The organism is Chitinophaga fulva (assembly GCF_012927205.1).
GTDB lineage: Bacteria > Bacteroidota > Bacteroidia > Chitinophagales > Chitinophagaceae > Chitinophaga > Chitinophaga fulva.
Window position 1 is genome coordinate 57672 of record NZ_JABBGC010000004.1, and the last position, 57671, is coordinate 115342.

At 49.7% G+C, this 57671-nt stretch carries 45 protein-coding genes (1 of these 45 only partly in view); 24 read left to right on the top strand and 21 right to left on the bottom strand.

Annotated features, from left to right (window positions below; genetic code table 11):
- Together HHL17_RS28580 and HHL17_RS28585 are read left to right on the top strand one after the other, a co-directional pair.
- A protein-coding gene (locus tag HHL17_RS28580) for a leucine-rich repeat domain-containing protein (protein ID WP_169228282.1) crosses the window boundary here: on the top strand, window positions 1-287 show its end. The gene continues 2815 nt to the left of window position 1, outside the view; only the last 287 of its 3102 coding nucleotides appear in the window; its start codon lies beyond the left edge, outside the window; it ends in the stop codon at window positions 285-287.
- A gap of 134 nt (window positions 288-421) precedes the next feature.
- On the top strand, window positions 422-1219 hold the full coding sequence (locus HHL17_RS28585; RefSeq protein ID WP_169228283.1) for a M48 family metallopeptidase: 798 nt from the start codon (window positions 422-424) through the stop codon (window positions 1217-1219).
- A gap of 109 nt (window positions 1220-1328) precedes the next feature.
- Here HHL17_RS28585 and HHL17_RS28590 read toward each other — a convergent pair whose 3' ends face one another.
- From HHL17_RS28590 to HHL17_RS28600, 3 genes are all read right to left on the bottom strand, one after another.
- Window positions 1329-1958 (bottom strand): DUF5710 domain-containing protein, encoded by a 630-nt coding sequence (locus HHL17_RS28590; protein WP_169228284.1) that lies wholly within the window; start codon window positions 1956-1958, stop codon window positions 1329-1331.
- 101 nt (window positions 1959-2059) lie between these two features.
- Entirely contained in the window at window positions 2060-2515 is a 456-nt protein-coding gene (locus tag HHL17_RS28595) for a VOC family protein (protein WP_169228285.1), read from the bottom strand.
- A 143-nt stretch (window positions 2516-2658) separates the two neighbouring features.
- Window positions 2659-3750, bottom strand: coding sequence for a hypothetical protein (locus HHL17_RS28600; protein WP_169228286.1), 1092 nt, complete (start codon window positions 3748-3750; stop codon window positions 2659-2661).
- 210 nt (window positions 3751-3960) lie between these two features.
- On the opposite strand from HHL17_RS28600, the gene HHL17_RS28605 reads away from it, so the two are divergent.
- A complete protein-coding gene (locus HHL17_RS28605; RefSeq protein ID WP_169229107.1) occupies window positions 3961-5634 on the top strand; it encodes a TPM domain-containing protein in 1674 nt (557 codons plus the stop codon).
- 69 nt (window positions 5635-5703) lie between these two features.
- Here HHL17_RS28605 and HHL17_RS33475 read toward each other — a convergent pair whose 3' ends face one another.
- Together HHL17_RS33475 and HHL17_RS28615 are read right to left on the bottom strand one after the other, a co-directional pair.
- Complete coding sequence (locus tag HHL17_RS33475) at window positions 5704-6534, bottom strand: DUF6515 family protein (protein ID WP_206156213.1); 831 nt, start codon at window positions 6532-6534, stop codon at window positions 5704-5706.
- A gap of 56 nt (window positions 6535-6590) precedes the next feature.
- On the bottom strand, window positions 6591-7541 hold the full coding sequence (locus HHL17_RS28615) for an ADP-ribosylglycohydrolase family protein (RefSeq protein ID WP_169228287.1): 951 nt from the start codon (window positions 7539-7541) through the stop codon (window positions 6591-6593).
- 1158 nt (window positions 7542-8699) lie between these two features.
- Here HHL17_RS28615 and HHL17_RS28620 point away from each other — a divergent pair.
- Window positions 8700-9596, top strand: coding sequence for an aldo/keto reductase (locus HHL17_RS28620; RefSeq protein ID WP_169228288.1), 897 nt, complete (start codon window positions 8700-8702; stop codon window positions 9594-9596).
- 53 nt (window positions 9597-9649) lie between these two features.
- Window positions 9650-10354 (top strand): DJ-1/PfpI family protein, encoded by a 705-nt coding sequence (locus HHL17_RS28625; protein WP_169228289.1) that lies wholly within the window; start codon window positions 9650-9652, stop codon window positions 10352-10354.
- Here HHL17_RS28625 and HHL17_RS28630 read toward each other — a convergent pair.
- Entirely contained in the window at window positions 10302-11237 is a 936-nt protein-coding gene (locus HHL17_RS28630; protein WP_240975991.1) for a fatty acid desaturase family protein, read from the bottom strand. The two genes, HHL17_RS28625 and HHL17_RS28630, sit on opposite strands and share 53 nt — an antisense overlap.
- 128 nt (window positions 11238-11365) lie before the next feature.
- The gene (locus HHL17_RS28635; RefSeq protein WP_317166681.1) at window positions 11366-12298 is read right to left on the bottom strand and encodes a lysophospholipid acyltransferase family protein; all 933 of its coding nucleotides are present in this window, start codon (window positions 12296-12298) and stop codon (window positions 11366-11368) included.
- A 92-nt stretch (window positions 12299-12390) separates the two neighbouring features.
- Between HHL17_RS28635 and HHL17_RS28640 the strand changes: the two genes are divergently transcribed.
- The 6 genes from HHL17_RS28640 to HHL17_RS28665 all read left to right on the top strand — a co-directional run bounded on the left by HHL17_RS28640 (window position 12391) and on the right by HHL17_RS28665 (window position 20061).
- On the top strand, window positions 12391-13224 hold the full coding sequence (locus HHL17_RS28640; protein WP_240975992.1) for an N-acetylmuramoyl-L-alanine amidase: 834 nt from the start codon (window positions 12391-12393) through the stop codon (window positions 13222-13224).
- Between the two features lie 189 nt (window positions 13225-13413).
- Window positions 13414-13803: a hypothetical protein gene (locus HHL17_RS28645; protein WP_169228292.1), complete on the top strand. Its 390-nt coding sequence runs from the start codon at window positions 13414-13416 to the stop codon at window positions 13801-13803.
- 444 nt (window positions 13804-14247) lie between these two features.
- Window positions 14248-17430, top strand: coding sequence for a SusC/RagA family TonB-linked outer membrane protein (locus tag HHL17_RS28650; protein WP_169228293.1), 3183 nt, complete (start codon window positions 14248-14250; stop codon window positions 17428-17430).
- 14 nt (window positions 17431-17444) lie between these two features.
- The gene (locus HHL17_RS28655; RefSeq protein WP_206156214.1) at window positions 17445-18875 is read left to right on the top strand and encodes a SusD/RagB family nutrient-binding outer membrane lipoprotein; all 1431 of its coding nucleotides are present in this window, start codon (window positions 17445-17447) and stop codon (window positions 18873-18875) included.
- Between the two features lie 119 nt (window positions 18876-18994).
- A complete protein-coding gene (locus HHL17_RS28660) occupies window positions 18995-19228 on the top strand; it encodes a DUF433 domain-containing protein (RefSeq protein ID WP_169228294.1) in 234 nt (77 codons plus the stop codon).
- Window positions 19229-19434: 206 nt separating this feature from the next.
- The gene (locus HHL17_RS28665; RefSeq protein WP_169228295.1) at window positions 19435-20061 is read left to right on the top strand and encodes a hypothetical protein; all 627 of its coding nucleotides are present in this window, start codon (window positions 19435-19437) and stop codon (window positions 20059-20061) included.
- On the opposite strand, the gene HHL17_RS28670 is transcribed toward HHL17_RS28665, so the two are convergent.
- The 6 genes from HHL17_RS28670 to HHL17_RS28695 form a co-directional block, all read right to left on the bottom strand.
- Window positions 20058-20648: a LutC/YkgG family protein gene (locus tag HHL17_RS28670; protein ID WP_206156215.1), complete on the bottom strand. Its 591-nt coding sequence runs from the start codon at window positions 20646-20648 to the stop codon at window positions 20058-20060. The two genes, HHL17_RS28665 and HHL17_RS28670, sit on opposite strands and share 4 nt — an antisense overlap.
- Window positions 20629-22044 (bottom strand): lactate utilization protein B, encoded by a 1416-nt coding sequence (locus tag HHL17_RS28675; RefSeq protein ID WP_169228296.1) that lies wholly within the window; start codon window positions 22042-22044, stop codon window positions 20629-20631. The genes HHL17_RS28670 and HHL17_RS28675 overlap by 20 nt, the downstream gene beginning before the upstream one ends.
- Before the next feature lie 9 nt (window positions 22045-22053).
- Entirely contained in the window at window positions 22054-22797 is a 744-nt protein-coding gene (locus HHL17_RS28680) for a (Fe-S)-binding protein (RefSeq protein WP_169228297.1), read from the bottom strand.
- Window positions 22798-22862: 65 nt separating this feature from the next.
- Window positions 22863-23648: an SDR family oxidoreductase gene (locus HHL17_RS28685; protein WP_169228298.1), complete on the bottom strand. Its 786-nt coding sequence runs from the start codon at window positions 23646-23648 to the stop codon at window positions 22863-22865.
- A gap of 85 nt (window positions 23649-23733) precedes the next feature.
- Window positions 23734-24855: an acyltransferase family protein gene (locus tag HHL17_RS28690; protein ID WP_169228299.1), complete on the bottom strand. Its 1122-nt coding sequence runs from the start codon at window positions 24853-24855 to the stop codon at window positions 23734-23736.
- A gap of 114 nt (window positions 24856-24969) precedes the next feature.
- Window positions 24970-25800: a YitT family protein gene (locus HHL17_RS28695; protein WP_169228300.1), complete on the bottom strand. Its 831-nt coding sequence runs from the start codon at window positions 25798-25800 to the stop codon at window positions 24970-24972.
- Between the two features lie 508 nt (window positions 25801-26308).
- On the opposite strand from HHL17_RS28695, the gene HHL17_RS28700 reads away from it, so the two are divergent.
- The 8 genes from HHL17_RS28700 to HHL17_RS28735 all read left to right on the top strand — a co-directional run bounded on the left by HHL17_RS28700 (window position 26309) and on the right by HHL17_RS28735 (window position 36506).
- A complete protein-coding gene (locus HHL17_RS28700) occupies window positions 26309-27178 on the top strand; it encodes a hypothetical protein (protein ID WP_169228301.1) in 870 nt (289 codons plus the stop codon).
- 278 nt (window positions 27179-27456) lie between these two features.
- Complete coding sequence (locus HHL17_RS33995; RefSeq protein ID WP_169228302.1) at window positions 27457-27609, top strand: helix-turn-helix domain-containing protein; 153 nt, start codon at window positions 27457-27459, stop codon at window positions 27607-27609.
- A 186-nt stretch (window positions 27610-27795) separates the two neighbouring features.
- Window positions 27796-28641, top strand: coding sequence for an energy transducer TonB (locus HHL17_RS28710; protein WP_169228303.1), 846 nt, complete (start codon window positions 27796-27798; stop codon window positions 28639-28641).
- A 396-nt stretch (window positions 28642-29037) separates the two neighbouring features.
- A complete protein-coding gene (locus HHL17_RS28715) occupies window positions 29038-31617 on the top strand; it encodes a phosphoenolpyruvate carboxylase (protein WP_169228304.1) in 2580 nt (859 codons plus the stop codon).
- 153 nt (window positions 31618-31770) lie between these two features.
- Window positions 31771-33192 (top strand): NADP-dependent phosphogluconate dehydrogenase, encoded by a 1422-nt coding sequence (gndA, locus tag HHL17_RS28720; protein ID WP_169228305.1) that lies wholly within the window; start codon window positions 31771-31773, stop codon window positions 33190-33192.
- A gap of 24 nt (window positions 33193-33216) precedes the next feature.
- Complete coding sequence (gene zwf / locus HHL17_RS28725; protein ID WP_169228306.1) at window positions 33217-34722, top strand: glucose-6-phosphate dehydrogenase; 1506 nt, start codon at window positions 33217-33219, stop codon at window positions 34720-34722.
- A 126-nt stretch (window positions 34723-34848) separates the two neighbouring features.
- Entirely contained in the window at window positions 34849-35574 is a 726-nt protein-coding gene (pgl, locus tag HHL17_RS28730) for a 6-phosphogluconolactonase (protein WP_169228307.1), read from the top strand.
- A gap of 173 nt (window positions 35575-35747) precedes the next feature.
- Window positions 35748-36506 (top strand): amidohydrolase family protein, encoded by a 759-nt coding sequence (locus tag HHL17_RS28735; protein ID WP_169228308.1) that lies wholly within the window; start codon window positions 35748-35750, stop codon window positions 36504-36506.
- Between the two features lie 37 nt (window positions 36507-36543).
- Here the strand turns inward: HHL17_RS28735 and HHL17_RS28740 are convergent, their stop codons facing one another.
- Window positions 36544-38007, bottom strand: coding sequence for an FMN-binding glutamate synthase family protein (locus HHL17_RS28740; RefSeq protein WP_240975993.1), 1464 nt, complete (start codon window positions 38005-38007; stop codon window positions 36544-36546).
- 401 nt (window positions 38008-38408) lie between these two features.
- Here HHL17_RS28740 and HHL17_RS28745 point away from each other — a divergent pair, with 401 nt between their 5' ends.
- The 5 genes from HHL17_RS28745 (at window position 38409) to HHL17_RS28765 (ending at window position 46512) form a co-directional block, all read left to right on the top strand.
- Window positions 38409-41018 (top strand): family 20 glycosylhydrolase, encoded by a 2610-nt coding sequence (locus HHL17_RS28745; protein WP_240975994.1) that lies wholly within the window; start codon window positions 38409-38411, stop codon window positions 41016-41018.
- A gap of 151 nt (window positions 41019-41169) precedes the next feature.
- Window positions 41170-43359 (top strand): DUF5916 domain-containing protein, encoded by a 2190-nt coding sequence (locus HHL17_RS28750; RefSeq protein ID WP_317166629.1) that lies wholly within the window; start codon window positions 41170-41172, stop codon window positions 43357-43359.
- A 540-nt stretch (window positions 43360-43899) separates the two neighbouring features.
- Window positions 43900-45258, top strand: coding sequence for a peroxiredoxin family protein (locus tag HHL17_RS28755; RefSeq protein ID WP_169228310.1), 1359 nt, complete (start codon window positions 43900-43902; stop codon window positions 45256-45258).
- 352 nt (window positions 45259-45610) lie between these two features.
- Window positions 45611-45763, top strand: coding sequence for a hypothetical protein (locus HHL17_RS34000; RefSeq protein ID WP_240976050.1), 153 nt, complete (start codon window positions 45611-45613; stop codon window positions 45761-45763).
- 419 nt (window positions 45764-46182) lie between these two features.
- A complete protein-coding gene (locus tag HHL17_RS28765; protein ID WP_169228312.1) occupies window positions 46183-46512 on the top strand; it encodes a LytTR family DNA-binding domain-containing protein in 330 nt (109 codons plus the stop codon).
- A gap of 112 nt (window positions 46513-46624) precedes the next feature.
- Here HHL17_RS28765 and HHL17_RS28770 read toward each other — a convergent pair whose 3' ends face one another.
- The 7 genes from HHL17_RS28770 to HHL17_RS28800 all read right to left on the bottom strand — a co-directional run bounded on the left by HHL17_RS28770 (window position 46625) and on the right by HHL17_RS28800 (window position 55590).
- Window positions 46625-47332 (bottom strand): AcvB/VirJ family lysyl-phosphatidylglycerol hydrolase, encoded by a 708-nt coding sequence (locus HHL17_RS28770; protein ID WP_169228313.1) that lies wholly within the window; start codon window positions 47330-47332, stop codon window positions 46625-46627.
- 44 nt (window positions 47333-47376) lie between these two features.
- A complete protein-coding gene (locus tag HHL17_RS28775) occupies window positions 47377-49962 on the bottom strand; it encodes a phosphatidylglycerol lysyltransferase domain-containing protein (protein WP_169228314.1) in 2586 nt (861 codons plus the stop codon).
- Window positions 49963-50065: 103 nt separating this feature from the next.
- The gene (locus HHL17_RS28780; protein ID WP_169228315.1) at window positions 50066-51616 is read right to left on the bottom strand and encodes a T9SS type A sorting domain-containing protein; all 1551 of its coding nucleotides are present in this window, start codon (window positions 51614-51616) and stop codon (window positions 50066-50068) included.
- 67 nt (window positions 51617-51683) lie between these two features.
- Window positions 51684-52607 carry a hypothetical protein gene (locus HHL17_RS28785; RefSeq protein WP_169228316.1) on the bottom strand — a complete coding sequence of 308 codons (924 nt, stop codon included), beginning with the start codon at window positions 52605-52607 and terminating at the stop codon, window positions 51684-51686.
- A 33-nt stretch (window positions 52608-52640) separates the two neighbouring features.
- Entirely contained in the window at window positions 52641-54308 is a 1668-nt protein-coding gene (locus HHL17_RS28790) for an autotransporter outer membrane beta-barrel domain-containing protein (RefSeq protein WP_169228317.1), read from the bottom strand.
- A gap of 226 nt (window positions 54309-54534) precedes the next feature.
- The gene (locus HHL17_RS28795; protein ID WP_169228318.1) at window positions 54535-54972 is read right to left on the bottom strand and encodes a universal stress protein; all 438 of its coding nucleotides are present in this window, start codon (window positions 54970-54972) and stop codon (window positions 54535-54537) included.
- Between the two features lie 45 nt (window positions 54973-55017).
- Entirely contained in the window at window positions 55018-55590 is a 573-nt protein-coding gene (locus HHL17_RS28800; RefSeq protein ID WP_169228319.1) for a TetR/AcrR family transcriptional regulator, read from the bottom strand.
- Between the last annotated feature and the right edge of the window lie 2081 nt (window positions 55591-57671).

Below are 57671 nucleotides of genomic sequence, written 5' to 3' on the forward strand. Positions count from 1 at the left end.
GGATGGCATATGTGCCGCTGAAGCACACAGAAAGGCTGGCGGCCTGCCGGGAATTGACTTATCTGAGCCTGGAGTTCTGTGAAATCCCTGATATGACATTTGTTACAGAGATGAAAAACCTGGTAATAGCGGAACTGCAGGGCAACCGGTTTACTCATATACCTGCGGCCTTAAATCAGCTACAGCAGCTGGAAAAACTGAGGTTGGATTATAATCCGTTCCCTCCTGGTTGTTTCGACTTTACGCAGTTGAAAAAACTGGAAGACCTGAGGCTGCCCAATGCGTAATACCTCATCAATAAAAAAGTTGTCCTGATAAAGGACAGCTTTTTTATTTCAGGTATTCACGTGAATATTTCCTTTATCTTCGCCGCGCAAATGTTTTTTAACCTTAAACCATTTCCTAATTAAACAGTTGTTTTATGTTTGTTTTTACTCGCTGTAGCATTGTTTGTGCTATCTCCCTCGCATTGGCTTCTACTGCCAGCGCCCAGTTCAAACTCAATTCCAAAACCATTGGTGCAGGCGTGAAAGCTGCGAAAGCAGTGACCCTGAGTGATGATGAAGTCATCAAATACACCAAAGAGTACATTCAGTGGATGGATGAGCATAACCCGGTAGCACCTGCCGATGATCCTTTGGCGCAACGGCTGGCTAAACTGACTGCCAATGCTACCAATTATGAAGGCATGAACCTGAACTTCAAAGTGTACCTGGTAAGGGACATCAATGCCTTTGCCTGTGCGGATGGCAGTGTGCGTGTATGTGCCGGCCTGTTGAAGGTAATGACAGATGATGAAGTGATGGGTGTTATCGGTCACGAGATCGGACACGTGAAAAATAAAGACTCCAAAGACGCTTTTAAAACAGCGCTGATGACTTCCGCCCTGAAAGACGGTGTGTCTTCACAAGGTGGTGCTGCCGGCGCCCTGAGTGATTCTCAGCTGGGTGAGCTGGGTGAGGCGGTCGCTAATTCTGCGTATTCCCGCGGTCAGGAAAGCCAGGCTGATAACTACGGTTATGATTTCCTGAAAGCGAATAAACTGAACCCATGGGGGATGTCCACCGCCTTTGAAAAACTGTGGAAAGCATCTCAGGAAGCCAACAACGGCGAGAAGAAAAAGAAAGGCGCTCAGCTGTTCTCTTCTCACCCGGATACCGAGAAAAGAATGGTGACCATGGCTGAAAAAGCGACGAAAGACGGGTATAAGAAACCGTAATCATTTGGTTATTTAATCATTTTAGTATTTAAAAATTTAAAGAGTTCACTTGTTGGGTTGCCCCATGAGTGAACTCTTTAAATTTTTAAATGACCAAATATCAAAATGATTAGGTTCTGCCGGCAAATTCATTAATCAACCGCACATTATTATTCATATTGTAATCTGCGTCTATGTGTGGGGCGTATTTAAACGGGAAAGCACGGAGCGTAATAGCGGTGGCTGCTGCTGCATCGTCCGGGTTAAAGATGCTGCCCGGGTCGGCAAAAAGCGTGGCATCATCAATGTCTTTACCGCAATGTTCGCAATGGTTGCACCAATAGAAGCCGTCTGCACTTCTGGCCGGACCTTGTTTGTAATGCGGATAGTTGTCCCGGAAGAAATTGAACAGATGGGCTGAGATAACGGATGTTTGCTGAAACAGCGTGAAAAAATCCAGTTCAAACCATACCAGTTCGTCCCGCTCGTTCATGTCTTTTTCATAAAAGAAATCGCTGCCAATAGCGATGACCGAGGTGTTGTGCTGGCAATGCGGACAGGTTTGGTGCGCATGGGCGATAATCACTTCATCCGACAGGATGATGGCAGTATCCCGGTCAGTGATCCATTTGTCTACCTCCATGATATGATCATAGTTGATATCCGGCAGGTACCAGGTTTGCAGGTTGGCATCCCACAAAGCCCCTTTTGACTTGGCTTCGGTTTCTTCCGCAGCTGGAACATTCAGTAGTAATGACATAATCTTGGAATGTGGTCACTGAATTTAACAAAAAAAGACCACTCTTGCCCGTTATTTTTTTAGGGCGATGATCAGCCGTTTGTTGCCTGCTGCCCGGAAGTTTAGTATTTGTCGTCGTTGATCTCTATCCAGTAGCCGTCAGGGTCGCGGAAATAGATCTGCTGTACGCCGTCCACCCTTTTGTTGATCGTATTGGGTTTGCCCGGCCAATCCTCATAGGTGACGTGGTGTTGCCCCAGCACAGCGATAAACTCCTTCATGGAGGGAACACTGAAGCAAAGATGGGTGTCTTTGGGGTGTATTTCCGCTTTGGCGGCCCCGGAAATGATGTGCAGCTGACTATGGTCTCCTACCTTGAACCAGCTATGGCGACCGTCTTTAAAGGGCTCGTCCATTACTTCCAGGCCGATAACGTCCCGGTAAAAGGCAGTGGCGCGCTCCAGGCTGACAACATAAATCGCGATATGGTTCAGCGACGGGTATTTTTTGGTCTGTGCTTGTACGCTCGTGGAAATTCCCATGATGGCAAAGAAAAGAATAACTATCGTCTGTTTCATACAAACAAGATAAAAAAGATTTTGGCATTTTGCCATTTGGCTATTTTTTTATTTAAAAATGCAGCGAAGACCAACCTAACATAAAGTGGTCTTCGCTGCATTTTAAATAATCAAATAACTAAATAGTCAAATATCCCAATAGCCTAGTTGCTTTTGAAAGCCACAGACTGAATAATCACATCCAGTTTCTTTAACACGGGGAGGTCCGAGCGGAGGGTTTTATCACCAGTTACCTGGTCATATTGTTTTGGATCGCCGGTATTGTTCGCTTTCAGCTGGATGACAACGCCTTTGCCTTCGAGGGCGCCGCCCTGCCAGTCTCTTACGAGGCCGCCATTGGTCCATTCAAAAGCATTGATACGGAAAGGGCGACCGTTTACTTTGATCAGTTTCTCCAGTGGATCACCGGCTTTGATGCCATAAGGTGATTTCCATTTGGACGGAAAATGAGAAAAGGTGAGGATGTTGCCGTTTTCGCCGTCAAACTGTACTTCCAGTTCATCGTCGGTGTCAGGATAGATCACATAAGCTTCTCCTTCTTTGGTACCCGCCAGATCGGTGGCATCGCGCTGGGTAACGTTGTCTTTGCCGTACATTTCCACCAGTTGTTCAGGGGTGCGTACCTGGAACAGGGGTTTCACCTCCCAGCTACGTGTATCCACTACAGTAGTGGCGGCGGCAGCGGGAGCAGTGCCTTCTGCGGTGGTAGTGGTAGTGCCTGCGGCAGCTGTTTCACCGGTTGAAGTGGAGGCAGTGCTGCTTGCGGAGGCTGTTGCCTGCGCCATGGCAGCCGGCGGTTGTTTGCCGGTCACTGGACCGGTATAAGTCTTCAGAAAATCGCTTTTATCTTCCAGCAGGGCTTTGGTATCGTTCTTATATTTATTGGCGGTGTAGGTGGCCAATGGAAAAACGCTGTTGGTTTGCAGGTCCATATTGCGCAGGTTGGTGATGAACCGTTGCCGGTTACAATCACTGTACTGGTACAGGTATTTCAGCGCCGCATCCAGGGCAGGGAGATCGTTTTTCAGGTTGAACATGGTAGAATCGATGTCCAGTCCACCGGCGCCGCTGCGGTTCAGCTGCTCCGCGATATAGCCGGTAATCGAGTCGTTTTTCAACGTATAATGATGGGCCACCCGGGCAGAGAAGTCTGCGGCAACGGTTTCCGACAGCTTGGTCTGTGCGCTTAAAGCCAGCGGAAAAATTAGGGCAACCAATACAAAAAGCCTTTTCATGTGCGCGGTATTGAATGATAGTAATAGTGACAGTGGTGACTGCCTGAGTCATCACTAAATTATGTAATATTTGCCATTGCCGTTGAAAATACTGCGGTGATGGCCGGAATATCTTAAACGTACAGATACTAAAATATAGTATTTTTAAATCCGCCAGGACTTCGTTCCGGCTTATTTTTTAATTGACGATTGCCTGAATCACCCGTTGTTATGCGAAATATTTTGTACCTGTTGTTGGTATCCCTGTTAATGTCCTGCGCTGGCCAGAAAACGAAATACTCGGTGGAGAACGTGCCAGACCCCAAAAAAAATGGTGGCGGCTATATCAGTAACCCCGACCATCTCCTCACTGCCGGAACTGTAAACAGCCTGAATGAAAAACTGGCCACCCTTGATAACGGTGGCAGGGCCCAGGTGGCCATGGTGCTGCTGAAAACCATCGGCGACAATGAGCCCCGCGATTTTGCCCACAAATTGTTCAACTACTGGAAAATCGGTAATGCATCTACCAATAACGGCCTCCTGGTACTGTTAGTGGAAGATGCGCACCGGCTGGTATTTGAAACCGGTAAAGGGCTGGAGGCGGATATGCCCGACATCATCTGTTTCCGTATCCAGCAGGATTATATGATCCCGTATATCAAAAAAGCGGATTATGACCAGGCGTTCGAAGAAGGCCTGAAATCCATTTCCGCCCAATTACATAGCGGCAATTACGCTTATGATAAAGATGTGCAGCAGCCGGTGGAAGACCATTCCCTGTTGCCAGACGCAGGGGATACGCGGGAAGCACCTGAGCCACAGGGACTGGTGGCAGCTCCCCGCCCGGCTCCGGCAGAGATTTCCACTGATCCCGGTGAAGCGGCAGGTGCTGTGCCTTCGGGCATTGCTCCGGATGAAGGCATTGCCAGCGCCCAGCCTTTTGCGGTTACGCCCTCGCAGACGACCGATTACCCGGTAACAGGAGAATTCGGCGGAAGCACCTATTTCGCAGGCATCCTCTGGTTGGTTATTTCGGCAGCTATGATGAACGTGTTCTTCGGGAAAAAGCCGAAGCGGAAAAAGGGCGACGATCCCATGCCGGTGAGAATGAAAGACCTGCCCAACGACTTTCTGCGGCCCGGACTGGCCGGTTTGTTCTTCATTCATGTGACGGCATTTGTTACCCTGAGCTTTCTGGTGTTGAAAAGAGGCTGGTCGGTCAATTTCTTTACGGCCTTTGTGCTCTATTACATCTTGTGGACACTGTTTATGATCATTGCTGTACTGGTGATATCAATCAGGGCCAAAAGTGTTCTGCGCGAGAAAGACCGGCATCAGCAGTGGTTAAGTCATTCCCGCACGGCGAATAGGTTCAGAGCAGCTAAATACATCTTCCCGCTGCCGCTCTGGTTTTATCTGGCTGGGCTCAAACGCCGGATGGACCAGCTGCGCAACGATCCGTACGATTGCCCGAATTGTTCCCATGCCTTGCATAAGCTCTCAGAAAAAGACGAAGATGTCTATCTTAAAAAAGAACAGGTGATAGAAGAAGACCTGATGGCAGTGGATTACGACGTCTGGAAATGTGATACCTGCGATCACCGGCTGGTACTGGATTATACCAATGTGAATACGGCTATGTCGGAATGTCCGCGTTGTTCCTATATATCACTGGAGTCCAAACAGTCCGTTACCAAAAAGAGAGCCACTACCAGGGAGGCGGGTTGGGGCGTCACCACTTATGCCTGTGCCATATGTTCCTACAAACACGATTACCGTTTTGAGATACCCCGTATCAGGGAATCATCATCTTCTTCGTCATCATCCTCTTCTTCTTCCTCCTCTTCTTCCAGTTGGGGTGGCGGATCTTCTGGTGGAGGTGGCGCCAGCAGCAGCTGGTAATAGCATATAGAAAAGGGCGTACCGGATGAGAGTACGCCCTTTTTTTATTGTATTTGTTCCTTCCTTATTTTATTGATCTGCGTCCATTTTACCAACAACCTGGTAACCTGTGCCATTATTGGTATTTACCTGTTGGTAATACATACCGTCGGGTGACAGGAAGTACTGTTGTCCGTTGATCTGTACGGAACGGCTGCCTTCAGGGAGTGATTTCAGGATATCACCAGGAACCGTTTCTGTACCGTTGTTGGTATTGTCGTTATTCTGTGGGGTAACTACTGTATCGCCGATCTTACCGTTTTTACCGACTACTTTAAATCGACGGCCATTGTCGGTCATGGCTTCCTGATAGTAGGTACCATTCAGTTCGTAATAGGTGCTGCCGTTGAACTGTATTTCAGAAGCGCCATCCGGCAGCTCCGGAACAGCTGCTCCCATCGGTGGGTCTACCACACGGTAACCGTTGTCGTCTTTATCAGATTCGTAGTAAGTTCCGCCGGAGTAATACACAGGGCCGAACTGAGGGCCGAGGGCAAAGTAGCCGTAAGGCAGGGTGGAAACATAGAATCCAATGGGAGGGAAGTAGTAAGGACGATACCGGTAATAACGACGGTAGCCCGGTCCATACCATCCATGGCTGTAATAAACGCCTCCGTGATACACAGGTCCGCGGTAGCCGTGATAGAATCCTCTGTTTACGGGAGCCATTGTTCTGGGAGCGCTGAAATTGCTACGGGAACCAAAGTTCGGGGCAGACATACGTGCTCCTCCGCCATAGTGTCCGCCTCCGCCTCCAAAGTGGCCTCCGCCACCACCGTGACGTTGAGCAAAAGCGCCGGTCGCTGTAGTTGTGCATAGCAGCCCAATCAACACAAACAGCATATAAAATCTGTTTTTCATCTTCTTCTGATTATAATGGTTAGACTGATTTCAGATCAAATAGTTTAAGGAGAAACTTAGGCAGAGGGTGTACTGAGCGCGTCTGTGAATTGTTGTGACAATTCGATGATTTTAGCTGATTTCGCCACTCCCTGAACCCATTGCTCAGGAATATTATCCAGCCCGTAATGGAGGCCTGCGGCAGCTCCTGCTACGGCGCCGGTGGTATCCGTATCACCGCCCAGGTTGACCGCTGCAAGCACGGCATCCTGGAAATTGCCGGTATTCAGCAGGCACCAGAGCGCACTTTCCAGCGTGTATACCACATAACCGGAACTTTGAATATCATTTTCAGTCAGGTTAGTGATATTATCCTGTAGTATCCTGTTGAAAATCCGGATTTCGGCGGCATTGAACTGCTGCTCAAGAATAAAATCATTCACCGCTGCCTGCATCACCTGGTAAGACTCCTGTATGTCTTTTATCGTTAAAAGGTTCCGCAGGAATTCCACATAAATGAAACAAGCCATCACAGAGCGGAAATGCATATGGGTAATACCGGATACCTCTTTAACAATGTGATAACGTTGTTTGATATTCTCTTCACGGGCCAGATAAATGGCTACCGGCATCATACGCATCAGGGAACCGTTACCATTTTCAAATTCTTCAAAACCACCGGAGAACAAGGGAGAGGTACCGTTGCCTATCCGCCGCAAAGCGCGTTGGGTAGTATGTCCGATGTCAAATACTTTATCATGTGCGCCCCAGTATCCTTCAGCGTACCACTTCAGGAAGGTATGGGCCATATGTGTAAGATTATATCCGTGAGTGAGACTTTCCGCTGTACAAAGGGTAAGGGATGTATCGTCTGAAAATGTGCCCGGAGGCTGGTTCCAGCATCCGTAACCAATAAATTCCCGGATGGGATTTTCCTGGAGGTAGCTCCTGGTTTTAAACTCAACCGGAACACCGAGCGCATCGCCAATAGCGGTTCCCAGAAAAGCGCCTGTGATCTGTTGTTGCATAGAATGGGGATTTATATTGTATATATACTGAAAAACGTGCCAACAAATGTTTTCGGTATGTGAAAGCCGCTGTTTGTTCAATTTGTCCAGCGGATAGAGGTGTGTTCACTCTTGTTCATTCGTCAGATAACCCGGATGGCTGTCTCTTTGTACGGTTGGCGTTTTATCTTTGCATGGTAACAATTAGTACTGACACCAGCATTCACCCCGGTGGATTTTTGGTAACAGGAAAGGTTAAACGGAAATAATTACCCAATGTTGACCCCGGCGGCTGCCACCCCATTGTTTGTTTGAGAACAGCTATAGACAGCTTGTTGGATACCAGCTGTGGCAGATGCCCTTCAAAACCCAACCCTCTTATGCACGCTTTTTTATTCAACACACATCGCCAGACATGTACTTTCCTCGGGAAATACCATTACTGCTTTTTTGCTCAGTGCTGGCCTAACTAGCCAAAACTGCTTTGACCAACCATTGCTACTGATTCAACAGCAATTTTATGGGAATAGGTGGATGAAAAGGACTGTTTTTCCAGACAGTCCTCCTGAAAAGCATTTCTGAGTCCAAATGCAGGTATATAAGATGAAGGCTGAAGGGACTGCCTTTCCAGGCGGTCCCCCCTCAGAAAACATCTTACTGCCGGCAACGGGCCATCACATAAATGTTGGAATGCCATGTAAAAGAAGGATAGGAAAGGACCATCTTTCCAGATGGTCCGGTTTTCCGACTCACATGGCAGCATCAAAAGAAACTAAAAGTGCCATATGAACATGTGGGCAACTGCTATAAACAGCTTGTTCGCAGTACGATTGATTCAGCTTCAGGGACCGTCTTTTCAGGCAGTCCCCTGCCAGACAATTCAGGTTGCACCGCAACCTTCATCATAAATCAACATGCTCTATTCATAAGCGAAACGGTGGAATTTAATCACGGACCGTTTGTCCAGACGGTCCTGCTAAAGATTTTCAGATTAAGGACGGATTGAGAATGGTAAGATCAATATCAGCATGGGCCGCCTTTCCAGGCGGCCTTGTATTGTACAACTGATGAGTCATGGGTTAAGCATGGGGCGTTTGTTTAAACTGCCCCGCTTTTTTTAACTTCGTTTGGTATGCTTCTGCTGAAGCAACAGATGAGAACTTGTAAAACCCGCTTTTTATGCAATACCATCAGTTAGGCAAGTCAGACCTGCGCATCAGTGAAATCAGTTACGGCTGCATGTCGCTGGGCAGCGACGATGCAGACAATGCCCGCCTGGTACAACAGGCTATAGACGGAGGTGTCAACTTTTTCGATACCGCCGACCTGTATGATCACGGGCAGAATGAAATCACCCTGGGGAAAGCTTTGGAGGGTAAAAGACAAAACGTCATCATTGCCACCAAAGCCGGTAACCAATGGCGGCCGGATGGCAGTGGCTGGGATTGGAATCCCCGCCGGGAGTATATCCTGGCCTGTGTGGAAGAGAGCCTGCGCCGGCTCAATACTGATTACATCGACCTGTATCAGCTGCATGGCGGTACATTGGAAGACCCTACAGACGAGACTATTTCGGCATTTGAGACCTTGGTGCAGCAAGGCAAAATCCGTTACTACGGTATCTCTTCCATACGTCCCAACGTGATCCGGACTTTCGTGGAACGGTCCAATATAGTGAGTGTGATGATGCAATACAGCCTGCTGGACCGTCGTCCGGAAGAAAGCTGTTTCCCCTTGCTGGAGCAACACAATATTGGTGTGCTGGTCAGGGGCGCAGTGGCGAAAGGACTGCTGGTCAACAAAGCACCGGAGCCGTACCTTAATTATGACGCTGCCGATGTGGCCCTGGCTGCGGCGGCGGTACAACGTATATCCACTGCCAGCAGAGGCCCGGCTGCCACGGCGCTGCGGTATGTGTTGCAGCAATCCGCTGTTACCACGGCCGTTGTGGGGATGCGTACCGCACAGCAGGTACAGGATGCGCTGGCTGCTGCCAGTGCCACACCGCTGACGGCAACGGAAATGCAGCAATTGCAACAAGTGCTGCCGGTCAACAGGTATGAACAGCACCGCTGATGCCCATGTAGCAGGATCATTTATTATATTGTAGATAATCAAAAGTCCTTCGTATGCAGAAACTCAAAATAGGCATGCTCTTATTTCCGGACATGACCATATTGGACTTCACCGGCCCTTACGATGTATTTGTGAAAGCGCCCTGTTTTGAAGTGGTGCTGTTGGGAGAATCCACCGCTCCGATGAAGGTGGAGGGCGGTCTGACGGTGCAGGCGTCCGTTGCACTGGCTGACAGTCCGCAGCTCGATATCCTGTTTGTCCCCGGTGGCAAAGGCATCAATCCCTTGCTGACCAACCGGACGGTACTGGATTTTCTACGGCAGCAGGCGATAGGCGCAAAATACATTACCAGTGTTTGCACAGGTGCGCTGGTATTGGCTGCCGCGGGGTTGTTACAGGGGTATAAAGCCACTACGCATTGGCGTTCGCTGGAGCTGTTGCGTATGCTCGGCGTGGAGGTAGTGGAAGAGCGGGTGGTGAGAGACCGTAACCGTATCACCGGCGGCGGTGTAACGGCCGGTATCGACTTTGCGCTTTCGCTCACCGCTATGATTGGCGGCGAAGAGCTGGCCCGTATAGTACAATTGCAGCTGGAATATAATCCGGCGCCGCCTTTCCGGGCAGGCTCTCCGCATACGGCGGGCACGCCGGTGTTACAGGCCACCCGGGAACTAACGAAATATATGCTGGAAACCAGAAGAGGTATTATCCGTGAACTGCTGCAGCAGCACGGAATGCCTGCTGCGCCTCAGTCCTGATAGCACAAATTTCCTGCAGGCCGATCATGCGGCTCCTTTCCGGGTCCCACACTTTTAACCGGAAGCAGGCACGTATGTCGCGGAAACGCATAGACGTAACGGTGACCTGTTGCAGCTCAGGAAATGCTTCCATCACTTCGGGCAACCGGTAGAATGGAATACGGGCGTTCAGGTGATGGATATGATGATAACCGATATTGCCGGTAAACCATGCCATCACAGGATGCATCTGCATGTAGCTGGAACTCAGCAAGGCAGCTTTGTCATAACACCAGTTGTCGTTGTCGTTAAACACTACGCCCGGAAAATTATGCTGGGCATAGAAGAGATAAGCGCCAATGCCGCAGGCGATGGTAAAAGGGATGAGTATAAAGAACAGCCAGCTTTGCCATCCGAGGAAATAAAAGACCGCTATGCTGCCGGTGATGTGCAGTACCATGGCCAACAGGGAGTCTGCGTGCTTACGCGGACTGCTGGTGAAGGACTGCCAGCACATGCCGATCAGGAACATAAACAGGTAACCTGCCGCAACGGTGGCAGGATGGCGGGTAAACAGGTAACTTCTCCGTTCTCCGCGGGACAGTTGCTCAAAACGCTGACGGGTAACGATCGGGTAGGAGCCTATGCTGGCACTGAAAAGCTTTGAATTGTGTTTGTGGTGGTAATCGTGTGACCGTTTCCAGATGCTGGTCGGCGCCAGTACATAGATGCCGAACAGTGTCATGATAACATTCGCCACCCGGGAATTATGCAGGATGGCGTGATGCTGATGGTCGTGGTAGATGACGAACATCCGCACAATCAGCAGGCCGGAAAGCACGCTGCCGGCAATTTTGAAAGGTAGCGGAAGCAAAAGGGTGCTGGCAAGGGCCAGCAGTAACAAACATAAAGTTGTAACCAGATACAGCCAGCTCTTGGCTCTTTCCTCGCATGCATATGGCTTGGTAGCCAAAATCAAATCTTTGCCTTGCAGCATAATGGTGGATCGATTTCGTAAAAAATACAGGTTGTCTATTGTTGAACAGTTGGCCGCTTGTGTTTCCACCGTTTGTGGGACCACAGCCAGGTCGCCGGTTGTGTAATGATATCCGTTTCCAGTTGACGTGTATGTAAAGCCGTTATCTCGCCTTCTTTTTCTGTAGAAGGGGAGGCCGTAAGCATATGGGCAGATACAGTATAGTAGCCTCTTTTGTCCCGTTGTACGCTGACGTATACTACCGGGTAATTTAATTTCTGGGCAATTTTCTCCGTTCCTTTGAACACCGGCGTATCCTGGTGGAGGAATGTCATCCAGTGTGCTGTTTGGGGTTGCGGTGCCTGATCAGCGATAAAGGCTGTGGCGCTCACATGGTCCCGGTTTTTTACCATGTCCCGGAAAGTATCCTGCATGGCGATAAGTTTGGTACCAAAACGGGTACGCATTTTATACATCAGGCCGTTAAAATGTTTGTTGGCCAACGGATGATAGATCACATAGAGCTGCTGACGGCACAGGATGCTGAAAGTATTGCCGGCCCATTCCCAGTTGCCTTTATGCCCCATTACCAGCACCACGCTCTGCTTTTCAGCTGCCAGGCGTTCAAACAGGGCAACGGTTTCATCGGTGAAACGACAGTGCCGCACCATAGCTTCCCGGCTGATAGTCAACGTTTTGAATGTTTCGAGGAAAAGATCGCACAGATAATGATAGAAATCACTGCCTATCTTTTTAAGCTCGGCTTCGTTTTTGTCAGGAAAAGAGTTGCGGAGATTTTGCATCACCACCTTTTTCCGGTAGCCAAGCAACCGGTACAGCAGCAAATACAACAGGTCGCTGACGAAATACAGCAACCGGAAAGGCAGTAATGATACAATGTAAATTACCGGTAACAATAAGTAATAGACAATAACAGTCAAGACAGCGTAGGTTTTTGATGCTCTACGAGCATTATGGAAAATGTAAATATATAGGAAAGGCGGAACTTTTCACAATATAGCCTTAAAAACACGGCATTGTTAGGTTTTATTATCTTTAACCACAACTTTAACATATACAGATGAACACTATCCGACACCTGACAAGATGGGCCTGCATGGCTGCAGTTATTGGATTGTACAGTTACTGCGCCCGTTCTCCGTACGCAGCGACCAATAAAATCTACCGGCAGAAAGCCAAAGGGTATGCGCATGTGATACGCGAACAGCCAGGCACCCTGCCGGGCGAAAACGGGATCAGGCCGGCATGGTGGGTTGGTACCACCAATTACAACCTCCGCAAACCGAATATGGTCATTATCCATCATACTGCCCAAAATTCTTGTGAACAAACATTAAAAACCTTTACACTGGAGCGGACGCAAGTCAGCGCCCACTACGTGGTATGCCGCGACGGGACCATTCACCATATGCTGAATGATTACCTCCGTGCCTGGCATGGAGGCGCTTCCCGCTGGGGAAATATTACCGATATCAATTCCGGTTCTATCGGTATTGAACTGGATAACAATGGTGCAGAACCCTTTTCCCCCGCGCAGATCAATAGCCTGATCATTCTGCTGGACACGCTGCAGCATCGTTACAATATCCCGGCTGCCAACTTTGTGGGCCATGGAGACATTGCTCCCGGCCGTAAAGTAGACCCCAGCGCTTATTTCCCCTGGCAACAACTGGCTGCAAAAGGTTTCGGCCTCTGGTATGATGACACTGCCCGGGTAGCGGTACCACCCGCTTTCGATAAATGGCAGGCCCTGCGTATCATTGGCTATGACCTGAAAGACACTACTGCCGCCATGCAAGCCTTTAAACGGCACTTTATGCCGCAGGATACCGTACTTCCCTCGCCAGATACCGACAACAAGGTGCTGTACAGCGTGATGAAAAAATACCAGTAACCGGACCTTTGAAGCAATGACACTTCAGGGGCCGGTTACCCCTACGCCTATCCTTTATTTATTTTGTGGTGTGCGATAAATGAAGTATTTTAATAATGAGTAAGATCGACCTATAACCAAAATCTGAGACCCAATATCACAACGGCGTTGCTACTACCTATTTCCTTGTTATAATAATTTTCTCTTGCCATGAAACGCACACTCCCATTCCCTGTATTGCTGCTGTTACCAGCCGCCCTGTTTTTGATGGCTGCCGGTCAACGGCCCGCTTCCGCAAAAATCCACTACCAACCTGTGTCAGACACCACCTGCCTGGTAAAAAATGAAACTTCCTTCGATTTCGCTGACAACCTGCGCAAAAAAATCAATGCACTCATTGAAGACAGAGTCGCCGGCGGCATCGAAGAAAAAGGCATTGTTACCTGGGAAAACTCACCCGATGCCCCCGAATATTACCAGATCGTACTGCGTAAAAACAAAATCACCATTAAATACAAAGGCACCATCTGTCAAGACAAAATGATTGCAGCCAATCTCGATACCTGTAAGATCGAATTGAAGAAATTATTGAACCAATAACATCACAGGGACGGCCGAAATGACCGTCCCTGTTGCCTTTTGCCATGTGTTCCCAGGCTTTGTGCCCGGGGATTCCGGATTCCCGTTCCCAATGGTTATCTCCCATAACCTTTTTTTATCGGTCCATACACGCCCTGCCATCTGCCTGTATAGATATTTATTTATCAATCGTTTATAGGTCAACGATAAACCAGAAGACCATAGTTGTCATGATTGACTATAAATATGTTTAGTCTATCTGTTTTGTAGATTAATAAATCTTGATTACTTTTGCGCGAGATATCTAATCATGTGCCCGCGATCATCATAGCCTGACGGTTGTATGGCCATGATCACGCCAACGATCATACACCAACTGCAAAGACCAAAACCAAATCGGTAGTAAACGGAAGAACCATAGTTGTCCGCCAACGACCAAAACTATTCTTAAATCACCAGTTACGAATGAAGTACGTACAAAGGCTGCTCGGCCTGTTGCCCGCATTATTGTGGCTACAGCAGAGCTTTGCCCAGGAAATCAGGGTAAGCGGGGTAGTCACCTCCCGCAATGATGCACAGCGTGTACCCGGTGCCGTTATACGGGTAAAAGGCACCTCTCACGGCACACAAGCCGACGCAGATGGTAAGTATACGATCAATGCCAACACTACCGATACTTTACAGGTGTCCTTTATCGGCTTCCAGACAGCCCTGGTAGCGGTAGGTAATAATCGCGTTGTCAATATCGCGCTGGAAACTACTGACAGTAAGTTACAGGAAGTGGTAGTTACCGCGCTGGGTATCTCAAAAGAGAAAAAATCACTGGGATATGCTGTACAGGAGCTGAAATCAAAGGATATCGCGGAAGCAAGGGAAACGAACCTCGTCAATGCGCTGTCCGGCAAAATAGCCGGTGTACAGGTAACCAACAGCCAGGGTAGTCTTGGGTCTTCCCGTATCGTTATCCGCGGAGAAACCTCTATCGCCGGAAATAACCAGCCATTATTCATCCTCGATGGTATCCCGGTAGACAACAGCCAGCTGGGCGTTGGTACCGGCCGCGATTTCGCGAACGCTATCTCCGATGTGAACCCCGATGATATCGCTTCCATTAGTGTGCTGAAAGGCCCTAATGCGGCTGCACTATACGGCTCCCGCGCTTCTAACGGCGTAATCCTCATCAAAACAAAAACTGGTAAAGACGTAAAAGGCGGCTTCGGCATCACCGTTAATTCTAACGCTACCTTTGACAAAGTACTGATCCTGCCTGACTTCCAGAACGTATACGGTCAGGGCGCCGGCGGACAGTTCTCCTATAAAGATGGTAAAGGCGGCGGCCTCAACGACGGTACAGACGAAAGCTGGGGACCTAAAATGGATGGCCGTCTCATCCCGCAGTTCTTCTCCAAGGGGGAAGCAGTACCTTTTGTACCGCATCCTAACAACGTGAAAGATTTCTACGAGACCGGCTATACGCTCAACAACGGCCTGGCGGTAGGCGGCAGCTCCGAAAAAATCGATTACCGTTTCTCTTATAATAATACCAAACAGGTGGGCATCCTGCCCAACACCGGCATCAGCCGCAATACCTTCACGGCCAGCAATACCTTCCGCATTGCACCCAAACTCACGCTCAACACCTACGCCAACTACATTCGCAGCAGCGCAGACAACCTGCCCGGCGTAGATGGCAGAAGAGGCAACAGCGTCACCTTGCAGTTCATCTGGTTTGGCCGCCAGGTAGATGTGTCCAGGCTGCGGGACTATAAAAACCCCGACGGCACCGACTATAACTGGAACCACAGCTACTATAGCAATCCTTACTGGATTCAAAACGAAAATACCGTGAGCCAGCTGCGCAACCGCTTCTTCGGAAATGCCCGCCTGTCTTATGAAATACTGGACTGGCTGACTGCCAACCTCCGTATCGGTACCGACTACTACCAGGACAGAAGAAAATATAAAATCGCTTACTATACCAACGGCACACCTTTCGGCTCTTATACGGAAGATGCTTATATGGTAAACGAAACCAACGGTGAGTTCACCCTCAACGCCAAAAAACAGTTGAGCTACGATTTTAACCTGGACGTGCTCGTAGGTGGCAACATCCGTAATAACCGGTTTGAACAAAACTATCAGCAGGCGCCGAAATTGGCGGTGAAAGACGTGTACACGCTCAACAACTCCCGTGACCCGCTGATCTCTACCAGCTCATTCTCCAGGCAACGGGTGTACAGCACTTTCGGTTCCGCTCAGCTCGGGTTCCGAAACTACGCCTTCCTGAACGTGACAGCGCGCAACGACTGGTCATCCACACTGCCGGTAGAAAACAATTCCTATTTCTATCCTTCCGTGAATGGTAGCCTCGTACTCTCCGACGCATTGAATATTAAGAGCAAAGCCCTCACGCTGCTCAAAATCCGCGGAGGCTGGGCACAGGTAGGTAAAGACACCGACCCTTATCAGCTGATCAACACCTATCCGTTCAATCAACCATTTGGACAGTACCCGTTGCTGACCGTATCGGATAAGTTCCTCGCCAGAAACCTGAAGCCGGAAATTACCAGCTCTACAGAAGTTGGACTGGAAGCGGGTTTCATTGATAACCGCATCCGTCTCGACCTCACCTGGTACCAGTCCAACAGCCGCAACCAGATCCTGCTGGCAGACGTAAGTCCTACTACCGGTTACCTGAAAAAACTCATGAACGCCGGTGAAATCAGCAACAAAGGCGTGGAAGTAATGCTCGGGGTAACGCCAGTGTCTACACGCTCCGGTTTCCGTTGGGACGTTAACGTTAACTACGCCCGCAACGTGAGCAAGGTAGTGGAACTGGATAAGGAAGGTTTCCTTAACAACTACGTACTGGGCAGCAGTGGCAATATGCAGGTGCTGGCCAGCAAAGGACAGCGTTATGGCGCACTGTATGGTGCTGCTTATCAGCGCGACGCGCAAAACAGGATTATCGTTAATGCTGATGGTACGCCCGCTATCGATCCCAACAAAAAGATACTGGGCTATTATACGCCCAAATGGACAGGCGGTATTTATAACACTTTCACTTTTAAAGGGATCAGTCTGGGCTTCCTGATAGACACCAAACAGGGTGGTTCTATTTATTCCGGCACCAACTATACCGGTAACTATACCGGTGTACTGGCCACCACACTGCCAGGCCGTGATGAAGAACATGGAGGATTGCCTTACTATCGCAGCGGGCAGCAGAATATCCAGCTGCCGTCTCATTCCGCTACAGCTCCCAATGGCGCTGAAGTACACCATGATGGTATCATCTTCGACGGCTATACGGCAGATGGTAAAAAGAATAATGTCGTCCTCGGCGCAGAAGATTATTACAAAGCCGTATACAACAGCAGCCTGAATGAAAGCTCCGTTTATGACGCTTCTTTTATCAAGCTGCGTGAAATCAAACTGGGTTATACACTGCCCAAAACACTGACTGACCGCTGGAAACTGCAGTCGGTGAATATTGCGCTGGTGGCCAGAAATCTGGGTTATCTGCAGAAACATGTTCCAAATATTGACCCGGAAACCGCTTTCAATACCGGTAACGGTCAGGGCCTGGAGACACTGCAAATACCTACCACCCGCAGCATCGGCATTAACCTGAATGTTTCATTTTAATTACGCACCGGATTATGAAAAAATTGTTGATACCAACTTACCTGTTGTTCGCTATTGTGCTGCTGGCTTCCTGCCGCAAAGAGCTGGAGCGGATCAACAAGAACCCGAATGAGCCTACTACCGTGCAGCCGGACTACCTGTTGAGCAACGGCATCAAAGCCAATGTGGATACTTACTGGGGACCAGATGCCGCTATGGACGGAACATTGCTGTATGTGCAGTACTGGTCTAAAATACAATACACCGATGCCGACCGTTATATCGCCGGCGCTACCGGTACTCAAAACGTATGGAGCAATTTTTATGCACAGGGCATCGAAGACTTTACCACGCTGGCGCAGCTGGGTGATAGTCTGCATAACCCCAACTATAAAGCTGTGGCCGTGATCATGCGCTCCTGGATTTTCCAGCAGCTCACGGATCTTTATGGTGATGTTCCATATAAACAGGCGGGCCAGATCAGTCAATACCTGACGCCGGTATATGATAGTCAAAAAGACGTATACACCGGTTTGCTGGACGAGCTGAAACAGGCAGCGGCTACCGTTACGCCCGGTAGTAATTTCATTGATGGCGACATCCTCCTGGGTGGTGATGTGACCCGCTGGAAACAGTTTGCCAATGGGTTGCGGCTGCGCATCGCCTTGCGTATTGCTGATCGTGAACCGGCGATTGCCAAAACGGTATTTGACGAGGTGACTGCCGGCGGCGCTGGCGCATTACTGCCTAAAGACGCGGTAGTGAAGCTCAATTACCTCGCATCGCCCAACCAGAACCCGGTAGGCCGTAACCGCGAAACCCGTAACGACTACCGTATCAGTAAATCCGTCGTGGATAAGCTGAAAGCATTGAACGACCCACGGTTAAGCATATACGCCACAGTGCCCAAAGATACCAACGTGATCATCGGCGTGACCAACGGTCTTCCAAGCGATTCCGCTGCCAGACTGGGCTTCAGCAAAACATCCGATGCGGGGGCCGTGTTCACTGCCACTACCGCCCCGGCAGTACTGTTCAGTTATGCCGAACAGCAGTTCATCCTGGCAGAAGCAGCGCAGCGGGGCCTGCTTACCGGTGACCCGCTCACCCTGTATAATCAGGCTATTGCCGCCTCTTTCGTACAATACGGCCTCTCTGAAGCCGCAGCTGCAGCTTACGCGGTACAACCAGGTGTGGCTTATGATGCATTGAACTTCAAAAAAAGCATTGGGGAACAGAAATGGCTGGCGCTCTTTGGTCAGGGTGTGGAAGCCTTCACCGAATGGAGAAGGCTGGACTATCCCCAGCTGAAGGCTGCCTATGCCGGTGCGCTGGGCGGCAGTATGCCGGTAAGGTTTAAATATCCTTCCAGCGAGCAGGCACTCAACGGCAGCAATTATAAGGCGGCCGTTACCAGACAAGGCGCAGACCTGCTGACGACCAAACTCTGGTTTGATAAGTACTAGTTTTAGTTGTTGATAAATTGAAAGCCGGCATGATGATTCATGCCGGCTTTTTTTATTGACGTGTTCATACACGTCGTGTTGAGCGTTTTTTTCCTAAATTTGATAAAATCGTGAGTGCAATGGTAAACTATAAAGAATATATAGAATCCAATACGGAAATAATGCTGGGTAAGCCAGTAGTGAAAGGGACACGAATCACTGTCGCCCTGGTTTTACAACGCTTAGCAGAAGGTGCCTCTGTTGAAGAGTTGATGGAAGCTTACCCCGCTCTTACGCCAACTTCAGTTATGGCAGTTTTAGCATATGCTTCGGATAAGCGTCCTTTTTCTGCGTTACGCTTTTCACGAGTATAAAGAAATTGCCAACGCGATTGTCTATCTTTTAAAAACCCGGGAATTAGTTAAACCAGTATTTGTAACCCTTACCCCCAAAAAAATCCGCATCAGGCAGTTATAGCCACTAATTTTCTGTATAATTTTCTAAATATACATTTAAGAAATTTATATATAATAAATAAAGTTTTTAATTTAGCAGGCATCAACAACTGACCGGGAATGCTATGCATAGAGTATTTTTATCCTTATTGATCGTATGTGCCACCGCTTGCCATAATAATACTGCCGATGATGAACCCACTGCCGTACCGGCTCCTTCTGAACTGGCGATCACCTCTCTGGAAAAAGTGGAAGACGAGGACTCGGTCCTGAAGGCCCATGAAGACATTGACTGGAAAGAGATAGAAGTCTTTCTGTTTTCAAAGGCGCTGATTGACAATAAAGTGCCGCTGCACACTACCTTATCGCGCTTCACCGCGGTATTGGGCGAAGCGGACAGCCTGGCGGAACCCAACTGGGAATATCTCTGCGGTACCCAGTTTGAAGACAATTTCCAATATTTCTATAAAGACGGTTCCCGTTTTGAATTATACAAGGATACCCTTTTCTGCAGCGAATACAAGCTCACACCAGGGCATACGGTGGCGCATGCAGGTATTACTTTCAGTAGCAACACCACATGGGCAGATATGAAAAAGCATTTCCCGAAGGCGGTACAACAGGCAGAAAATGTTGGTTATACAGACATGATCACCCTGCGGGACGCGGATGTGGAGGACAGTGACAGCAGTGTACGTTTTTACTTTGAGAGTGGGAAGCTGGTACGGATCGTCTATTTTGTTCCCTGTTAAGCCAACAGGTAAACACTCAGGCTTCTGGCTCCCTGTGCACCATGCACCAATACCGCTCCGATATCCGCGGTGGCGGAAGGGCCCATCATAAAACAGCCGTAGGCGGTATCTTCCAGGTGTATGCGCAGATAAGCATCATACATATCTCCTACAACAGCCTGTGGCGATAACAGGATAACCAGGTGCTGCGACAGGAACCCTAGTGCGTTTACCTCCAGGTCTTCTTCGGTAAGCCACACCATGCCGTTTTCCGCTACGCCCAAACGGGCACGGATAACGCCAACATCCACATCAGCCAGGTCATGCGGATCCTTGACAGCATGAATATCCCGGTTGCCGGTTATTTCAGGTGTAGCGGAACAGATGACTTTGGCCTGTGCATGCTGTGATGCCAGCAATGCCTGTGCAGCGGCTGCATCGGCAGGACGGAACACTTCTCCGCCGGCATCTTTTACACGGTTTTCAAAGGCAATGAGTAAATCGGTTTTCAACCGGGGGAAATCCGGCATCTCCGGATAGGCGGTCTTGTTGGCAGGCATCTGGCGCTCTACGGCTGCCAGCACCTGGTTACGGGCGTTGTTCTCCATGTTCATTGTTTTTAGCTCGGTATTGTAAATACCATTCCCGGAATGTTTGTCCGGCGAAATGGGGTAACTCACGGTGACGCCCCCACGGATTTAAGACCCGGTTGTACAGCAGGAAATCGGGTGTGAAACGTATAGCTCCACTGGCCATAGTTTCAGCGCTGCGAAACAACTGCGGATGTTCGAAGATCTTACCGGCAGCACCGAATGCCAGCCTGCGCGATACAGGCAGGTGTTTCTTCGCTGCCATTACTTTCCGCCATTGCATGATCTGGTCGCTGATGTTGATCTTAACAGGACATACCTCCGTGCACGAGCCGCATAACGAGGAATGATAAGGAAGTTCGCTGTATTTGGATTCATCGAAAGTGGGGTCGAGGATAATGCCAATAGGCCCGGAATAGGTGGCGCCATAGGCCAGGCCGCCACTGCGGCGATAAACAGGGCAGGTGTTCATACAGGCGCCGCAACGGATACATTTCAGAGAGGTCCAGAAATCGGGCATGCCCAGCCGCTTACTGCGACCGTTATCGGTGAGGATGATATGCAGCTCACCACCTTTACGCGGACCGCTGAAATGAGAAGTGTATTGAGTGGCCAGCGTCCCCAGCGCGCTGCGGGACAACAGGCGGATGAAAATACCCAGGTCTTTTACTTTGGGCAACAGTTTCTCTATGCCGATACTGGCAATATGTACCGGTGGAACGGACGCGCCTATATCGGCATTGCCTTCGTTGGTGCATACCACAAAACTACCGGTTTCGGCGATAGCGAAATTGGCGCCTGTCATGCCCGCTCCGGCTTCGAGGAAGCGCCGGCGCGCATCATTGCGCATGGCTTCTGTCAGGTAGTGCGGATCGGTATTACGTGGGTCGGTACCGATGGTACGGGCAAACAACTGTGCTACATCTTCCGGGGTCTTATGAATAGCGGGCATCACGATATGGCTCGGCGGCTGATCATCCAGTTGCTGTATCCGTTCTCCCAGATCGGACTCGGTAACGGTGATGCCACGGTTTTCCAGGAAAGCGGTCATGCCACATTCTTCCTGTAGCATGGATTTGCTTTTGATGATCGAGGAGATATTTTTTTCCCGGAGGATGTCCCACACATGTTGGTTGTGTTCTGCCGCATCCCTGGCCCAGTATATTTTAGCGCCACGTTTGGTGGCGTTGGATTCAAATTCGAGAAGATAGTTGTACAGATGGGTGAGGGTATGTTCCTTGATTTGCGAAGCCAGCTGGCGGAGGGTTTCCCATTCCGGTACTGCACGGGCGGCGGCATCTCTTTTCATGCGGGCGGACCACAGGTTTTTGTCATGCATCGGTTCATGCACGTCGTCCTGCGCCAGAAAGGCGGCGGCGTGGGCAGCGACATCTACTCTTTTTTCATCTCCCATAAAAAAATATTAAAAAGGACCTCCGTTCAGTACCTGTGCCACATGTAAGAATTTCAGGTGGATGCCTGCTTTCCGGGCAATACCCTGTTGATGCATGAGACATGACATATCGGGTGAAACAACAAACTCGGCATCGTGCCGCATATAATCATGTACTTTGTCAATGCCCATGCTGGCGCTCACGGCTTCATCGGTAACGCAGAAAGTGCCACCAAAGCCACAGCATTCGTCCGGCCTGTCTATAGGCACCAGTTCCAGGCCTTCTACCATCTGTAATAACCTGGCTGTTTTATTGAATGGGGTGCCCATCGTTTCGGATGGCAGCGCGATACCCAGTCCACGGATGGAACTACAACTATTGTGCAAACCCACTTTATAGCGGAAATACGCCCAGGGAAAGGCTTCTGCTTTGAGGATATCGTGGAGGAATTCCACCAGTTCGTAGGTCCGTTCCCGTACATGCAACACATCGGGGCTTTGTGGAATAGCGTCAAGATGAAGTTTTACGTGTTTAACGCAACTGCCTGCCGGCCCCACGATATAGTCAAATTCCCGGAAGTTGTCTACAAACAGCTGTTCGGCGGCAGCGGAGTGTTGCTGGTCGCCTTCGTTGGCCATAGGCTGGCCGCAGCAGGTCTGATTCAACGGATATACGACTTCCACCCCGAAGCGCTCCAGCAGCTCCAGCGTGGCAATGCCTGCTTCGGGGTAAATGGCGTCAATGTAACAAGGAATAAACAAGCCAACTCTCATACGGGACTATTTGCAGATATACTTATGCATAACAGCAAAGTCACGGTATTGGTTGACCGTAAAGTTTAGGATACCGGTGTTTTCCCGCCATCTACGGCGATGCTGGTGCCGGTAACGTAGGATGCGGCAGGGGAGGCCAGGAAAGCGGCCATGGCGGCTACTTCATGTGCTTCGCCGAACCGTTTCATAGGAATCTCGTTCCGCCATTCTTCGGCTACTGTTGCCGGCGATACGTTCCTCGCGGCAGCAGCAGCGATGAATAGTTTGTCCAGCCGGTCGGTGAGGGTGGAGCCGGGCAATACATTATTCACCGTAATACCGTGCTGTGCCAGTTCATTGGCCAGTGTTTTGGCCCAGGCAGCCACAGCCCAGCGGGTAGTGTTGGATACGCCGAGGTTCTTCAGCGGGGCTTTTACGGAAGTAGAGATGATGTTGATAATACGGCCATATCCTGCCTGTATCATACCGGGCACCAACGCTTGTGCCAGTACCTGGTTACAGAGCACATGTTGTGAAAAAGCATCGGATAAAGTGGAGGTGGAAGCCTGTAAGATAGGGCCAGCTGCTGGTCCGCCGGTATTATTGATCAGGATATGCACGGGCCCTTCAAGGGCTATGTCAGCTGCCAGATCGGTCACGGCTTCCAGGTCGGTGAAATCAGATACGATGTAACGGTGGGGCTGACCGGCGTCGTCGGCGAGTTGGGCAACGGCAGCTTTCAGCTTTTCTTCGTTGCGGGCAGTGAGGATGCAGGTGGCGCCCAGTGCGGCCAGCTCTATAGCGGTGGCAAGGCCGAGGCCTTGTGAACTACCGCATACCAGCGCGGTTTTACCTTCCAGGGAGATATTCATCAGGTTATTTTTTTATTTAGATATTTTGAAATTTAAGTAGCTCCCCTAAATATCAAAATATCTAAATAAAAAATAACTAAATAGTTTAAACGCGGACGTAGATCTTCCGTTTGTCAAGGATAAGCCCGACGGTCCAACAGACCAGCATAAACGTCAGGGAAAACAGGAGGGAGCCGAACTTGCCGGGAGACAACGGCTGGAAGAACTGGTCATTGATCCATTGATACAACGATTTATCGCCCACCTGGAAGAAGTAGAACAGGATAGCGAGCACTTCAGACAACAGGTAAAGGAACAGCGGATTTTTACCGAAGACGGTGAAAAAGCCGGTGCCTTTGGTGAAGCCGGCCATATCAATCAATTGTATTAACAGCGATAACAATATCAGGTCGATGCCTACCGTGAGCAGGACATAGGAGCTGGTCCACAGTTTCTTATTGATCGGGAAAACAGTATTCCATGCATAAGCCAGTACAATAAGGGCTATGCCGGCAGTGGCCATCCGCAGCAGTCCCTGCTGTGTACGTCCTTGCTGCTGTACAAAAAGACCCGTGTAATACCCGGCTACTACGTTGACTACCGCAGGAAAAGTGCTGAGTATCCCCTCAGGGTCAAAGGCGAAGCCTTCTCCGTGATAGAGGTGGTTATCGCCCAGCACCAGTTTATCAAGCGTCAGGCCTGCATTGCCATGGATACCGTACTGATCGCCAGGGGCGCCGCAAAACCACAGAATGGCCCAGTAGCCGAAAAGGAACAGGGCACTGACGGTCCACACGCCTTTTTTGGGAAGGTAATGTATCAGCAACGAGGCAATGCCATAACAGAGTGCAATACGTTGCAACACGCCGAGTACACGGGTGTGACTGAACGGTTTGAAGACCAGGCCGGCATCGGTGTGTTGTACAAAGGGAAACCAATACATGAGGTATCCCAGCAGAAAAATAAGGAAGGTGCGTTTGAAGATTTTGCCTAAAACAGCGGCGTTACCCAGCTGTTCGTATTTTCTCATGCTGAAGCTCATGGCGTTACCGACGGCGAAAAGAAAGGAAGGAAATACCAGGTCGGTGGGCGTCCATCCATGCCAGGGGGCATGGTCCAGCGGCCAGTAAGTGCCTCCTGTGCCGCCGGTGTTTACAATGATCATGAAGCAAACAGTCATGCCGCGGAATACGTCCAGCGGTAAAAAGCGTTGGGAGCTTTGTGTCATTTTCCCCGGGTTATTTGGTTGATAAGATGGTAAGGAATGCGTTTGAGTGTCTACAATATAGACATCTCTTTTTCAAAATCCAAATACCCCGGAAAAATGAGCGACTGGAAAGTTTTATTTGGAGAACCCTTTACCTAATACTTCGTGTACTTCGTGAATCACGACAAATGCTTCAGGATCAGCTTCCTGCACCACTTCTTTGAGGCGCATCAGCTCCTGTTTGCCGATAATAACATACAAAACTTCTTTCGGGTCGCCGGTATAGGCGCCATGGCCATGCAATACGGTAGCGCCGCGTAGCATCTCTCCGGTGATCTTTTGGGCAATCTGGGGCGTATGCTGGGAAATAATGGTGATCGCTCTTTTAGTATTAAGGCCGTCTACGATATAATCCACTGCCCGGGCGCCAATGTATACAGCAATAAAGGTATACATCGTTTTTTCCAGTCCAATGATAAAGGAAGATGCCGCAATCACCAGGATATCAAATATGAGCATGGCGTTGCCGAGCGACCAGCCCAGGTATTTCTGGCACATACGCGCCACGATGGCTGATCCACCGGTGGTACCGCCGGAAAGGAATACAAGGCCGATGCCAATGCCCACCAGCAAACCGGCGAAGATAGCGGCCAACAAAGGATTGGAGGTAACAGGTGTCAGGGTGTTTTCTGTCAGGTACAGGAACAGGGAACAGAAAATGATGCCCAGGATGGTGTATAACATTACCCGCCGGTCCAGCAACCTGTAACCCGCTATAATCAGGAACACGTTGATGATCAGGTTAGTGATGCCGGGCGACCAGCCGAAGTAATAATAGGTAACGATGGTAATGCCGATAACCCCGCCTTCAGAAAGTTTATTGGGGATGGCCAGGTAGTTGATACCTACAGCAAATATCAGTGCGCCAACAATCAGCAGCAGGATATTCTTCACATGTGATTTCATGGGGCAAAAATAAATGATTTATGTATGCAAAAGATTCCCGTGCCCCCTGCTGTTCCCGCAACTTAACACGAAAAAAATCTCAAAAATTATTTGGAATTATTAAAACTCGATGTATATTTGTCTACCAATTCAGTAGACTAATAGTTTACGATCATACAAAGGGAGAACAAGGCAATACTCCCGGCATCCTTTGATCCACCAGCAAAGAGCAGCCGCCATTAATTGACAATTGTGTAAAACGATACACTATGAATCGGCATACTCAGGACTGTGGACTACGTTCCCAAGCGTTGTATACATCAAAGGTTAATCATACCTGTTTCCATCACATGATAGTGCTGCAAGGTTGTTGTGGCTGTTGACCGATCATCTTGCGTTCTGTAAGCTGTAAATAGAATGCCTGGTCAGGCTTGCGGGGATGGTATGCTGCAAATTTATTGGTGGTAAATTTTTCAGTATCATACCTACCCGCGCCTCCTGGCATATTACCCATCCAAAATCACTTGCTATGAAAACGTTCGGATACATCCTGCTGGCAGCTGCGTGGACGGTTGCTCTACCAGCCAGCGCACAGCAGGTTTCAGATACTATAACGGTTACGGGTACACGTTTTACATTCCCCCTTGTACAGGAATGGATAGATCAGTTCCGTCAAACACACCCCGGTACCGTATTCCGGCTGGTATCGCCCAGAGACCCTGCGGCGGCACAGGCAGCCATTCATTTCACCGCACAAAAGATCAATCACAAAAACGAACAATATCAATATATACCGGTAGCCCGCTATGCCCTGCTGCCAGTGGCCAACTCCCACAGCGGGTACGCCGCCAAACCCTTGACAGTGGAAGCGCTGCGGGTATTGTACTTCAAAAAAGAAGGAGCGGAGGCTACACCGGAAAAAGCGGTGGTGTACAACCGCCGCGAGAAATCCTGCGCACCGGTTACCTTCGCCGCTTTCTACGGTGCCGCTTTTGAAGATATCAAAGGAAAACAGGTGCCTGGAGATGACCAACAGTTGCTGAAAGCGGTACAGGAAGACCCTGCCGCGATATCTTTTAATAATCCGGGTTTCATCTATGATCTGCGCAACCGTAAACCGGTACACGATATCGCCGTGATACCACTCGACTTGAATGGAAACGGTCAACTTGAAAGTACAGAAGACTTCTACACTGATCTCGATGTATTGATCAACCGGCTGGAAACAGCACCCCCGCCGGGAATCCCCATCGAGGAAGTGGTATTGAGCTACGACCGCTCCCTGAACAAGGAGAGACCCGTGATACAAGCCTGGGTACAATACATCCAGGCCGCAGGGCAGGGACAGTTGCATCATTTCGGTTTCCTGGCTACCCACCCGGCAACCGCCAGCAGATAACAACGGAAGCTATATACTCCGGTAAAGAGGCGTTATCCTGAACAATACTGGTGGGTGTTGTAGGATGACGGCCTCGCCAGCCGGAGGTCATCACCTGACATTATTTGTCCTATGAGAACGCCTGTTGCTCATCAGGGAAAAACTAATGAGAAAAGGCGTAGTAACGTAAACGCTTATACTTTTTTCGGAAAGCCTAATTTATCAGGAAGGAACCATCTGTTTTCAGGTAAGGCTCCCAGTGCCAGCAAGTCCCGGTCGCGCACCGGGGCTTCTTCTTTTTGCGGCATCTGTATCATGATACACTTACTGTAAAAGAAATCACCTATCATCCCGGCTTTGAAGACCCGGCTTATTTTAATCGCTTTTTCCGGAAGGAAATGAATATCCCGCCCAGGCAATTCAGACAGTCGGTGAAATTGTCTGCACGATAACAGGATATAACGGTGATGATTATACGAATAAATGTCGATGATCGTTTTTATAACCGTTGACCCATTTGTTACGTTGTTGTTTCCCCGTTAGTCCCGCCTGGCCATCTCCCGGCAGGGGGAAAAATATTTTTCATTTTGTTATGGAAAATATTTTACCCGACCATCTAAGTAATAAACACATTTACCATGGACGCAGCTAAAATCCCGGGGAATGATTTCCTCGACATCCTTTTCGAAGGAAGAAACAAAGACTATGGGGCTTATGCATTACGCAACCGTTATGACCGGCGTGTACGCAATGCCGTTATGGGCACCGCTTCTATTGTATTGGTAGTGATGGGTGGATATGTGCTGAATAATACATTAATGGCGCGGGACATCGTTGACAAACCCCTTGCTCTCGTACATGAACTTCCCACCATGATCGACGTGGAAAAACCGCTTCCTGATCCGGTTTTACCACCGCCTCCACCGGCACAGGCAATACCACCGCCATCCGCGCCTACTGTGGATTTCGCCAGTCTGGTAGTAGCGCCTGATAAAGACGTAAGACCGGATGAAGAGCCTCCGCGCATCAAAGACATCGGCAATAAAGCCATCGGTTTGGATGACAAGGATGGTGACCCGAATGGCCGTCCTGATGGATTGGATGATCTGAAAGGGCCCACTACCGGTGTGGTAGATGTTCCTGTAGCACCGGAGCGGGAAGAAAGATTCACTTTTGTGGAATTTATGCCGGAATTTCCTGGTGGAGAAGCCGCGTTGATGAAGTATCTGAGCAAAAATTTACGGTACCCGAATATGGCGCAGGAAAACGGTATACAAGGCAGTATTTTCGTTCAGTTTGTTGTGAACAAGGATGGTAGTATTTCAGAGGTAAAAACAATGGGTGCTCACAAAGGAGCAGGTCTGGAAGAAGAAGCTATTCGCGTCGTAAGTAAAATGCCCAGCTGGAAACCCGGTAAACAAAACGGAAAAGCGGTAACAGTGATCTTCAACTTACCGATCAGTTTCAGGCTCGACAACCAGTAATCCCGGCCTGCCATCCATTTAACCTGAAACACCTATACATACCCTTTCTACCCAATTCCATAACATTTTATTCATCTAACCTTAAAAAAATTGCAATCGACTGATTGTTCAATCCTCTTATGTCCATACCTGGTCTCTCCGCACATCAGGTGAATCAGGAATAATCATGTCCATCAAGGGGTTCCTTCCGCTGTTCTAATACCTATGCGTGTCCCGGCCTGCACTTCGCGGCCGGGATTTTTGTTTTTTCTTATTAGAAATTATTCAAACATTTTTGATTTATGTCAAATAATAATCAAAAAATAAAGAGTTTGATATATAAACAACTAAACAAAATAATTATTAATTTAACGGCCGCTTAGTTCTCTTCTTCAGCACTATAAACGGATTTTTAGTATGGAAGCGCCGGTAAACAACTCGTTGCAGCAGTTTAAGAACCTTGTTGGCACAAAGTTCCAGCTGTATAACAGTCTCTTCACCTCTTTGCCCTTTCACCGGGTAGAGAAGACGGGCATCTTTCTTTCCCTTTTCCTCCTGCACTGCGAGGAAGGATATGCCCGCGGGAACAGTCCCCAGACCATTATGGACTCCTTTTTTGAACAGTATACCACGTATACGGACGAGCAGCAGCGGACCGACCTGCTGTTCCGCTTTGTACAGTATGCTGAAAGGCAGGTGGTACTGTTCGACGCCCTGGAAGATGCCGCATTCCGCTATATCCGCGACCTGGAAGGCGCCGGTACCCTGCGCCACCTGCAATCGGAGGTCATCCAGGAGCAGGCTCAGGCCAAGCTGAAGGAAAAACTGGAACATTTCTCTGTCCGCCTCGTGCTGACGGCCCACCCCACCCAGTTCTACCCTGGCGAAGTGCTCGGTATCATCAACGACCTGGCCCGCGCGCTCGTGGAGGAAAATACCTCCGAGGTGAACATGTACCTGCAACAGCTGGGTAAAACCCCCTTCTTCAAAAAAGAGAAGCCCACGCCCTATGATGAAGCCATCAGCCTGGTGTGGTTCCTGGAAAATATATTCTACCGCGCCGGCGGCCGTATCCTTTCTTTCCTGAAAGCACAGTTCCCCGGAGCTGTCAGCAGCAAGAACCCGGTTATCCGCATGGGATTCTGGCCCGGCGGGGACCGCGACGGCAACCCCTTCGTGAATGCCGCTACCACCGTGGAAGTGGCCGCTGCCCTCCGCGCTTCGATCATGCGCTGTTACTTCCGGGAGGTACGTAACCTGAAACGCCGCCTCACCTTCAAAGGTGTGGAAAACGTAGTGGCGGCACTGGAAGACAAACTGTCACGCAACCTCTTCACTGCCGGCCATAAAGCGGATATCAGCCGCCAGGAAATACTGGACACGCTGGCGGATATACGAAAAACAATCGTGGAGCAACACAACGGGCTGTTTGTGCACCTGGTAGACAACCTGGCCAGTAAAGTGGAAATCTTCGGGTTGTACTTCGCTTCACTGGATGTCCGTCAGGACAGCTCTGTTCATGAAGCATTGCTGGACGCCGTGGTCAGCAAAACCGATGCGCTCCCGAAAGATTATGCATCCCTCGATGATGCGGGCAAAATCAAAGCCCTGCTCAATATCAGCCAGGCGATAGATCCTGCGCTGCTGGACACTCCGCTGCATCAGGACAGTCTCCGCACCGTGGCTGCCATCAAACAGATACAGGAAGCCAACGGGGAAGAGGGCTGTCATCGCTATATTATCAGTCACTCCACCAGCGAACTCAATGTGATGGAAGTATATGGTATGTTCCTGCTCAGCGGCTGGCAACGGGAATCCATGACCATCGATATTGTACCGCTGTTTGAAACCATCGAGGACCTGCGGCATGCCGGACAGGTGATGAAAGCGCTGTATGAAAATGCAGAATATCGTGAACACCTGCGCCGCCGCCAGTGTAAACAAACCATCATGCTTGGTTTCTCCGACGGTACCAAAGATGGCGGTTACCTCATGGCCAACTGGAGCATCTACAAGGCCAAAGAAGAGCTGACCCGCATTTCCAAGGAATACGATGTGGACGTGGTGTTCTTCGACGGCCGGGGAGGCCCTCCTGCCCGTGGCGGTGGAAAAACCCATCAGTTCTATGCGTCCATGGGCCGCAATATTGCCAATCAGGAGATACAGCAGACCATACAGGGGCAGACCATCAGTTCCAACTTCGGTACGGTGGACGCGGCCCAGTTCAACATGGAGCAGCTGGTACACGCCGGTATCACGAATGAACTGTTCTCTTCCCGTGAGGTGACCCTCACCGAGGCGGAGGAAGACCTGCTGCAATCCCTTGCTGACGCCGGTTATGCATCTTACAACAAACTGAAGAACCATCCTTATTTTCTGGAATATCTGGACCATGCCAGTCCGCTGCGTTATTATGCGGAAGCCAATATCGGCAGCCGCCCGAGTAAACGTAACGCCAACGCAAAACTCAACCTCAACGATCTGAGGGCCGTGCCTTATGTAGGCGCCTGGAGCCAGTTGAAACAGAACGTGCCTGGTTACTACGGTGTAGGCAGCGCGCTCAAATACCTCGATGAACAAGGCAAATGGCCGGAGCTGGAGCACTTGTACCAGCACTCCCTGTTTTTCCGCACCCTGTTGGACAACTGTGAGATGGCCATGAAAAAGAGCTATTTCCCGCTCACCGCCTATCTGGCCAAACATCCGCAATACGGTGAGGTATGGCAGGCGATTTATGATGAATTTGAGTTGACCAAAAAGTTCCTGCTCCGCCTGACCGGAGAATCAGAACTGATGGAAGCCAGCCCGATTGACCAATTATCTATCCAGATGCGGGAGAGGATTGTGCTGCCGTTGCTCACCACGCAGCAATATGCACTGACGCGCCTGCGTGAGCTGGATGCTGATACTAACAATGGGCATGGCCGTGAAACGTATGAAAAACTGATCATGCGTTGCTCCTTTGGTATCATCAATGCCGGCCGTAATTCAGCCTGATCCCTTATTTCTTAACAGTAAAGTAACAGTGAAGACCTTAGCAGAGCGACGCTCCGCTAAGGTCTTTGTTCAACATAGAAATCATAATTCGTAGGCAGTAATTCCCAATTCTTCCCTACTTTTACATCTCCTTTAGTATAACTACAATTCAATATGGCAAACAGCTTATATGACTTTGGAATGATTGGCCTGGGGGTAATGGGCCGGAACCTGTTACTCAACATGGCGGATCATGGCTTTTCCGTGATCGGCTTTGATAAAGACGCTGCAAAAAATGCCGCGCTGGAATCCGCCGCAACGCCCGGAACAACCGTGAAAGGAGTTGCAGAGCTGGCTACAATGGTACAACTGCTGGAACGTCCGCGCAAGCTGATGATGCTGGTACCTGCTGGTCAGCCGGTAGATGATGTAATTGAATCCCTCATCCCGCTGCTGGAGCAGGGTGATGTGGTGATAGACGGGGGGAACTCCCATTATACCGACACTTTACGCCGGGTACAGTACCTCCGCGAAAAAGGCATCCACTTTATGGGGATGGGTGTTTCCGGTGGAGAACAGGGTGCCCGTACAGGCCCCAGCATTATGCCGGGCGGCGACCTCGATGCGTATGCCAAGGTGAGACCAATGCTGGAAGCCATTGCGGCCAAGGTAAAAGATACTCCCTGCGTGGCCTATCTCGGTAAAGAAGGCGCCGGCCACTACGTTAAAATGGTGCACAATGGTATTGAATATGCCATTATGCAACTGATCAGTGAAAGTTATGCCCTGTTGCAGAAAGGCGCAGGACTCAATAACGACGAGCTGCACCAGGTATTTACAGACTGGAACAATGGCGCATTGCAGTCATTCCTCGTGGAAATCACCGCAGATATCTTCAAACAACAGGATGATAAAACATCTGCCCGTTTGCTGGATGTGATCTCCGATAAAGCCGGCTCCAAAGGCACCGGTAAGTGGACTTCACAAGACGCGATGGAACTGCCCGTGGCAGTACCTGTGATCGACACGGCGGTAGCGATGCGTACCATCTCCGGTTACAAAGACCAGCGCCTGGAAGCTGAAAAGCTGTACACCGCGCCGGACCAGACCATCCACGTAAGCCGGGAAATGTGGATCAAACAGGTGCACGACGCCCTGTATTTCGCCACTATCCTGAGCTATGCACAGGGACTGGCCATGCTGCACGAAGCTTCCCGAGACCTGCAGATGGAAATTCCGCTGCCGGAAGTAGTGAAAGTATGGAGAGGCGGTTGTATCATTCGCTCTTCCCTCCTGGAAGTGTTCACACAGGCCTATCAGCAAGATGCTAATCTGGCCAATATCCTGCTGGACAAAGGCGTAGCTTATCTCGTGCAGTCCGTGGAAGCCAACATCCGCAACGTGGTGGCCCAGGCGGCACAAGCCGGTATCCAGGCCGCAGGCTTCATGTCTGCCCTGTCTTACTTCGACGCGTTCCGTACCGGCAGAATGGCTACCAACCTGATACAGGCCCAGCGCGACTATTTCGGTGCACATACTTACCAGCGGACAGACATGCCGGGTACCTTCCACACCGAATGGCAGCGTAACAACTAATAAAGTTCATTATTAATTTAATATATGCAGATCCATAAACGCCCTCCTGCTTCCATCCTCTTTATTTTCGGAGGCAGTGGCGATTTGAACTACCGAAAACTAACACCTGCGTTATACAATCTTTTCCTCGACGACTGGATGCCCGAGCAATTCGCTATTGCCGGTTTGGGTCGCAGCCCATACTCCGACGACGATTACCGCACCCACCTGCTGGACGGTATCACCAAGTTCTCCCGCAGAAAAGGTGAACAAAACGGTCACTGGAAGGATTTCAGTCAACATGTGACTTACCTCCAGATGGACGCGGAAGATGCTGCAGCCTATTCCAAACTGGCAGACTTCGTGAAGCAGAAAGAAGAGGAATGGGGCGTGCATCCCAATGTGATCTTTTACCTCGCGGTAGCGCCGCAGCTGGTGCCCAATATCGCCACCCGTCTCGGTAATCTCAACCTGTGCAGCGATAAGCATTGCACCCGCATCGTAGTCGAAAAACCATTCGGTCACGATCTGAAAAGTGCCCATGAGCTGAATGAGCTGCTGGCATCTAAATTCACCGAAGAACAGATTTTCCGTATAGACCACTACCTCGGCAAGGAAACCATCCAGAACATTCTGGCTTTCCGCTTCGCCAATGCGCTCTTTGAGCCGGTATGGAACCGTAACTTCATTGATAACATCCAGATCACGGCAGCTGAAAGCGTAGGCCTCGAAGGCCGTGGCGGTTATTATGAAAGAGCCGGCGCCTTGCGCGATATGGTGCAGAACCATATCCTGCAAGTCCTCTGTATGATCGGTATGGAGCCGCCCGTGTCTTTCGATGCCAATGAAATCCGCAATAAAAAAGTGGACGTGCTCAATGCTATCCGCCGTATTACACCGGATAAAGTACACGAATATGCGGTACGCGGTCAATACTCTTCCGGTTGGAAAAAAGGCGAGAAAGTAGTTGGTTACCGCGAAGAGAAAGGGGTAGACCCGAAATCCAATGTGGAAACCTACGCGGCGGTTAAATTCTATATCGACAACTGGCGCTGGCAGGGTGTACCTATCTATGTGCGCACCGGCAAATACCTGAACCAGAAAGCGACCAATATCATCCTGCAGTTCAAGGAAGCGCCCCATTACGCGTTTCCGCAGGAAGCAGCCCAGACATGGCGCCCTAACAGGCTCACCATCAGCATTCAGCCGGAAATGGATATCCGTATCCGCTTCCAGGCCAAACGTGCCGGTCAGACCATGACACTGGACCCTGTAGATATGACCTTCAATTATGAAGACGCCAACGGGGAACATGCACCGGAAGCATACGAAACCCTGCTGCTCGACGTGATGGAAGGGGACGCCACCCTCTTCATGCGCGGCGATCAGGTAGATGCTGCCTGGAAAGTGATCATGCCCATCCTGGAAACATGGGAAAGCCGCACACCGCAAGACTTCCCGAACTATTCCCCGGATTCATGGGGGCCGGATGACGCGGATGCGCTTATCGCCAGAGACGGACATACATGGATTAACTTACCTTCTAAATAAATTGCGGACTACGGATTGCGAATTACGAATTGAGAGACCATTTTTCAGGAGTTACTATGTAACCTGCTGTCATAAATAAGTCCTCTATTCGTAATTTGTAATCCGTAATTCGTTATTCAAAATCTTATGGAACTACATATCGCCAAAGATCCCGCCCAGCTCAGTGAAAACGTGGCTGCATGGATCAGCAACTATATACAGGAAGTATTACAGGACCAGGAAAAGTTCACCTTTGTACTGTCCGGCGGTAATACCCCCAAACAGTTATACTCGCTGCTGGCAAAACCTCCTTATGCTGAAATTATTCCCTGGGAAAAAATACACTTCTTCTGGGGCGATGAACGCGCCGTACCATTTGAAGATGAACGCAACAACGCCCGCATGGCTTATGATGTGCTGCTGGACAAAGTGCCGGTAAACCCGGATAATATCCATGTAATGCGCACAGATATCGGCCCTGAGCAGTCCGCCCAGGAATATGAACAAATACTGCGTAAATATTTCAAAGACGAAGAGCTGACCTTTGACCTGGTGTTATTGGGAATGGGTGATGATGGTCATACTTTGTCCCTCTTCCCCGGTATGCCGGTTGTACATGAAGAAGAGGCCTGGGTGAAAGCCTTTTTCCTGCCCGCACAAGACATGTATCGCATCACGCTCACTGCTCCGGTGGTGAATGATGCTGCCTGCGTGCTGTTCCTGACTACCGGCGGCAATAAGGCCCTCACACTGAAGAGCGTGATAGAAGGTACTTACGATGCTGATAAATTCCCTTCCCAGCTGATCCGTCCGCAGGAAGGTGAGCTGCACTGGTTTGTGGACGAGGCGGCTGCCTCCGCCATGGAACTATGATAGACAGGATTATTGCTGATTCGCCTGATACGTTTATTGTTTGAATAATAATTTGAGTTGGAGAGGCCTATATATTGCACCAAACAAATTATTTTTTATTCAGTAATTAACCGTTACTTTAATGCGATAAACGCATCAGGCGAATAAGTAGTAATCATGTTATTCACAGTTTTATGTTTGATAAGCCCATATATGATGCACATTTGCATATTATTGACCCCAGGTATCCTTTGATCCCCAACAACGGATACGTTCCCCCTACCTTTACCGTTGCTGATTACCGCGAAAAAGTGGCAGCACTTCATCTGAATGTAACCGGCGGCGCAGTGGTGTCCGGCTCTTTCCAGGGTTTTGATCAACAATATCTGCTGGCGGCCTTAAACGCATTGGGGCCCGGTTTTGCAGGTGTTACACAGATCCCTGCCAATACGACCGACGAGGAAATTATCGCACTTCACCATGCAGGCGTACGCGCTGTACGTTTCAACATTCAGCGTGGCGGCTCAGAAAGTATTCAGTATCTGGAGCAATTGGGCAGGAGGGTGTATGACCTCGTTAAATGGCATGTGGAACTGTATATCGATTCCCGGCAACTGCCCGGTATTTCCACCACGTTGCATAAGCTCCCCAAGATCGTGATCGATCACCTGGGCTTGTCAAAAGCAGGTTTTAAATACCTGCTGCCATTGGTGGAAAAGGGCGCGATCGTTAAAGCTACCGGCTTTAGCCGCTGCGATTTTGATGTGGTCACCGCCATGCGGCAAATCACCGCCATCAATCCGGCGGCACTGGTATTCGGTACAGACCTGCCATCAACAAGGGCTCCGAAACCTTTTGCGCTGGCAGACCTGGAGCTGATCACCAAAAATTTCCCACTGCCGCTGGCAGAGAAAATTTGCCGCGATAACGCCCGCGCCCTGTATCAGTCATAAATTTCCTGATTGTTTGATTCGGACATTTTAGTGTTCTCTATATCCCGAAATTCCAGGTGTCTGTTGTCACGGTGTCCAGTTGTTCCTTCAGATGAGCAGGTATCTGGTCTGCGAGCAGGAAACCCTGTGGCGTGCTGGGATAGATATCTTCAAAAGTGCGGATCTGGTTCATGAACACCCGGCGGAAGATATGCCGGCGGGTAATTTTATGCGGTTCCGGAAGACCGATGGCCGCTGTCAGTTCCACAGCGCTCTCAATCGTATCGCGGTGATAGTTGGCCACCCGATGTTTTTTATCATCCACCACAAGACCGCCGGCCAGCCATTTGTCTTGCGTAGCTACGCCGGTAGGACAACGGTTGGTATTACACAGCAACGCCTGTATGCAGCCGAGGGCCATCATCATAGCACGGGCACTGTTACAGGTGTCTGCTCCTAAAGCCAGTGCGCGAAGCAGGTGGAAACCTGTCAGCACTTTACCGGAAGCAATAATTTTTATATGGTGGCGGATGCTGAAGCCTGTCAGCGTATCATGAACAAAGGCCAGTCCGTCCATCAGTGGCATACCTACGGAGTTGGAGAATTCCGGAGGCGCAGCACCGGTACCACCTTCTCCACCATCTACCGTAATAAAATCGGGGTAGATATCTGTTTCCATCATCGCTTTACAGATAGCGTAGAACTCTCGGTGCTGGCCGATACACAGTTTAAAGCCGACTGGTTTTCCATTGCTCAGCTCACGCAGCTTCCTGATGAAAAGCATCATCTCGCGTGGACTGTTGAACGCCTTATGGAAAGGAGGGGAGTAGACAGTCGTATGTGGTTGCACATGACGGATAGCGGCAATCTCCGGTGTGTTTTTAGCCGCTGGTAAAATGCCTCCGTGCCCAGGCTTAGCGCCCTGTGAGAGTTTCAGCTCAATCATTTTTATTTGTGGCAGCACACTTTTTTCTGCAAACAGCTTGTCGGAGAAATTACCATTTTCATCGCGGCAACCGAAATAACCGGTACCAATCTGCCAGATAATATCGCCGCCCTGTTTCAGATGGAAGTCGCTGATGCCTCCTTCGCCCGTATTGTGCGCAAAGTTGCCGATTTTGGCGCCTCCGTTCAAAGCCTCTACAGCATTGGAACTGAGCGAGCCGTAACTCATGGCGCTCACGTTGAAGATGCTGGCGGAATAAGGCTGCCGGCAATCGCGGCCACCAATGATCACCCGCGGGTCCTTGTTCATCGTATCAAAATCGTGCGGCTGTATGGAATGGGCCATCCATTCATACCCTTCCGCATATACGTTGAACTGTGTACCGAAAGGCTGCGAGTCCAGCTCCCGCTTGGCCCGCTGATAAATAGTGGACCGGTCCACCCGGTTCACCGGGCTGCCGTCAATATCACTTTCCACAAAGTACTGGTAGATCTTGGGGCGCAGAGACTCCATCCAGTAACGCATACGCCCGAAAATGGGGTAGTTGCGGATAATCGCATGTTTTGTTTGCATCATGTCCATTGCCCCCATAATAATGAGCGGCAAGACAAGAATAAGCAACCAGTAAACCCAGGGGAAAAATAAACCAAGACCAATGATCAGAATCAAGCTTGCAATCGAACATCCAATAAACGCTTTTGCCATAAAATAAATCGTTTAATCGTTAGGTTACTAAAGTTAAATAAATATCCTCAGAACGGTGCCGTCATGCTGCAATCGATTAACAAATGCATCCGGAGGATTGTTGCGGCTAAGGGCGCGATGTACGCTTATTTGCATTTGTGGCGGATAGGTTTTATATTACACGGATGCTGTGGAGGGTATTAGACAAGACCGGTACCAATGCCATTTTTCATCCACCTGTATTCATAACCATTGTAGCATTCATTTTTATCGTTTTTTAATTTATTCAAAACATGATCAGGCATAAGTTTTTAGGGAAACTCATGACAACGGGACTGTTGCTCGCCGGCACCACCGTTTTTGCCCAGACCAAAAAAGCTGCTCCGTTTGACGCTACCCGCTTGAAAACCAGCTGGGAAGTGGGAGAAAACAATTACCAGGGGAAAGCCAATTTCCTGTCTACGTTCACTTTTGTCAATACCAGCGACAAACCTTTTCCCGCCAAAGGCTGGGAGTTGTATTTCAACTTCGTGCGTACGGTGAAAGATGGTGTTTTGCCAGGGAATGTAAAAGTAGAAGGTGTCAACGGTGACCTGTACCGCATTACGCCAACAGCAGATTTTGCCGGTATTAAACCGGGAGACTCCCTGAAACTGGGCATCGTAGGCGATGCCTGGGCGGTTAACTTCACAGATGCTCCGGCCGGTCTGTACCTCGTATGGGACGACCAGAAAGAAACCGGTCTGCCGATAAAGGACTATACCATCCGTCCTTCTACTACTGCCAAACAACTGATGCGTTATCCCGGCGATAAAACAGCGGTCATAACGCCAACGGATATATTTAAACAGAATGCTGCCATCAAGGATATTCCTGCTTCGCAGCTTCCTTTGATTTTCCCTACACCGGTGTCTGTTACCGCCTCCGGCGGGACGCTGGTGCTGGATGCTCCCCCGGTGATCAAAACGGATGCAGGTCTGGAAGCGACAGGCAAGTTCCTGGAAAATGAAATGACGACCTTACTGGGCAAACGTGCTCCCGGTAAAAAAACAGTGACCTTCCAGCTGGATAAAAACCTCGCAGCCAATGCCTATACGCTGAAAGTGACGCCGGAAGGCGCCACCATCACGGCCGGTAGCGATGAAGGCGCGTTCTATGCTGTTCAGTCCCTGAAATCCCTGATAGCGCCTGCGGCATGGTCTGCAGTGCAGAAATCCGTTACTATTCCGGGCGTACAGGTGAGCGATCATCCGCGTTTCAACTATCGCGCATTTATGATCGATGTGGCCCGTAACTACCATAACAAACGTGACCTGCTGCGTATCCTCGATGTAATGGCACTGTATAAACTGAACGTATTACACTACCACTTCAGCGATGATGAAGGCTGGCGCCTGGAAATACCGTCCCTGCCGGAGTTAACGAAGGTGGGCGCTAAACGTGGCCACAGCACCGACTGGAAAAACATGTTGCCACCATCTTACGGTTCCGGCCCTGACACCAGCAATGCTGCCGGTTCCGGTTACCTCACCCGCGCCGATTTTATAGAAGTACTGCGTTATGCAACGGAAAGGCATATACGTGTACTGCCGGAAATAGAAACGCCCGGTCACGCCCGTGCTGCGGTAAAATCCATGGAGTCCCGCTACTACCGCCTGAAAGCGGCTGGTAAGGATAAAGAGGCCGCTGAATATCTGCTCACTGACCTGGAAGATAAATCCGAATACCGTTCCGTGCAGAACTGGAATGATAACGTGATGAACGTTGCCCTGCCTTCTACCTACCGTTTCTTGGAGAAAGTGGTGGATGAACTGCAATCCATGTACAAGGAAGCTGGCGCACCGCTGACGACTGTACACATGGGCGGCGATGAAGTGCCTCATGGTGTGTTTGAAAAATCTCCCGCTTGTCTGGCACTCATGCAGCAGGACAAAAGCCTGAAAAATGTCAATGACCTGTGGTACTACTACTATCGCAAAGTGAATGACCTGCTGAAAGCCCGTGGCCTGGAAACAGCCGGCTGGGAAGAAGCCGGTATGCGTAAAACCACCATCGACGGGGAAGGGGCCAGCATTCCCAATCCGGATTTTGCCAACGACAATTTCCAGCTCAACGTATGGAACAACGTGATTGGCGGTGGTCAGGAAGATCTGTCCTATCGCCTGGCGAATGCAGGTTACAAGATCATCCTGTCTGGTGTGAGCAATTTCTACTTTGACATGGCCGCCATGAAATCCTTCGATGAACCAGGATTCTACTGGGGTGGCTTTGTAGATGTGGACAAACCATTCTATTTCATTCCTTTCGATTATTATAAAAACTCCAAAGTAGATGGCAGAGGTAATCCTGTGACACCTGCTATGTTTGTGGGCAAAGACAGGCTGACAGGTTTCGGCCAGTCCAATATCCGTGGCCTGCAGGGTTTATTGTGGAGCGAAACCGTGACCACTTCCGACCGGATGGAATATATGATGCTGCCTAAGCTGCTCGGTCTTGCAGAAAGAGCATGGGCGCAGGACCCGGCCTGGGCTACCGAAAAAGACACCGCCAAAGCAGACGCTATGTACGCACAGGCCTGGAGCGTATTTTCCAACGTAATGGGCAAACGTGAAATGCCAAGACTGGACCACTACAATGGAGGCTACAACTGGCGTATTCCTACTGCCGGCGTATCAGTAGACGAAGGCACGGTAAAAGTGAACGTGCAGATGCCGGGACTGGTGATCCGTTACACCACTAACGGTGAAGAACCTACGTTAAAGAGCCCGGTATACAACGGTCCTATCCAGGCCGGTGGTAAAGTAGTGAAAGTAAGGGTGTTTAATACCCGCGGCCGCAGCAGCCGTACTACTACGGTGAAAGTGCCGCAACCCAGCGCACAGCTGAAAAACAACCGGAACTAATAGTTTCTTCGGATATTATAAAAGCAACATCCCCGTTGATACCTATCAATGGGGATGTTGCTTTTTGTATGGTATTTACCTTTCATCCATTTTCTCTAACGCCGTTTTTCCTTTTTTGTATTTTGTTTGTTCAACCCATAACAACCAAACTGTGCGTATCATTCCACGTGTATTGTGCCTTTTGTGCTGTATCACTGTATCGCTGGCAGCAAAGGCGCAACAGCAGAAGAAAAACGAGTCATTCCATCTGCGGATCAAGAAAGCTACATCGTCCATCAAAATTGATGGTATCATTGATGAACAAGCCTGGCAGGATGCAGATATCGCCGGCAATTTCCATATGGTGCTGCCTATGGATACCAGTGCCGCCCGGCTGCGCACTGATGTCCGCATGACGTATGATCAGCAGCATATTTATCTGCTGGTAGAAAGTTATACGCCGGATGCAGGGCCTTATATGGTGGAGTCGCTCAGACGGGATTTTGCTTTTCTGAAGAATGATAATTTCCTGCTTTTTATGGACCCCTTCGATGATCAGACCAATGGCTTTTCCTTCGGCGCCAATGCAGCCGGTGCACAATGGGACGGGCTGATGTATGATGGAGGTAAGGTGGACTTGAGCTGGGACAACAAGTGGACTTCCGTTGTGAAAAACTATAAAGACAAATGGGTGTTTGAAGCGGCTATTCCATTTAAGACGATCCGGTATAAAAAGGGGATTACTCATTGGGGGATCAACTTCAGCCGTAATGATCTTAAAACCACGGAGAAATCTGCCTGGGCGCCGGTGCCGCGGCAGTTTGCCACAGCATCGCTGGCCTATACCGGCAGCCTCGACTGGGACACGGTGCCTCCTGCGGCAGGCCCGAATATCTCCCTGATACCCTACCTGTTGGGCGGTATCGCCAAAGATTATGACAAGGGCACTCCTGGTAAATTCCGCCGGGATGTTGGCCTCGACGCCAAAGTAGCAGTTACCTCTTCCTTAAACCTCGATCTGACGGTCAACCCCGATTTTTCCCAGGTAGATGTGGACAAGCAGGTTACCAACCTGGACCGTTTTGAGCTGTTCTTTCCCGAAAGAAGGCAGTTTTTCCTGGAAAACGGGGACCAGTTTTCGAACTTTGGATATAGCACGATACGGCCCTTCTTCTCACGGCGTATAGGCCTTGGCGTGCCTATTCATTTCGGCGCCCGGTTAAGTGGCAAGTTGAATAAAGACTGGCGCCTTGGTGTGATGAACATGCAAACCGGCAAACAGGAAGAGACCGGGTTGCCGGCGCAGAACTTTACCGTAGCGGCTTTGCAGCGGCGCGTGTTTTCCCGTTCTAATGTAGGCTTCATATTTATCAACAAGGAATCACTGAATTACGATCCGTCCAAGGTAGAAGATAAGCCCGTTTATTCCCGCTACAACCGGAACGTGGGACTGGAGTACAACCTGGCGTCTTCCAATAATTTCTGGACGGGCAAGGCCATGTTGCTGAAGTCGTACAGTCCGGGTAAGACCGGCCACGACTTCGCGCACGCCGCCAATCTGCAATACACCAGCAAAGTATGGAACATCAGCTGGCAGCATGAATATGTAGGACGGAACTATAATGCTGAAGTGGGGTATGTGCCGAGGCAGGGTTATATCAAAGTGATGCCGCAGGTAACCAGGCTTTTCTTTCCGCAGTCCGGCGTTGTGTTGAGCCATGGGCCGCAGGTGACCAGCACCTGGTTTATGGATGAGAATTTCCATCGTACAGATAACGAATCCATGTTGAACTATGGCATCGTTTTCCGTAAGCGTAATACCCTTAATATCTGGGGCTCCAATACCTATATACAGCTGTTGAATCCTTTTGATCCCACCAATACCCGCAAAGACAGCCTGAAAACGGGCACCCGGCATAACTGGAATACAGTCGGCGCCGATTATGTGTCCAAGCCACAGAGCCTTTTCACCTACGTTTTCTCCGCGCGGTACGGCGGGTATTACGAAGGGGGCACCCGGTTGATGACCAATGCAGAACTGGGATACCGCTTCCAGCCTTATGTGAGCATTGCGCTCAGTGCCAATTATAATGATATCCGGTTGCCGCAGCCCTGGGGCAACAATTCCTTCTGGCTGGTAGGTCCGCGCCTCGATGTAACGATGACGAATACACTGTTCTTTACCGGCTTTATGCAATACAACGAACAGCAGAAGAACATCAACCTGAATACCCGCTTCCAGTGGCGGTATCGTCCGGCTTCCGATCTGTTTATTGTATATACCGATAACTATCTGCCGGAGCCATTATATGTGAAAAACAGGGCGTTGGTGTTGAAACTGGTGTACTGGTTTAATATTTAGGGCCTAACTTATATGGATATACGTTTTTGAAAAGTACAGAACGATGTTCGATTTTTTATGAACGCTGATCCATTACTGGCGGTTACTCCATCACCTTGACGGTGCTGGGTAGCCGCCCGTCTCCAGCTCCCCGCCATCATCTTCGTTCTCCGTCTTCGTTCTCCGTTTACCGTCTTCACTCTCCATCTTCACTCTCCGTTTTCGTTCTTCATCCTCACTTTCCACCTTCTTTCTCCACCTTCACTCTCCGCCTCCGGATACTTCAATCCGCCCTGTAATTCAATCGATTTCTCAATAAGTGTCGTAATTACCCCATTTCTGCCTCTTTTTACCATTTTTTGTTAATAAGCAGATGTTTAGATCTCATTAACATTTCAATTCGCAATTCCATCTATCATTGTGATCGAAAAAACACAATGGCCGCATCCTAAAAAAACTAAAACAGCTCAAAACATCAGAGTTTTCATTTACTATCGTTGTGAATACAACCCCCTGCGGTTTTTACTGTGGGGATTTTTCATGTCCCTAAAATTGTCGTGTATGAAACGTCCCCTAACACTGTCGCTTTTATTTTCAGTAGGATTCCTGATGATAGTGCAACTGGCATCTGCGCAGGCATTTATCACTATTACAGGCAGGGTAAAAGGTGGTAACGGTCAACCGGTATCGGTTTCATGGTGGAGTGAACCGGGTGTACTGCCAGCAAAAAGCCAGGATACCTTATTACAAAAAGATACTTTTTGTTTCCGGCTACCGGCTGAACCGGTAGCGGTGTTGTTTTTTTACCTGGATGCCGGCGGGTCGCGTAACTTTTACGGCACACTGCGGCCTGGTGACAGTCTGTCGCTCACCTTTGCAGAAGATACACTGATACTGGCAGGAAATGGTGCAGCTGCTTGCCGGGCGCAATACCTGTCGCGGAGGGCACAGGAGCGGGTACCACAGCCGAAGCGGGATGATGTGCCTTCCCGGGTGGCATGGTACCGTCAGCAAATGACGGCTGCAGAAGCTGTCTTACAGCATTACCACGATAGTCTTCCCGCTTCTGAATATGCCGTTGTGCAGGCCAATGTACTGGGGGAAACCGCTGCCAAGATGATAGCTTGTCTGTGGCATGCATCGCCGAATGGGATTGCTTTAGTGCAGCAGGCTTCCTTATACCAACAGGTGATCTTGCCTTCCTTACCGGCTATTATTCCTTCCGATACTACGGCGTTGGCTATACGTTATCTGAATTATCTGCTCCAGAAAGCGGAAGCAGATTATTTTATGCAGCAACATAACCAATGTACTGACCGGGAGATCTATGACTGGATCAAATCACATTATACCGGTATCCTGCGGGATAAACTGCTGGCGCATCAGTTGCTGCAAAGCCTTGCTGCCGGCGGGCAACAGGAGGTGCTGGCAAATTGTGCACAGGATTACCTGTCCATTGTGCAGCATGCTGCGTGTAAACAGGCCATTGCTGCCAAGTATGGCAAAATAAAGAAAGGTATCAGTAAAGGTATGCCAGCACCGGGTTTCAGCTTCCCTGACAGTGCTGGTCACAGTGTCAATCTGAATTATTTTGCCGGCAAGGTGGTGCTGCTGCATTTCTACGATGCAGATGACCAGCTGCTGCCTTCTCTGTCGGAAATCAATACCTGCTTCAATAAGGAGGAGGTGGTATTTATTCATATCAATTGTAACAACAACGCTGCTCCGAAGTATCCAGGCGTACAACTGCGTGCCGACGCGCAAATCGCCAATGTATTGGAACAGTATAATATCAGCCGTTACCCCGCGCTGATCGTGGTAGGCAAGAACGGTAACATCTATGCGACAAGGCCGCCGGATCCCACTGCTGATCACGGCGCAGCCCTTGCTGACATCATCTATGCGGCATTATTGCAGTAGCCCCATTTTTCTGCTTATATCCAATATTTTATCTGGTGAGGCGTTAAGAAAAAGTACGCAGAACAACCGCATCAGCGCCATTGACCCGCAGGCGATTTTTAGAGAGAAACCCGTTTAAATCAGTTTACTAATATTTATAATAAAATATATATATGGGAATTCTGGTTTAATCTTAGTTATTATCGTAAATTCAATATATAACCGTTAAGCCCCTCTATGCCACATGCCAAAGCGTTATTTTGATCGACTACAAACCATTGATTACCTAATCAGGATCAAAGGGACCGGTAAACCCGCTCAGTTAGCCAAGCGGCTTCGTATTTCCGAACGAACACTCTATGAATTCCTCAAAATGATGAAGGAGTTAGGTGCTCCCATTGAGTACGACCGGTACAAGGAAAGTTATTACTACTCAGAAAAAGGTGGTTTCAACATCCGGTTCTCCAAGAACCTCGTTACCGCCGCTGGTACAGTAATGATGCTCCTCCTGATCAATCTCTGGTAAAAAGTCGGCGCCCGATTCACCTACCAGATCACCGGTATGTAATCACTGCGCTTCAGCCGCCCCCAGTGGGCCTAAGATTTACACCAGCAGGTACTACCACCTGCCAGTCCGAATCTTTTGTTACATTCTGAAAAATGGACAGCCAACAGGACCACATTCCTGTCCTGTCCATTTTTTTATTAAGCTTAAAATATTTACAAGTGGTTAACAAATTCCTGCTTTATTCCCCTCATATTTACCAAGATGAATTATAACCCCGTTTGCTCCTCAACCGGCTCAAACCAGGGTCCTATATAAAAGACTTTTTTATAACGCGGTTTAGATTAGATTTTAGATTACACGCAGGTTTCTCTCCAGTCACCTGCTTCTTTCTTATATTCACCAACAATCTTATCGCAATCGCTACCAAAACAAATCTTATGTCCCGTAATTATTTTACGCTCCGCTGCGGTGACCAGCATGAAAAGATACCGTATGATGAGCTGCAATACCTCGAAGTGATGAACGACCACATCCTGCTACACCTGCAGGAAAAACGCCTCGCTACCATGGAAACGCTCGATTGGATCATGTCCCAGCTCCCCATGTCAGCATTCCTGCGTGTACATCAATGGTTCGTAGTGTCTTACCGCCATATTACCCAGCTGGGAGAAGATCATCTCATGATCGGGAATGTCAGAATTCCTGTCGGCCAACAGGCGCTTTCATCCCTCACTGCTGCGATGGCCGGGAAGGTAACGGAAAGCTGATCAGACCATCATGATAATTTCCCTGTGGCAGCAGGGTGCCGGATGATAAACAATGATTCATCCGGCTAACCTCCTCATGCCCCATACTCCGGAAAAATTGTAGCTGACTGGGTTATCGGATGGCTGACAGTATCTTGCCTGCCACGCCATTGGCATCCTCATCATAGGCATGCCCGCCAGGCAACACCAGCTTCCGGTAATGTGCTATGGTAAGATCTGAAAGGTTAAAATCCTTCTCTCCGGCCCCAAATACCAGCAAAACAGGCTTGTCGGTAATACGGTTCATTTCTGCGGTGACATTCATCCCCTTGCTGGACGACCGGCCCAGCATATCGGAAATGTGCACCTCCATATCTGTAAAACGGGAAGGAGATAAAAAAACAACCTGCGTAACCTGTGAGGAAATATTCTCCGGCAGCTGGTTGTAGATGAAAGGCAACACATCGGCGCCCAGGGAATACCCAATCAGTATCACCCCGTGATTGCTGCTCCAGGCCGACTGGTAATACCGGATCAATTCTGCTACATCGGTGGCCGCCTGTTGAGGGGTTTTTTTATTCCAGAAATATTTAAGGGCATTCAACGCCACCACCGGATAGTTGTGCTGCTGAAATGCATCAATCATGTTGGCGGAAAACTTCTTCATGCCGCCATCTCCGGTAATGTAGAGAATAAGCGGCGCAGTACTGCCGGCAGCAGGGGCTTTCACCTGTACGGGCAATTTGTTCACATTGGTCTGTGCAGGCAACTGTAAAGCGGAACATAGTAATAATCCTATCAGCCACCACCTGCCTGTCTGTAATAAATCTCTGGTTAGCATATACAAAGATATCTCCTTCCTCCAAATCAAAATCTGTTCCGTACTCAGGGCTGCATCACCTTGCTCAGGGCGGCCGGTAGCTGGATCAAATCAAAATCGTGTTCGTAAATGAGGTACTTGTTGGTCCACATCGTGGCATATTTGTCCTTGAACTCCCGCAACCCCTGATAATGCCGGAAGAAGCGAAGTTTCTCATAGGCATATTTTACCATCTTTTCGGCGGTGTTCTCGGGTTGGCTGATACCGGACATCGGTACCATGCCCAGATTGAGGAACTGCAGGCCTTTGGCCTGTGCGTCCTGTATCAATGCAATGATCAGCGCATCCATCACGCCGCCGGGCGCATTGGTCCGCTTGCGGATCAGGTCATAGGTACACTCGCCGGGCGCATAATCCGGGATGATATTGAGGAAGGCGGCAATGTTGCCGTCTGCATCGGTAACGGTGATCACGTCCTGGTCCCGCATGGCTCCGGCATCGAAAAGCCCCTGTGAAAAAGTCATCTCTTTGACTTCATATTGCTGTAGCCACTCGTCGCTGACCACTTTCAGTGCGGATAACATGGCAGAAGACTGGGGCGCTGTATGCATTTGGGTTACATAACCCTTATTAGCCAGGCTGTTGAGCGCATTACGCAGGGATTTTTTATCCTTGCCACTCAACGTAAAGTCACGGATATCCATAATGGCTTCCTGCCCAATCAACATCTTCTTCTTTTTCAGCTGACTGAAATAGTAGGTGCTGTCTTCATCTACCCGGTAAAAAGCAGGCCGCAGGCCCATCTTCTTACATTGTTGTTCAAACTCCTCTAACAGCAGCAGTTTATTGTCTTCGCTGCAAACCGGTTCTTCCAGCACAATGGCAAAACTACTGGCCACCCGGTAAGCGATAAAACCTTCGTACTGATCAGATACATACAGGATCTTATCTTCTCCTACCTTAAAGTAGTCCATAGGTGAATCACCATACTGACTCAGGTAAAACCGCGCTTTCTCCAGCGTGGTGTTGTTATGCTTCGATACATGCAGGTAGGGCCTGATGATCGTATAAAAGAGGAAAGCCCATGAGCTGGCGCCCAGTACCCGGATAGCCGACATAAACTCGCGCGCAAACCGTGTTATGGGCTGCAAACCATCATCTTCCAGCAGCATAAAGCAGTGGAATGCATGGCGCAATGACTGTTGCCAGGTGAAGTCAATCCCAAAGTGTCGTACGTTCAGAAAATAAAAACCGATGGTGCCAAAAAATAATACCAGCAGGAAAGTCGCCACTGCCGTGACTACCCCGATGTTCACCAGTTGCGGATTGCTTTTCACACGGTATTGCCGGGCAGTGACCAACAGCAGGAAACTGGTCACCAGCGCGAGGCTGGCCTCTTCATAATCCAGCGCTTTACCGATGTGGCCAAATACGGATATCAATGATACGGATAGCGCTACAATCCACGCGCTGCGCAGCCCTCTGAAAAGAAAAGTGGCCGTTACCAACAGGATAAGCCCGGAGAATACCACCAGCAGATTGGAGGCATGGATGGAGGTACCGGGGATATAAGCCCGCAGCAGGTGCATACGGTAGGCTAACGGTGGCGTCAGTACGGAGAATATGTTGACCATTCCCAGCAGGAAAATCAGGATGGGAGGCAGCAGGCGCAGCACCAGATCACGACCTTTCAGTGCAAAGGCCACCATGCCGGCGGCCAGCGGCAGCCAGAATTCAAACAAACGGAATAACAAGGTTATCTCCAACGCCTCCAGGGTGCTGTAGCCGTAATTGCTGAGCAGGTAAGCCAGCGAAAGCTCAATGGCCCCCAATCCACGCAGGAAAGGAGAGATGATCAGGAAGATGGTGGCTACGATATAGCCCACGCAGGCCGCTTCCAGCGAAGGTGTTACGCCGGTGGCCAACATACTGAGATAGAGATGTGCCACGCCGGCCACTTCTATCAGTACCGAAGCCAGCACTGTATAGGTGAAAGACGGCAACGACAACTGAAAGGTGAACATTTCGTCCACTTTGTGCGCAGTGGCCGGAAAGTACTGTATAAGCAGCTGATAGGCTTTGCCCTTGGTTTGCATGGACCGGACCAGCCATACCACTACCGCCAGCAATACACAGATGGCAGCGAGGCCCCAGCCGGCGTCTTTCATACTGCCGGTATGCAACATGGCGTACAGCACCACCGGGATGCCTACCAGGAAAACCGACAGAATGCCGATAAAACCATAGATGCCGGAAGCCTGATGTATCTGTTGTTTGTGCAACTGTGTCCGCCGCAAGCTTTGCGGCACATAGGCCAGCGAACTGATACCACCGGCAGGCAGGAAGACAGATAACAGGTTCCGTTTCAGAAATAGTTCGGTGCCCAGATAAGTATTCAGCCTGGAACCAACAGCGCGGAAACTGAAGACGTACATGAGCGCCTGCAATAAAATGTAGATGGCTGTGACGCCAATGCCAATCATCACCCACACACGGTCGGCCTTTTCAATAGCAGGCACCAGTGACTTTAGTTCGTGACGTTGGGAACGGAAAAAATAAATTGCTAACAGAATAAACAATAAGGCTAACATCTCCTTCCAGTGGAGCTTACGCAGAAAAGCTGCAGACAGGATCTTTTTTTCAAAAGGCATGGTAAATGGTAATACGTGATTTTGTTGTCAACCCACAAAGTTAACCCTCCCGTTGGTGTAAAATCTGCGTAGTAAAGAGTTTAAGCGTATTTTAATATCTGCGTTATTCCATTAATACGATTTTTTCGGTATGTATAGTCTGCCCATTTTCATCCAGGAATTGTAAGAAGTAGATACCTCTGGCAAGATAAGATGGGAAATCCAGCTCATAATAATTGCGGGTAGGCAGCGGCTGCTGGTATTCCTGCGTAAGGATACGCCTGCCGGGGACATCCAGCAGGGCGATGGCTTTCACATGAATACCGGCGCCGTAATAGATATGGACAACCCGGCCACGGACAGGATTGGGCCAAACAGTGATATCGCCTTTGGTATTTTTACCTTTTACGAGACGGATAGGCCCGTAGAAGAAACTGCCATCAGTCATGATGACTTTTAGCCGGTAGAAAATAAATTGATCATTGGGTTGATAATCAGTGCCGGCATAGCCGATGGGGAAATAGCTGATACCGCCCGGCGCACTGCTCTTGACGAACCCGATGGAGTCGAAGTCAGCGGTGCCGGCATATTTACGTTCAACGGTGAAGCCGGCGCAGAAATATTCGCGGCCTGTAATCCAGCGTAGTAGCACGCTGTCGGTATTGCTGCTGCGGGTGGCTTCAAAATATTGCAGGGTGGTCCTTTCAGGGCTGTTGACTGTTTCTGCCACCAAGCTGGTGAAATAATTGGCTGTCGCCAGATGTTGAAATGTCCTGACGCCATAGGCTGCCTGGTTGTCTGGCCCGGTGGTGGAAAAGATACTCGGCGATACCGGCGCGGCCCGTTGCGCTGCCACATCCCAGCCGGAGGGAAGGTAACGGGCCAGGTAACTGGTGTTACGGTTGGCTTCATATACAGGGCCTTCATCACCCAAACCGTGTACCAGCCAAAGGCTGATAGCCGCGTCCGGTTGAGATACATCAATCTGCCAGGTTTTGTTGACGCTCGTCAGCAATAAGTTACGGCCGGTAGTAAGGTCCAAGAACGAACTATCAGTAACGCCTACACGAAAATCTGCTGTTGCGCCTTTGTTGGCAATAGCCGCCGGTGTAAAGGAGGAGGGTTGGGTACCGACAGGAAATACAACAGTACCATCGGAAGTACCGATCTGTTTACGGTACAGGAAACCGCCCCCGGTGACAATAAAGCGCTGCGGGGAATAATGCCGGATATCTCCCGGGGTATGGTGTCCTACCACGAGGTTCCAGCCGTTGAGGAAAAGATGCCCTTTTCGTATATCCAGCACATTTACCACTTTCATATCGCTGAGATCGTCGAGTATCACACCCGGAGAGGTTTCCACGCTGACATTGGGAAAACTGGCGCCCGTATTCATGACGGCGCTAAAGCCGCCGGTGATATGCTGGTACAGCGCCGGATCAGGCTGGGCGAAGCGGAATAGCCCGCCGGCAGCGCTGAAGCCGTCACTGCTTTCATCATGGATAGCGGCGTTGTTGCTGTTACGCCAGCGCAACCCATAGAAATTTACCACGGAGCCGGTTGTGGAGAGAATATCGCCTTCATTGACCATATCCCCGAAGATGCTGATGGTATCTGTGCTGAAGATACCGATCCGTGCATTGGGATGCAGCCATGTAGCTACCTGTCCCGCCATGGTGGCGGGAAGCAGTAAAAGGAGCGATATGTACAGCAGGTACCGGATAAAAGTTTTTTTAGGCCGGCTAATAGCCGATGACCGTGAGAAAGACTTTATGTGTTTTATCAGTGTCTTGCGCCAGGCTGTTTGCTGCCAACACTACCGTGGTGCCGCGGACGATGACTATGTTGACGGTAGTCAGCGTATAGCTGGTCACGATGGGAATGGGCGCATCTGAGACGCCGTTGCCGGTGCCGCCCAGACCAGTAACCTGAATGCTCAGGATATTGGTGAAACCGGCAGTGGAGATGTTTGCTGCGATCGAACCCCCGCCTATGTTGTACAGTGTGTCTGACCATATTTTCATGGTATTGGTCAGCGGGGAAGATGAACTTTTGTTGTAAAACAACGGAGCGGTGGCCGTGCGTACCACATTGCCGGAAGCATCCACGCCGATACCGGCAGCACTGGTCGTCACGGGTGAGGCGCTGGTAAGGTTTTGCAGCAATACGCCCGAGGTGTTGGCAACACCGCTGGTCACGTGTAACACGGCGGTAGGCGAGGGGGTGCCAATACCAACATTGCCGGTAGACGAGATGGTGATCCGTTTTGTATTGTTGGTCCGGAATACCAGGCCTGTGGCATCGGTGGTGCCAATGAATTTCGTAATGGTGTCAGTGCCGGCATTGCCGGTCAGTTTCCAGTTACTACCGGTGACGGCTATACTATCGGCCAGCCGCGACCAGCCGCCGTTGCGACGTACCATCACGCTGCTGGCAGGGATATAGTAGATCAGCATGCCATCGGGGGAAGCCGAGAGCGGCGTCACGGTGGTGTCCTGTATGCGGGGTAGCAACAGGCCCTGGGACTTCGCCCTGATTTCCAGCAATGCTGATTTGGTGGTGGCTGAGACGGTATCGCTCAACAGCAGCTGTTGCGCCTGCAGCCCCTGCCACAGCAGCAACAGCGCGCAGGTGAGCGCGCAGCCATGCAATATGTATTTCAGCATAATAACAGTTTAGCACCAGTAATGTATCGTTGTCTATTTCTTGATGACCCACCAGTTGGTGCCGTCTGTTTGAATGGTTACATAGGTGTAATTGTTATAGATGGTGTAATTGCTGCCGCCTTCTATTTGTCCGCTGGATGGTTGGATTACCACGCTGTTATCGATGCTGCCGCCGGTTTTTTTGATGGTGTACACACGGCCAACGATGTTGGTGCCAGGAGGGAGCGTGATGGTAACGGAGCCGGAGGAGGCGTTTACCAATACGGTGTTGTCTGTTTCGGTGAGACTGCCGGAGCTGTTGACAGACCGGATGTTCATGGACATAGATCCGCTTACCTGCAGTGTGGAATTGGCGCTGGCGGCGCTGCCAATGTTAGCGCCTTTGCCTACGGCGAGGGAATCACGCAGGGTTTTGTTGCCCGCAAAGGTCTGCGTGGAATCGTTGACCACACCTCGTGCAGTAGTGCTCGCATCAGGTACATTGATGGTAATCCGGTTGGTGACGGACGTACTATCGATATTGACATCAGTACCATTTTTACCGGTGAGGAAAGAGATGGCCGGGCCGGTTTGACCGTTGATCTGCCGGATGCCTGCGGAGAAAGCAGTGGAGTCTACCAGCCTGTTTTCAATGGCGCCGGTGGTGGGATTGCGGAAAAGCACACTGGTCGTGGCGGTGCTTACATTGGGCGGTGCTGTGGCAAGTGTTACGTTTCCGGTGATATTAGCGCCGCCGCCGGTGATACGGAGGCCGCTACCCACCGTTGCCGTGCCGGTTACGCCGAGGCTGCCAGCCATGCTGGCGCTGTCGCGGAATGTTTTTACGCCGGCGAAGGTTTGGTTGGTTACAGACACGCCACCCGGATTGGTCGCGTCAGCGGCCACCATTTGCAGGGTGCCCGTAGCGGGGTCCAGCGTGAGGCCGTTGGCGTTAGTAGGAGTGTTCACAAAGGCGCCAACAGTGATAGCCCGTTGTTTGCTGCTGAAGCTCGCCCAGTCGGCGTAGGTCAGCAGACCGGTTTTCTGCGTAGTGCCGTTCACGATAGGAACGTTCATGGTGATGGTACTATCAGCCGCGGTGGTGGTAACGCCATAAGCCGCATTGGCAGTATCTGCTTTGATGGTAAATCCCTGTTTAGCTACGCCATTAAGTGTACGGATCGCATCATTAAATGCGGCGGCCGAGAGGTTACGTTGATTGACGGTGCCTGTAGCCGGATCGATGACGAGCACGCTGATCAGCGAAGTGCTGGTGGGCACCTGTTTGAGGGCTACGTTCTGATTGGCAGCGATGCTGATGGCTTCGGTGCCGTTTGTCCTGATAGATAGGGGCTGATTATCGGAGGTACCGATATAATTGGCCGAAGTAGTACCGGCGTTGCCTTTGAGTTGCCAGCTGCTGCCTGAAACAGCGAGGCTGTCGGCCAGTTTGGCCCAGTATCCGCCGCGGCGCACCATCAGGCTTTGGGTGCCGGTGAAGTAGATGATCATCCCATCGGGGGCGGTGGTGAGCGGTGCCAGGGTGGTGTCCGGAATTCTGGGGAGGAGCAAACCCTGGCGTAGGCTTTCCAGTTCGAGGATGGAAGCTTTGTTGATGGTAGCCGGATTATCACCGATTTTGAGCTGCGCCCATACTGCCTGGGACGCTAACAGTAATAGCAACAGCGCTGCCAGGCGAAGAGTTGTGTAGTTCTTTTTCATGCACAAGGAAATTAAGGGGTGAGTGGATAATGGAAACAAAGCGGTATAGGGCCCGGATTTGGGGCTGTGCAGTGGGGCGGATGTACGGAATTTGCAGTAACTAATTCAATATAAATATACGCTTTCCCGTTAGGTTGCCATAAAAAAAATATCCCGGCAGGAGCCGGGATATCTGCAACAGGCAGGGCCGTTTGCTGTTGTCTTATAATTGTTGAGTGTTTGTTGCCTAGTGTTCTTCTTTGTTGTAGGGGATCACGAGTACGGGTATACGAGCGTGACGGATAATGTATTCCGCCGTGCTGCCTACCAGCATGTGGTTGAGGCCGGTGCGTCCATGGGTGCCTACTACCAGTATGGCCGTTTCCCCATTGTGGGCCTCATCAAGTGTTTCATTTTTTGGATTGCCGGTCGTTACACGGATGTTGATATTGGCAGCCGGGTATTTGTCTTTGTAAGTCTGAAGAATGTCTTCTGCTTCTTTAATCCTGCCTTGTATGTCATCGGTAAATACGGGACCAGCTTCCGGCAGGCCGAGGCCTATGCCGATTTCGATCACGGTGAACAGCGTAACGGAAGCGTGCATTTTTTCAGCCAGCTCAACGCCTGCGTTGATCACCTGTTCGGAGAATGGACTCAGGTCGACTGCGATCAGAATTTCTGCCATATGCGGTGTATTTATGTGTGAATAATTATTCATTTATAGTTTCCGTCAGGCTTTGATAGCATCCCAACAGAGGTCGAATGTAATACTGGTCCGGGCTTTTGTAAGAGTGGTGCCGCTGTAGTGGGTTTGTTTCACCAGCTCGTTCATGGAGCCGATGATAAAGGTAATCAACAGGTCCTTTTCCACATTTTTAATCAGTTGTTCCGCCTGTCCCCTCGCTATCAGCGCATAAAACGGTTCAGCTAGTTGTCTTGCTTTTTCCCGTGTGGCTGCGGTAATGTAGGGAGAGTGGTAACACTGCTCCAGGAAAATGAACTCTTCAAAATTCTGCAACCGGTAGCGGAGTATGTTCATCCAGATATTCCGGAAGCCGGGTTTGAACGGTTGTTGCGCATCATACCCCCGGAAGGACACCGCAACGGAGTTCTCGCGGCAGGCAGCAAAAAGCGCGTTGATCAGCGCATCTTTGTTGTCGAAATACACGTACAAGGTGCCGGTGGCAATACCCGCTTCTTTAGAGATATCCCCCATGGTCATGCCTGCCAGTCCTTTTTTGGCTACCAGCTTCAGCACGGCCCTGAAAATACGGGCATACTTCTTATCGTCTTTCAATTTCACTATACAAATATAAGTGAATATTTATTCACTATAAAGGCTGTTTTCAATGTTTGTAATTACGTGTCAGGGATGAAAAATGACTGTATATCAGGATAAAAGGGATGTTTTTGCAACAATAGCAGGGGAAATCAGGGTGGTACGCAGAAAGGAGAGAACAGGAGAAAAACAGAAAAGGGTTGGAAAGAGTAAAGAAAGAGTAAAGAAAGAGTAAAGAAAGAGTAAAGAAAGAGTAAAGAAAGAGTAAAGAAAGAGTAAAGAAAGAGTAAAGAAGATAACCGTTAAGCAACTAAGCAGATAGAGCTGGAAAAATAACCGTTAAGCAACCCATTACGATGAACCCCCGTAGTTTATACCACAGGGGTACTGTTGTCTGTTGATTAAATCAGGCTTTGGAAAAGCGTTGGTTTAATCAGCATATTAAAATTAGTCAACCATTGATTAGAAAAATCCAACTGGCCTGGACAAGCCGATTGGGGTTTAGCTGAGATATTTGTTAGATGTATGCATTTCATTTGTTACTATTTTTCATAACGCAGTGTTAGTACCGTAATATTACTGGCAATCCTCACTGATTTAGTTAATAGAATCTAAACGTCCCCGGATTAACAAATGGAAATGCTGTTGGCATTGACTGAAACCCTTTGTGGGTAAGGGTTGTTGAGTTTTTGGTATTTATCCACACTTATTAACAGGTATCCACACACGATATCCACATTGATGTTGATAACCGATATGTCCCTTGTCTGTATTGATGAAGGTATTGTAGGTTGACTATCTGCTGACGTGAAATTGCCGGTTTATCCACAAACGTTATCCACATCCCTCTGTCACCTCTCCTGAAAGCAAAGCCTGACAGGAATTTGTTTTTCCCCGTATCGGAGGAACAGCGGCAAATGCCCTGCGGCCGGGCGCCCGCTGCCGCCCGGTTACCGGAAATACCCTGAAAGGTTGGTCTGTGGGCTACTGACATACGCCATACGGGCACGCATCTCCGGAATGCGTTCACCAGCCGGGAGTGACGATCATAGGATGGTCGGTTTGCCGGGAAACGATTGCCTGTGGGCCATTGGCGCTCATCATACGGGCACGCGCACACGGAGTGACTGTTTCGGGTGGTCCGGTTTCGGGGAGGTGCTATCAATAAACTCCTTAACGCTCCTCCATGCAATTATGCACAGAGAATTTGTTAACGGTGAGCGATGACCGTTGTTGGGTGGTCTGAGAGGCTATTGATAAACCCCTTGGCGCTCAGCTGTATAGCTATGCACACGGAACTTGCCAACAGAGGGTTGTCGCCGTTGTTGAGTGGGCTGGTTTCAGGAAGACGTTATCGATAAGCTGTTTGACGCTCCTCTATGCAGTGATGTACACGGAATTTGTCAATAGACCGGATTGCGGTCATTTGGCAGTTCGGGCCCGAATAAGGCTCTCAGGCGTAAATAGCTTGTAGTTGTTGCATAAATGATCTCCAAAAGCGCTGACCGCCTTTGTTGACTACACAAAACATACAACGGGCCGGGAAAAGCCTTTAGGATTCCTGGAATTCATTGCACGTACTGCGGTAATATCGCATTTGAAAATCCGAAAAAGATATCCCAATGAAGGAACCCGCCGGGGAATGAACATATTGAAGGAGTACAACGGCCAGCGCCAGAGAAGCGTTTAAATGATGGGCATAACACTGGATTTACTTATTGTGACAACATCTCAGCAAAATGATGTCAGCTTCGTAAAGCAAAGCGGGTAGCAGCAAAACAGCACGAGGTCTGGTTGCTGCGATAATACCTCAGTAAAATAGTACCGTCTTCATAAACAATGGAAGGGGAGTAATAACAAGGCGCATCTACCTAAAACGAAGAAGAAGAGCAACAAGCACCAGGCTGTCATCTCCATAGAACAAAGAAAGGCAGATAGCAACGAAACAGGTGTAAGGTTTAATTACTGCGGTATCGTGTCAGCACCAGGACGTGATCTCCCTAAAACAAAGAAAAGAGGGGAGCGGTAGCATAACAAAAGATCTGATTACTGCGATACTGTATCAGCAAAAGAATATCGTCTTCTTAAAACAAAGGAAGGAGGGC

Coding starts and splice junctions, on each gene's coding strand:
- HHL17_RS28685 (WP_169228298.1), bottom strand. CDS start 23,648: ATGAATATCTCCCTGGAAGGTAAAACCGCGCTGGTATGCGGTAGTTCA.
- HHL17_RS28780 (WP_169228315.1), bottom strand. CDS start 51,616: ATGGCGGGACAGGTAGCTACATGGCTGCATCCCAATGCACGGATCGGT.
- HHL17_RS28620 (WP_169228288.1), top strand. CDS start 8,700: ATGCAATACCATCAGTTAGGCAAGTCAGACCTGCGCATCAGTGAAATC.
- HHL17_RS28690 (WP_169228299.1), bottom strand. CDS start 24,855: ATGACACAAAGCTCCCAACGCTTTTTACCGCTGGACGTATTCCGCGGC.
- HHL17_RS28670 (WP_206156215.1), bottom strand. CDS start 20,648: ATGGAGAACAACGCCCGTAACCAGGTGCTGGCAGCCGTAGAGCGCCAG.
- HHL17_RS28655 (WP_206156214.1), top strand. CDS start 17,445: ATGAAAAAATTGTTGATACCAACTTACCTGTTGTTCGCTATTGTGCTG.
- HHL17_RS28755 (WP_169228310.1), top strand. CDS start 43,900: ATGAAACGTCCCCTAACACTGTCGCTTTTATTTTCAGTAGGATTCCTG.
- HHL17_RS28615 (WP_169228287.1), bottom strand. CDS start 7,541: ATGCAACAACAGATCACAGGCGCTTTTCTGGGAACCGCTATTGGCGAT.
- gndA (WP_169228305.1), top strand. CDS start 31,771: ATGGCAAACAGCTTATATGACTTTGGAATGATTGGCCTGGGGGTAATG.
- HHL17_RS28625 (WP_169228289.1), top strand. CDS start 9,650: ATGCAGAAACTCAAAATAGGCATGCTCTTATTTCCGGACATGACCATA.
- HHL17_RS28665 (WP_169228295.1), top strand. CDS start 19,435: ATGCATAGAGTATTTTTATCCTTATTGATCGTATGTGCCACCGCTTGC.
- pgl (WP_169228307.1), top strand. CDS start 34,849: ATGGAACTACATATCGCCAAAGATCCCGCCCAGCTCAGTGAAAACGTG.
- HHL17_RS33475 (WP_206156213.1), bottom strand. CDS start 6,534: ATGAAAAACAGATTTTATATGCTGTTTGTGTTGATTGGGCTGCTATGC.
- HHL17_RS28595 (WP_169228285.1), bottom strand. CDS start 2,515: ATGAAACAGACGATAGTTATTCTTTTCTTTGCCATCATGGGAATTTCC.
- HHL17_RS28795 (WP_169228318.1), bottom strand. CDS start 54,972: ATGGCAGAAATTCTGATCGCAGTCGACCTGAGTCCATTCTCCGAACAG.
- HHL17_RS28775 (WP_169228314.1), bottom strand. CDS start 49,962: ATGCCTTTTGAAAAAAAGATCCTGTCTGCAGCTTTTCTGCGTAAGCTC.
- HHL17_RS28645 (WP_169228292.1), top strand. CDS start 13,414: ATGAAACGCACACTCCCATTCCCTGTATTGCTGCTGTTACCAGCCGCC.
- HHL17_RS28790 (WP_169228317.1), bottom strand. CDS start 54,308: ATGAAAAAGAACTACACAACTCTTCGCCTGGCAGCGCTGTTGCTATTA.
- HHL17_RS28605 (WP_169229107.1), top strand. CDS start 3,961: ATGCGAAATATTTTGTACCTGTTGTTGGTATCCCTGTTAATGTCCTGC.
- HHL17_RS28680 (WP_169228297.1), bottom strand. CDS start 22,797: ATGAGAGTTGGCTTGTTTATTCCTTGTTACATTGACGCCATTTACCCC.
- HHL17_RS28715 (WP_169228304.1), top strand. CDS start 29,038: ATGGAAGCGCCGGTAAACAACTCGTTGCAGCAGTTTAAGAACCTTGTT.
- HHL17_RS28700 (WP_169228301.1), top strand. CDS start 26,309: ATGAAAACGTTCGGATACATCCTGCTGGCAGCTGCGTGGACGGTTGCT.
- HHL17_RS28640 (WP_240975992.1), top strand. CDS start 12,391: ATGAACACTATCCGACACCTGACAAGATGGGCCTGCATGGCTGCAGTT.
- HHL17_RS28675 (WP_169228296.1), bottom strand. CDS start 22,044: ATGGGAGATGAAAAAAGAGTAGATGTCGCTGCCCACGCCGCCGCCTTT.
- HHL17_RS28740 (WP_240975993.1), bottom strand. CDS start 38,007: ATGATGCAAACAAAACATGCGATTATCCGCAACTACCCCATTTTCGGG.
- HHL17_RS28600 (WP_169228286.1), bottom strand. CDS start 3,750: ATGAAAAGGCTTTTTGTATTGGTTGCCCTAATTTTTCCGCTGGCTTTA.
- HHL17_RS28590 (WP_169228284.1), bottom strand. CDS start 1,958: ATGTCATTACTACTGAATGTTCCAGCTGCGGAAGAAACCGAAGCCAAG.
- HHL17_RS28735 (WP_169228308.1), top strand. CDS start 35,748: ATGTTTGATAAGCCCATATATGATGCACATTTGCATATTATTGACCCC.
- HHL17_RS28710 (WP_169228303.1), top strand. CDS start 27,796: ATGGACGCAGCTAAAATCCCGGGGAATGATTTCCTCGACATCCTTTTC.
- HHL17_RS28770 (WP_169228313.1), bottom strand. CDS start 47,332: ATGCTAACCAGAGATTTATTACAGACAGGCAGGTGGTGGCTGATAGGA.
- HHL17_RS34000 (WP_240976050.1), top strand. CDS start 45,611: ATGATGAAGGAGTTAGGTGCTCCCATTGAGTACGACCGGTACAAGGAA.
- HHL17_RS28745 (WP_240975994.1), top strand. CDS start 38,409: ATGATCAGGCATAAGTTTTTAGGGAAACTCATGACAACGGGACTGTTG.
- HHL17_RS28785 (WP_169228316.1), bottom strand. CDS start 52,607: ATGCTGAAATACATATTGCATGGCTGCGCGCTCACCTGCGCGCTGTTG.
- HHL17_RS28695 (WP_169228300.1), bottom strand. CDS start 25,800: ATGAAATCACATGTGAAGAATATCCTGCTGCTGATTGTTGGCGCACTG.
- HHL17_RS28660 (WP_169228294.1), top strand. CDS start 18,995: ATGGTAAACTATAAAGAATATATAGAATCCAATACGGAAATAATGCTG.
- HHL17_RS28650 (WP_169228293.1), top strand. CDS start 14,248: ATGAAGTACGTACAAAGGCTGCTCGGCCTGTTGCCCGCATTATTGTGG.
- HHL17_RS28585 (WP_169228283.1), top strand. CDS start 422: ATGTTTGTTTTTACTCGCTGTAGCATTGTTTGTGCTATCTCCCTCGCA.
- zwf (WP_169228306.1), top strand. CDS start 33,217: ATGCAGATCCATAAACGCCCTCCTGCTTCCATCCTCTTTATTTTCGGA.
- HHL17_RS28765 (WP_169228312.1), top strand. CDS start 46,183: ATGTCCCGTAATTATTTTACGCTCCGCTGCGGTGACCAGCATGAAAAG.